61 protein-coding genes (1 of these 61 running past the window's edge) are annotated in these 56,351 nt (G+C 60.2%); 54 read left to right on the forward strand and 7 right to left on the reverse strand.

Annotated elements, in window-relative coordinates; all coding sequences use genetic code 11:
- Positions 1–94: 94 nt before the first annotated feature.
- Positions 95–454, reverse strand: a complete 360-nt coding sequence (locus tag ACTNBK_RS03280) for a hypothetical protein (protein WP_441143579.1) — start codon at positions 452–454, stop codon at positions 95–97.
- Between the two features lie 96 nt (positions 455–550).
- On the reverse strand, positions 551–838 hold the full coding sequence (locus ACTNBK_RS03285) for a hypothetical protein (RefSeq protein WP_441143581.1): 288 nt from the start codon (positions 836–838) through the stop codon (positions 551–553).
- Between the two features lie 254 nt (positions 839–1,092).
- Between ACTNBK_RS03285 and rplS the strand changes: the two genes are divergently transcribed.
- The 51 genes from rplS (at position 1,093) to spoIVA (ending at position 49,386) form a co-directional block, all read left to right on the forward strand.
- Positions 1,093–1,434: a 50S ribosomal protein L19 gene (rplS, locus tag ACTNBK_RS03290; protein WP_130850103.1), complete on the forward strand. Its 342-nt coding sequence runs from the start codon at positions 1,093–1,095 to the stop codon at positions 1,432–1,434.
- Positions 1,435–1,589: 155 nt separating this feature from the next.
- Positions 1,590–2,462, forward strand: coding sequence for a ribosome biogenesis GTPase YlqF (ylqF, locus tag ACTNBK_RS03295; protein WP_441143583.1), 873 nt, complete (start codon positions 1,590–1,592; stop codon positions 2,460–2,462).
- Positions 2,449–3,072, forward strand: coding sequence for a ribonuclease HII (locus ACTNBK_RS03300; protein ID WP_441143585.1), 624 nt, complete (start codon positions 2,449–2,451; stop codon positions 3,070–3,072). Before ylqF ends, ACTNBK_RS03300 begins: the two co-directional genes overlap by 14 nt.
- Complete coding sequence (locus ACTNBK_RS03305) at positions 3,069–3,437, forward strand: YraN family protein (protein WP_441143587.1); 369 nt, start codon at positions 3,069–3,071, stop codon at positions 3,435–3,437. The genes ACTNBK_RS03300 and ACTNBK_RS03305 overlap by 4 nt, the downstream gene beginning before the upstream one ends.
- Before the next feature lie 2 nt (positions 3,438–3,439).
- Positions 3,440–4,375 carry a dipeptidase gene (locus ACTNBK_RS03310; protein WP_441143589.1) on the forward strand — a complete coding sequence of 312 codons (936 nt, stop codon included), beginning with the start codon at positions 3,440–3,442 and terminating at the stop codon, positions 4,373–4,375.
- Complete coding sequence (thrC, locus tag ACTNBK_RS03315) at positions 4,363–5,850, forward strand: threonine synthase (protein ID WP_441143590.1); 1,488 nt, start codon at positions 4,363–4,365, stop codon at positions 5,848–5,850. Before ACTNBK_RS03310 ends, thrC begins: the two co-directional genes overlap by 13 nt.
- A 21-nt stretch (positions 5,851–5,871) precedes the next feature.
- The gene (locus ACTNBK_RS03320) at positions 5,872–6,561 is read left to right on the forward strand and encodes a metallophosphoesterase (protein WP_441143592.1); all 690 of its coding nucleotides are present in this window, start codon (positions 5,872–5,874) and stop codon (positions 6,559–6,561) included.
- 110 nt (positions 6,562–6,671) lie between these two features.
- Positions 6,672–8,081 (forward strand): trigger factor, encoded by a 1,410-nt coding sequence (tig, locus tag ACTNBK_RS03325; RefSeq protein ID WP_441143594.1) that lies wholly within the window; start codon positions 6,672–6,674, stop codon positions 8,079–8,081.
- Positions 8,082–8,163: 82 nt separating this feature from the next.
- Complete coding sequence (clpP, locus tag ACTNBK_RS03330; RefSeq protein ID WP_130850095.1) at positions 8,164–8,754, forward strand: ATP-dependent Clp endopeptidase proteolytic subunit ClpP; 591 nt, start codon at positions 8,164–8,166, stop codon at positions 8,752–8,754.
- 150 nt (positions 8,755–8,904) lie between these two features.
- Complete coding sequence (clpX, locus tag ACTNBK_RS03335) at positions 8,905–10,221, forward strand: ATP-dependent Clp protease ATP-binding subunit ClpX (protein ID WP_130850094.1); 1,317 nt, start codon at positions 8,905–8,907, stop codon at positions 10,219–10,221.
- 64 nt (positions 10,222–10,285) lie between these two features.
- Positions 10,286–12,694, forward strand: a complete 2,409-nt coding sequence (gene lon / locus ACTNBK_RS03340) for an endopeptidase La (protein WP_441143597.1) — start codon at positions 10,286–10,288, stop codon at positions 12,692–12,694.
- Between the two features lie 13 nt (positions 12,695–12,707).
- Complete coding sequence (gene yihA, locus ACTNBK_RS03345) at positions 12,708–13,307, forward strand: ribosome biogenesis GTP-binding protein YihA/YsxC (RefSeq protein ID WP_441143599.1); 600 nt, start codon at positions 12,708–12,710, stop codon at positions 13,305–13,307.
- Positions 13,304–14,062 (forward strand): fumarylacetoacetate hydrolase family protein, encoded by a 759-nt coding sequence (locus ACTNBK_RS03350; protein WP_441143601.1) that lies wholly within the window; start codon positions 13,304–13,306, stop codon positions 14,060–14,062. The genes yihA and ACTNBK_RS03350 overlap by 4 nt, the downstream gene beginning before the upstream one ends.
- 76 nt (positions 14,063–14,138) lie before the next feature.
- Positions 14,139–14,867, forward strand: coding sequence for a tyrosine-protein phosphatase (locus ACTNBK_RS03355; protein ID WP_441143603.1), 729 nt, complete (start codon positions 14,139–14,141; stop codon positions 14,865–14,867).
- The gene (locus ACTNBK_RS03360) at positions 14,860–15,537 is read left to right on the forward strand and encodes a site-2 protease family protein (protein WP_441143605.1); all 678 of its coding nucleotides are present in this window, start codon (positions 14,860–14,862) and stop codon (positions 15,535–15,537) included. The genes ACTNBK_RS03355 and ACTNBK_RS03360 overlap by 8 nt, the downstream gene beginning before the upstream one ends.
- Before the next feature lie 21 nt (positions 15,538–15,558).
- On the forward strand, positions 15,559–16,356 hold the full coding sequence (locus tag ACTNBK_RS03365; RefSeq protein WP_441143607.1) for a segregation and condensation protein A: 798 nt from the start codon (positions 15,559–15,561) through the stop codon (positions 16,354–16,356).
- A gap of 52 nt (positions 16,357–16,408) precedes the next feature.
- Positions 16,409–17,047 (forward strand): SMC-Scp complex subunit ScpB, encoded by a 639-nt coding sequence (gene scpB / locus ACTNBK_RS03370; protein WP_441143769.1) that lies wholly within the window; start codon positions 16,409–16,411, stop codon positions 17,045–17,047.
- Positions 17,048–17,053: 6 nt separating this feature from the next.
- Positions 17,054–17,710, forward strand: a complete 657-nt coding sequence (locus ACTNBK_RS03375) for a DUF2953 domain-containing protein (protein WP_441143609.1) — start codon at positions 17,054–17,056, stop codon at positions 17,708–17,710.
- On the forward strand, positions 17,685–18,095 hold the full coding sequence (gene ytfJ / locus ACTNBK_RS03380) for a GerW family sporulation protein (RefSeq protein WP_130850088.1): 411 nt from the start codon (positions 17,685–17,687) through the stop codon (positions 18,093–18,095). The genes ACTNBK_RS03375 and ytfJ overlap by 26 nt, the downstream gene beginning before the upstream one ends.
- Before the next feature lie 97 nt (positions 18,096–18,192).
- Positions 18,193–19,293 carry a D-alanyl-D-alanine carboxypeptidase family protein gene (locus ACTNBK_RS03385; RefSeq protein WP_441143611.1) on the forward strand — a complete coding sequence of 367 codons (1,101 nt, stop codon included), beginning with the start codon at positions 18,193–18,195 and terminating at the stop codon, positions 19,291–19,293.
- Positions 19,294–19,327: 34 nt separating this feature from the next.
- Complete coding sequence (locus ACTNBK_RS03390; RefSeq protein WP_441143613.1) at positions 19,328–20,023, forward strand: pseudouridine synthase; 696 nt, start codon at positions 19,328–19,330, stop codon at positions 20,021–20,023.
- Positions 20,024–20,188: 165 nt separating this feature from the next.
- Positions 20,189–21,058, forward strand: a complete 870-nt coding sequence (locus tag ACTNBK_RS03395) for a MurR/RpiR family transcriptional regulator (RefSeq protein ID WP_441143615.1) — start codon at positions 20,189–20,191, stop codon at positions 21,056–21,058.
- Position 21,059: 1 nt separating this feature from the next.
- The gene (locus tag ACTNBK_RS03400) at positions 21,060–22,307 is read left to right on the forward strand and encodes an NAD(P)/FAD-dependent oxidoreductase (protein ID WP_441143617.1); all 1,248 of its coding nucleotides are present in this window, start codon (positions 21,060–21,062) and stop codon (positions 22,305–22,307) included.
- A 28-nt stretch (positions 22,308–22,335) separates the two neighbouring features.
- Positions 22,336–23,016: a (d)CMP kinase gene (cmk, locus tag ACTNBK_RS03405; protein WP_441143619.1), complete on the forward strand. Its 681-nt coding sequence runs from the start codon at positions 22,336–22,338 to the stop codon at positions 23,014–23,016.
- A complete protein-coding gene (locus ACTNBK_RS03410) occupies positions 23,013–23,612 on the forward strand; it encodes a lysophospholipid acyltransferase family protein (protein ID WP_441143621.1) in 600 nt (199 codons plus the stop codon). Before cmk ends, ACTNBK_RS03410 begins: the two co-directional genes overlap by 4 nt.
- On the forward strand, positions 23,609–25,543 hold the full coding sequence (locus ACTNBK_RS03415) for a bifunctional 4-hydroxy-3-methylbut-2-enyl diphosphate reductase/30S ribosomal protein S1 (RefSeq protein ID WP_441143623.1): 1,935 nt from the start codon (positions 23,609–23,611) through the stop codon (positions 25,541–25,543). The genes ACTNBK_RS03410 and ACTNBK_RS03415 overlap by 4 nt, the downstream gene beginning before the upstream one ends.
- A gap of 207 nt (positions 25,544–25,750) precedes the next feature.
- The gene (locus ACTNBK_RS03420) at positions 25,751–26,227 is read left to right on the forward strand and encodes a CarD family transcriptional regulator (RefSeq protein WP_294510979.1); all 477 of its coding nucleotides are present in this window, start codon (positions 25,751–25,753) and stop codon (positions 26,225–26,227) included.
- Between the two features lie 87 nt (positions 26,228–26,314).
- On the forward strand, positions 26,315–27,043 hold the full coding sequence (gene ispD, locus ACTNBK_RS03425; RefSeq protein WP_441143625.1) for a 2-C-methyl-D-erythritol 4-phosphate cytidylyltransferase: 729 nt from the start codon (positions 26,315–26,317) through the stop codon (positions 27,041–27,043).
- Positions 27,043–27,525, forward strand: a complete 483-nt coding sequence (ispF, locus tag ACTNBK_RS03430; protein WP_441143627.1) for a 2-C-methyl-D-erythritol 2,4-cyclodiphosphate synthase — start codon at positions 27,043–27,045, stop codon at positions 27,523–27,525. The genes ispD and ispF overlap by 1 nt, the downstream gene beginning before the upstream one ends.
- A gap of 105 nt (positions 27,526–27,630) precedes the next feature.
- A complete protein-coding gene (locus ACTNBK_RS03435; RefSeq protein ID WP_441143629.1) occupies positions 27,631–27,885 on the forward strand; it encodes a DUF3343 domain-containing protein in 255 nt (84 codons plus the stop codon).
- Positions 27,882–29,006, forward strand: coding sequence for an aminotransferase class V-fold PLP-dependent enzyme (locus tag ACTNBK_RS03440; RefSeq protein WP_441143631.1), 1,125 nt, complete (start codon positions 27,882–27,884; stop codon positions 29,004–29,006). The genes ACTNBK_RS03435 and ACTNBK_RS03440 overlap by 4 nt, the downstream gene beginning before the upstream one ends.
- Positions 29,007–29,208: 202 nt before the next feature.
- Positions 29,209–30,093 (forward strand): diadenylate cyclase CdaA, encoded by an 885-nt coding sequence (gene cdaA, locus ACTNBK_RS03445; RefSeq protein ID WP_441143633.1) that lies wholly within the window; start codon positions 29,209–29,211, stop codon positions 30,091–30,093.
- Entirely contained in the window at positions 30,068–31,354 is a 1,287-nt protein-coding gene (locus tag ACTNBK_RS03450) for a CdaR family protein (RefSeq protein ID WP_441143635.1), read from the forward strand. Before cdaA ends, ACTNBK_RS03450 begins: the two co-directional genes overlap by 26 nt.
- 14 nt (positions 31,355–31,368) lie before the next feature.
- The gene (locus ACTNBK_RS03455) at positions 31,369–31,788 is read left to right on the forward strand and encodes a SoxR reducing system RseC family protein (RefSeq protein ID WP_294510961.1); all 420 of its coding nucleotides are present in this window, start codon (positions 31,369–31,371) and stop codon (positions 31,786–31,788) included.
- The gene (locus ACTNBK_RS03460; RefSeq protein ID WP_441143637.1) at positions 31,788–32,663 is read left to right on the forward strand and encodes a DUF5685 family protein; all 876 of its coding nucleotides are present in this window, start codon (positions 31,788–31,790) and stop codon (positions 32,661–32,663) included. The genes ACTNBK_RS03455 and ACTNBK_RS03460 overlap by 1 nt, the downstream gene beginning before the upstream one ends.
- The gene (locus tag ACTNBK_RS03465) at positions 32,660–33,262 is read left to right on the forward strand and encodes a J domain-containing protein (protein ID WP_441143639.1); all 603 of its coding nucleotides are present in this window, start codon (positions 32,660–32,662) and stop codon (positions 33,260–33,262) included. Before ACTNBK_RS03460 ends, ACTNBK_RS03465 begins: the two co-directional genes overlap by 4 nt.
- Positions 33,262–33,798 carry a hypothetical protein gene (locus tag ACTNBK_RS03470; RefSeq protein WP_441143641.1) on the forward strand — a complete coding sequence of 179 codons (537 nt, stop codon included), beginning with the start codon at positions 33,262–33,264 and terminating at the stop codon, positions 33,796–33,798. The genes ACTNBK_RS03465 and ACTNBK_RS03470 overlap by 1 nt, the downstream gene beginning before the upstream one ends.
- A 38-nt stretch (positions 33,799–33,836) precedes the next feature.
- A complete protein-coding gene (locus ACTNBK_RS03475) occupies positions 33,837–34,715 on the forward strand; it encodes a YicC/YloC family endoribonuclease (protein ID WP_441143643.1) in 879 nt (292 codons plus the stop codon).
- Between the two features lie 14 nt (positions 34,716–34,729).
- Complete coding sequence (remA, locus tag ACTNBK_RS03480) at positions 34,730–35,005, forward strand: extracellular matrix/biofilm regulator RemA (RefSeq protein WP_441143645.1); 276 nt, start codon at positions 34,730–34,732, stop codon at positions 35,003–35,005.
- Positions 35,005–35,616 (forward strand): guanylate kinase, encoded by a 612-nt coding sequence (gene gmk, locus ACTNBK_RS03485; RefSeq protein ID WP_441143647.1) that lies wholly within the window; start codon positions 35,005–35,007, stop codon positions 35,614–35,616. The genes remA and gmk overlap by 1 nt, the downstream gene beginning before the upstream one ends.
- A gap of 75 nt (positions 35,617–35,691) precedes the next feature.
- Positions 35,692–35,901, forward strand: a complete 210-nt coding sequence (gene rpoZ / locus ACTNBK_RS03490) for a DNA-directed RNA polymerase subunit omega (RefSeq protein ID WP_204738544.1) — start codon at positions 35,692–35,694, stop codon at positions 35,899–35,901.
- A 104-nt stretch (positions 35,902–36,005) separates the two neighbouring features.
- Positions 36,006–38,486, forward strand: coding sequence for a replication restart helicase PriA (priA, locus tag ACTNBK_RS03495; protein ID WP_441143650.1), 2,481 nt, complete (start codon positions 36,006–36,008; stop codon positions 38,484–38,486).
- Between the two features lie 12 nt (positions 38,487–38,498).
- Complete coding sequence (def, locus tag ACTNBK_RS03500; protein ID WP_441143652.1) at positions 38,499–38,990, forward strand: peptide deformylase; 492 nt, start codon at positions 38,499–38,501, stop codon at positions 38,988–38,990.
- Between the two features lie 2 nt (positions 38,991–38,992).
- On the forward strand, positions 38,993–39,922 hold the full coding sequence (gene fmt / locus ACTNBK_RS03505; protein WP_441143654.1) for a methionyl-tRNA formyltransferase: 930 nt from the start codon (positions 38,993–38,995) through the stop codon (positions 39,920–39,922).
- A 25-nt stretch (positions 39,923–39,947) separates the two neighbouring features.
- A complete protein-coding gene (gene rsmB / locus ACTNBK_RS03510) occupies positions 39,948–41,312 on the forward strand; it encodes a 16S rRNA (cytosine(967)-C(5))-methyltransferase RsmB (protein WP_441143656.1) in 1,365 nt (454 codons plus the stop codon).
- A gap of 31 nt (positions 41,313–41,343) precedes the next feature.
- Positions 41,344–42,390: a 23S rRNA (adenine(2503)-C(2))-methyltransferase RlmN gene (rlmN, locus tag ACTNBK_RS03515; protein WP_441143658.1), complete on the forward strand. Its 1,047-nt coding sequence runs from the start codon at positions 41,344–41,346 to the stop codon at positions 42,388–42,390.
- Between the two features lie 27 nt (positions 42,391–42,417).
- Positions 42,418–43,146, forward strand: coding sequence for a Stp1/IreP family PP2C-type Ser/Thr phosphatase (locus ACTNBK_RS03520; protein ID WP_441143660.1), 729 nt, complete (start codon positions 42,418–42,420; stop codon positions 43,144–43,146).
- A 19-nt stretch (positions 43,147–43,165) separates the two neighbouring features.
- Positions 43,166–45,247: a Stk1 family PASTA domain-containing Ser/Thr kinase gene (gene pknB, locus ACTNBK_RS03525; RefSeq protein ID WP_441143662.1), complete on the forward strand. Its 2,082-nt coding sequence runs from the start codon at positions 43,166–43,168 to the stop codon at positions 45,245–45,247.
- 14 nt (positions 45,248–45,261) lie between these two features.
- A complete protein-coding gene (gene rsgA / locus ACTNBK_RS03530; protein WP_441143664.1) occupies positions 45,262–46,152 on the forward strand; it encodes a ribosome small subunit-dependent GTPase A in 891 nt (296 codons plus the stop codon).
- A 213-nt stretch (positions 46,153–46,365) separates the two neighbouring features.
- Positions 46,366–47,892: a DUF3794 and LysM peptidoglycan-binding domain-containing protein gene (locus ACTNBK_RS03535; protein ID WP_441143666.1), complete on the forward strand. Its 1,527-nt coding sequence runs from the start codon at positions 46,366–46,368 to the stop codon at positions 47,890–47,892.
- Positions 47,893–47,907: 15 nt separating this feature from the next.
- Positions 47,908–49,386, forward strand: coding sequence for a stage IV sporulation protein A (spoIVA, locus tag ACTNBK_RS03540; protein WP_441143667.1), 1,479 nt, complete (start codon positions 47,908–47,910; stop codon positions 49,384–49,386).
- A gap of 40 nt (positions 49,387–49,426) precedes the next feature.
- Here spoIVA and ACTNBK_RS03545 read toward each other — a convergent pair whose 3' ends face one another.
- From ACTNBK_RS03545 to ACTNBK_RS03560, 4 genes are all read right to left on the reverse strand, one after another.
- On the reverse strand, positions 49,427–50,770 hold the full coding sequence (locus tag ACTNBK_RS03545) for an amino acid decarboxylase (protein WP_441143669.1): 1,344 nt from the start codon (positions 50,768–50,770) through the stop codon (positions 49,427–49,429).
- Positions 50,767–52,149 carry a thioether cross-link-forming SCIFF peptide maturase gene (scfB, locus tag ACTNBK_RS03550; protein WP_441143671.1) on the reverse strand — a complete coding sequence of 461 codons (1,383 nt, stop codon included), beginning with the start codon at positions 52,147–52,149 and terminating at the stop codon, positions 50,767–50,769. Before scfB ends, ACTNBK_RS03545 begins: the two co-directional genes overlap by 4 nt.
- A gap of 112 nt (positions 52,150–52,261) precedes the next feature.
- Complete coding sequence (gene scfA / locus ACTNBK_RS03555) at positions 52,262–52,408, reverse strand: six-cysteine ranthipeptide SCIFF (protein ID WP_130850054.1); 147 nt, start codon at positions 52,406–52,408, stop codon at positions 52,262–52,264.
- 102 nt (positions 52,409–52,510) lie between these two features.
- Complete coding sequence (locus ACTNBK_RS03560; protein WP_441143673.1) at positions 52,511–53,152, reverse strand: Crp/Fnr family transcriptional regulator; 642 nt, start codon at positions 53,150–53,152, stop codon at positions 52,511–52,513.
- Between the two features lie 98 nt (positions 53,153–53,250).
- Here ACTNBK_RS03560 and leuC point away from each other — a divergent pair, with 98 nt between their 5' ends.
- From leuC to leuB, 3 genes are read left to right on the forward strand one after another with little or no spacing between them, the layout of a single operon-like run.
- Entirely contained in the window at positions 53,251–54,510 is a 1,260-nt protein-coding gene (leuC, locus tag ACTNBK_RS03565) for a 3-isopropylmalate dehydratase large subunit (protein WP_441143675.1), read from the forward strand.
- A 15-nt stretch (positions 54,511–54,525) separates the two neighbouring features.
- Entirely contained in the window at positions 54,526–55,011 is a 486-nt protein-coding gene (locus ACTNBK_RS03570) for a 3-isopropylmalate dehydratase small subunit (RefSeq protein ID WP_294510890.1), read from the forward strand.
- Positions 55,008–56,084: a 3-isopropylmalate dehydrogenase gene (leuB, locus tag ACTNBK_RS03575; protein WP_441143676.1), complete on the forward strand. Its 1,077-nt coding sequence runs from the start codon at positions 55,008–55,010 to the stop codon at positions 56,082–56,084. The genes ACTNBK_RS03570 and leuB overlap by 4 nt, the downstream gene beginning before the upstream one ends.
- Positions 56,085–56,237: 153 nt before the next feature.
- On the opposite strand, the gene ACTNBK_RS03580 is transcribed toward leuB, so the two are convergent.
- On the reverse strand, positions 56,238–56,351 hold the 3' portion of the coding sequence (locus ACTNBK_RS03580; protein WP_441143678.1) for a ferredoxin. It continues 75 nt past the right edge of the window; only the last 114 of its 189 coding nucleotides appear in the window; its start codon lies off the right edge, out of view — the gene reads right to left on this strand; it ends in the stop codon at positions 56,238–56,240.

Genomic DNA, 56,351 nt, shown 5'->3' on the forward strand with positions numbered 1-56,351 from the left:
TAAATGTTTCCTGTTTCTTCATCCCCATACACCACCATTGCGTTGATAGTGTTATTATCCCACATCCGGAGCCTTTATGGTAGTGCGGATTAAATCAGAGATTCCCTAGAATACCGGTATGGTCATCATAGGCCACGTCCAGACGGGTCATATGTAGCTGGTTGGAGTGGATGAAAGAGAGCAGATCTTCCCACCGGTTGGGCAGCGTGGTGAGATCCTCAAAGTTCCGGCAACCCTGACCGGACATTTCACACCACACGCCCATGTCCTCACGGCCATTAAAATGTACGGAGATACAGCCGAAATACAGACGATTCATATAGCCACGGGCACCTTTGGTCTCTGTCCAGGGACAATGAGACAGACCCAGAGCGTCAATGATCTCTTCCGGCGTGTGGATCTTGCTGGTGAATGACAGCCAGTCATAGATCACCACGTTTTCCTGATTGTCCATAATCGGCCCCCCGTTTGCTCTCTTGTAGGTTGTGCCCCCCTGTTAGCGGAGGGGGCCTCCGGCCGGGAGCGACCCGGCCGGAGGTGAACGATTCACTTACTCGTCTACCGCTGCCATGACGACCCGCTTCTTGTCGTCGAAAAACAGCTTCACGCGGGTACCGGGCTCCAGATCCTGCCAGACATCAGCGGAGACGCACTTCTTCTTCTCCGCCTTCATCCCGGACGCCTGATAATCCTCCGACACATAGGAGCTGACCGGAGACAGCACATACATGTTGTGATAAGGCATCTTCGCACCTTTATCCGTCTCAAACATGCCGGACGCCCAGCCCAGGAACACATATCCCTCATAATCCGTACTGACAGTGAATTCCTTGCCCATATAGAGCCTTCCTTCCTGGGGCTATACCCCTATATAAATTTTGGACAAGCGGACCTAGGAACCCAGGAACGCTTGTCCAATTACATATTAGAACTTGCCGAGAGAGAAAAATGGAAAAATAGACTTGCATTTTTCTGCTTTCCATGGTATCATATTTTGGCTTTGATAAAGGGTGGTCCTCTGCGGTGCCGCTCCCGAAAGGGAGGAGCGGCGGTAAAGCCGGCACGAACGCCTATAAACAGGAGGAAGTAAAAATGGATCTCATGCAGAATTTCAATGAGAAGTACCTGAAGGCCGAGCCCCCCAAGGTGGAAGTGGGCGACACCGTCCGGGTGCACATCAAGGTCAAGGAAGGTAACCGTGAGCGTATCCAGGTCTTCGAGGGCACTGTGATCGCCAAGAAGCACGGTGGCATCGCCGAGACCTTTACCGTTCGCCGTGTCTCCTACGGCGTCGGCGTGGAGAAGGTCTTCCCCCTCCACTCTCCCGTCATTGAGAAGATCGAGACCGTTCGTACCGGTAAGGTGCGCCGGGCTAAGCTCTACTACCTGCGTGACCGTGTGGGCAAGAGCGCCAAGATCAAGGAGAAGCTGTAAGAAAATCCTTACGGAAAAGGAGCGGTTCGCCGCTCCTTTTTTGTATTCTTTTTCAAAAAGGCAACAGAACTCTTTTCATTTCGCCTGAAAGTGTTGTATAATAAACTCCAATATGGCGCGAAGGCGCAAGATTGCGGAGGAAGGAGCGAAAGGGCTTGAATATCCAATGGTATCCTGGCCACATGACCAAGACCCGCCGGATGATCGAGGCGGATCTGAAGCTGGTGGACCTGGTGGCGGAGGTCATCGACGCCCGTATCCCGCGGTCCAGTCGGAATCCGGACATTGATGAGTTGGTGGGGAGCAAGCCTCGGCTCATCGTCCTCAACCGGGCGGATCAGGCCGACCCGGCACTGAACAAGGCCTGGGGCAAATGGTTCCGGAACCGGGGCTGCGCCGTGTTGGAGACCGACAGCAAAACGGGAAAGGGTGTGGATCAGTTCTCCAATGTGGCAAAGGCGGCCCTGAAGGAGCAGATCGCCCGGTGGCGGGAGAAGGGCCAGGTGGGCCGCCCCGTCCGGGTGATGGTGGTAGGTGTGCCTAACGTAGGAAAATCCACCTTTATCAATAAGGTGGCCAAACGCAAGTCGGCCAAGGCCCAGGACCGCCCAGGCGTCACCCGGGGCAAGCAGTGGGTGGCGGTAGATGCTGGCCTGGACCTGCTGGACACCCCAGGCATCCTCTGGCCCAAGTTCGAGGATCAGGAGGTGGGCCGCCGTCTAGCTTATGCCGGCGCCATTAAAGACGACATCATGGACGTGGAGGAGCTGGGCTGTACCCTGATGGAGGAACTGGCCGACCGATACCCTCAGGCTCTGGCTGACCGCTATAAGCTGACCCCGGAGCCGGGCACCCCCGGCTGGGAGCTGCTGGAGGCGGCTGGCCGGAAGCGCGGCTTCCTTATCTCCGGGGGCGAAGTGGACCTCAACCGTATGGCGAGAGTGCTGCTGGATGAGTTTCGAGGCGGCAAGCTTGGGCGCTTTACACTTGAGATACCGAAAGGAGTCGAAGAAGATGGAACAGACTGATCTCTGGGCCATCGAGAACCAGTGCCGGCAGGAGGGTGCCCTGATGGTGTGCGGCGCCGACGAGGCGGGGGCTGGTCCTCTGGCCGGGGATGTGTACGCTGCGGCGGTGATCCTGCCCTGGGGATGGGTCCCGGAAGGCCTCAACGATTCCAAAAAGCTGACCCCAAAGCAGCGGGACCGGCTGTTTGATGAGATCCGGGAGAAGGCGGTGGCCTGGTCGGTGACCTCGGTGGATGCGGCCACCATCGATGAGATCAACATCCTTTCTGCCCGCCTGCTGGCCATGGACCGGGCTATCCGGGGCCTGGACCCGGCGGCGGACTTTGCCCTCATCGACGGGAATCGTGACAAGGGAATTTCCTGTTCACACCGCACCGTCATTAAGGGAGACAGCCTCAGTGCCAATATCGCGGCGGCCTCTATTCTGGCTAAAGTGAGCCGGGACCGATACATGGAGGAGATGGCCAAGGCGTACCCGGAGTACGAGTTTGAACGCCACAAGGGCTATCCCACCAAGCGCCACTATGAACTGTTGCGGCAGTACGGTCCCTGTCCCATCCACCGGAAGAGCTTTCTCAAAAAGTTTTATGCCGGCGGTGAGATACCGTGACGGGGGGAGACCGGCGGCTGCTGGGCCGCTGGGGAGAGACCCAAGTGGCGGATTGGCTACGAGTTAGGGGCTGGCGAGTTGTTTCCGCCGGCTGGCGGTGCCGCTTCGGTGAGATCGACCTGATTGCAGTAAATGACAAGTATATTATCTTTACAGAAGTGAAGCTAAGGAAAAGTGCCGCGTTTGCTCCGGCTAAGGCCTTCGTGGACCGGGGAAAGCAGGAGCGGGTGCGGATATCGGCCCAGCTTTACCTGCAGGAACACCCTACTGAGCTCCAGCCACGCTTCGACGTAGCGGAGGTCTACGCCCCGGAGGGTACAGCCACCCGTAAACCGGAAATCGACTACATAGAGGATGCGTTTTAGCCATGGATCTGTTTGACGGACACTGTGATACCATATTAGAATGTTACCTGGAGGGCGGCGGGCTTCGACGCCAGACGGGTCACTTGGACCTGGAGCGTCGGCAGGGCAAGGGCCGCTGGGCCCAGTTTTTTGCCACCTTTGGTTCCCCAGAGGACATGCCGGGCCGGTCGCTGTGGGAGGTCTTTCTGGAGGAATACGCCCTCTTTCGAAGCGAGATAGATGCCAATGCCGATCTGGTAGTCTTCTGTCGGACCGGCGCTGAGGCTGAGGCGGCCTTTGCCGCTGGAAAAACGGCGGCCTTTCTGTCTGCGGAGGGTGCAGAACTTCTGGACTGTGATCTGGAAAAGCTTCGAATGGCCCATCGGATGGGGGTCCGCATCGTGAACATTACCTGGAACCACCCCAACGCCCTCTCTGGTACCAATGCCGAGAAGCAGGACCGGGGCCTGTCTGAACAGGGAAGGGCCTTTGTGAAGACGATGGGAGAGTTGGGGATGCTGGTAGACGTATCCCACCTGTCTGATCCTGGTTTCTGGGATGTGATGGAGATCACCGAACGGCCGGTAGTGGCCACCCATTCCAACTCCCGGTCCGTATTTCCTCATCCGAGGAACTTGACCGATGAGCAATTTACTGCCATAATAAACACCAATGGGGTAGCCGGCCTCAACATGTACGCCGGCTTCCTGGGAGATGACCCGGATTTTGACACGGTGGTCTCCCACCTGGAGCACTTCCTCGCCCTGGGCGGGGAGAATAACGTGTCCATAGGCGGCGACTGGGACGGGATCACCAGTATGCCTCGGGGCATGAACGGCATCCAGGACATGGAAAAGCTCTATGAGCACCTGCTCCGGCGCAATTACAGCGAAGCGCTGCTGGAGAAGGTCTTCTATTCTAATCTGATGAGGGTCGTGAACGAAGTATGCAGTATGTAAGCACAAGAAACAAAAACCAGAAATGCAGCGCGGCCCAGGCGATCGCCCAAGGGCTGGCCCTGGACGGCGGTCTGCTGACGCCGGAAGTGCTGCCCAAGCTCTCTCCCAACGGACTAAAAACCATGACCGATATGTCCTATCAGCAGCGGGCGGTCTTTGTGATGGGCTCTTACCTGGATGACTTCACGGCCTCTGAGCTCTCCGCCTATGCCACCCGGGCCTACGGTCCCGATAAGTTTGATACCAAGGCTGTGGCGCCGGTACGGCAGCTGGACGACAAGACCTACTGCCTGGAGCTTTGGCATGGACCCACCTGTGCCTTCAAGGATATGGCCCTTCAGATGCTGCCCCACCTGCTATCGGCTTCTCTGAGCAAGAATGAGGAGCAGAAGACGGTGTGCATTCTGGTGGCCACCTCCGGAGATACCGGAAAGGCCGCCCTGGAGGGCTTCAAGGACGTGGACCGGACCCGTATTCTGGTGTTCTATCCCAAGGACGGCGTCTCCGACATCCAGCAGCTCCAGATGCAGACCCAGGAGGGGGACAACGTGGGTGTCTGCGCCGTGGTGGGCAACTTTGACGATGCTCAGACCGGCGTGAAGCGACTCTTCTCCGACGCAGCCCTCCGGGACACCCTGGCCGGGCGGGGCTATTTCTTCTCCTCGGCCAACTCCATCAACTGGGGCCGAATTCTGCCGCAGATCGTCTATTACATCTCGGCCTACTGCGATCTTCTCAAGGAAGGTAAGCTCCAGAAGGGTGACCCTATCAATGTCTGTGTACCCACAGGCAATTTTGGCAACATCCTCTCAGCCTACTACGCTAAGCAGATGGGGGTGCCCATTCACAAGCTGATCTGTGCCTCCAACCAGAACAACGTCCTCACCGACTTCATCAAGACCGGCGTCTACGACCGGAACCGGCCTTTCTATAATACCATGTCCCCCTCCATGGACATCTTGATCTCCTCCAACCTGGAGCGGATGCTCTTCGAGTTCACGGAGCGGGACGATGTGGCCGTGAAGGAGTACATGTCCGCTCTGGCCTCCGAAGGCCGCTACGAGGTCAGCGAGAAGGTGAAGAAGCAGCTGGACAAAAACTTCGCCGCCGGCTGCTGTGGGGACGCCGAGACCCAGGCCATGATCGCCAAGATGTGGAAGGGCAAGAACTACCTCATTGACACCCATACCGCCGTGGCCTTCCACGTGCTGGAGGAGTACCGCCGGGAGACCGGGGACGACACCCCCACCGTGGTGGTGTCTACCGCCAGCCCCTTCAAGTTCTGCGACAACGTGCTGGGCGCTCTGGGCGTCACCGACCTGGCTGCTGGCACCGATATTCTGGACCAGCTCTCCAAGGTCACCGGCGTGCCGGTGCCCGCCCCTCTGGCCAATCTGAAAGGGAAGGAGATCCGCTTCCAGCAGGTCACCGAGAAGGAGAACATGTCCGACCGGGTGCTGGAGATGCTCCGGTAAGGTGGAGAAGGAGGTAGACCCATGGCTCTATTCGCCTTGGGCGACCCCCATCTCTCCCTGGGGGCCAACAAGCCCATGGATGTCTTTGGAGGCGCCTGGGAGGGATATGTGGAAAAACTCTCTGCCGGCTTTGGCGTGGTAGGGGGGGAGGATACGGTAGTCCTGTGCGGGGACATCTCCTGGGGGATGAGCCTGGAGCAGGCCAAAGCCGACTTCGCCTGGCTGGATGCCCTGCCGGGACGGCGGAAGCTCCTTTTGAAGGGCAACCACGACTACTGGTGGACCACTGCTTCCAAAATGAAAAAGTTTTTTGTCGAGAACGGCTTCCAGACCCTGGACATCCTCCACAACAACTGTCACTTCTACGGGGACATCGCCCTGTGCGGCACCCGTGGATGGTTCTATGAGGAGGACCAGCAGGGGCACAACGAAAAGGTCTTCAACCGGGAGCTCATCCGTCTAGAGGCATCACTGAAGGCGGCGGGGGACAAACCCAAGCTGTGTTTTCTCCACTACCCGCCTCTCTACCAGGGCTATACCTGCCCTGAGATCCTGGCACTGCTGGAGCGCTACGGGGTGGAGCGGTGTTTCTACGGCCACCTCCACGGGGGCAGCCACCGGCTGGCTATCGAGGGAGAGCGCAATGGGGTGGACTACCGCCTAGTGGCCGCCGACTACCTGCGTTTCGTGCCCAAACTGGTGCTGCCGTAAAGCCCCAAAGAAGAATTTTTTCGATTTTGAAAAAAAGAGTGGAAAAGTCCGAAAAGATTTGGTACTATAGATAGGATTCTGATATTACACATTCAGGAGGAAGTAAGTAGATGAACGTCAAGAGTAAAGAAAATCAGGAGAACAGCGCCGTCGAGCTGGTCATCGAGGTGGGCGCCGAGGAGTTTGAGGCCGCGGTGGACAAGGTCTATCGCAAGAACCGGAAGAGCATCGCTGTCCCCGGCTTCCGGAAGGGCCATGCCCCCCGGAAGATCATTGAGGGAATGTATGGCTCCGGCGTGTTCTATCAGGACGCCATCGACGAGCTCTATCCTACCGCTTATGCCCAGGCCGTGGAGCAGGAGGGCCTGGACCCCGTGGCCTACCCCAAGGTGGAGGTCCTGGAGGTGGGCAAGGATGGCTTCACTTTCAAGGCTCTGGTCACCGTTCGTCCTCCCTTTGAGATCGGCAATTATAAGGGCCTGACTGCCTCCAAGGAAGAGGTGGAGATTACCGCCGAGGACGTGGAGAACGAGCTCAAGCCCTACATCCAGCGGGCCACCCGTCTGGTGAACGTGGAGCGCGAGGCCAAGGAGGGCGACACCGTCCTCATCGACTTCGAGGGCTTCAAGGACGGCGTGCCTTTCGAGGGCGGCAAGGGTGAGAACCACGCTCTGGAGCTGGGCTCCCACTCCTTTATCCCCGGCTTTGAAGAGGGCGTTGTGGGTATGAAGCCCGGTGATGAGAAGGACCTGAACGTCACTTTCCCCGAGGAGTATACCCCCGAGCTGGCCGGAAAGGACGTGGTCTTCAAGGTGAAGGTCCACGAGGTGAAGGAGCCCCAGGCCCCTGTGGTGGACGACGAGTTCGCCAAGGACGTGTCCGAGTTCGACACCCTGGAGGAGTTCAAGAAGGATCTGGAGAGCAAGCTGCGGGAGCGCCGTGAGCACGCTGCCCAGCACGCTTTTGAGGATGCTGTTACCGACGCCCTGATCAGCGAGCTGAAGGTGGAGCTGCCTCAGGCCATGATCGATTTCCGCGGTGATCAGGTGCTCCAGGAATATGCCAACCGCTTTGAGCGCCAGGGCCTGCCCTTCCAGCAGTACCTGCAGATGACCGGCCAGACTCTGGACGCCATGCGTGAGCAGGCCAAGGCTGCCGCTGAGCACCAGATCAAGATCGAGATGGCGCTGGATGCCGTGGCCGCTGCCGAGAACATGACCGTTACCGATGAGGAGCTGGAGACCGAGTATAAGGCTCTGGCCGAACAGTACGGCATGGAGGTGGACCAGGTCAAGGCTGCTGCCGATGCTGAGGATGTGAAGGCTACTCTCCTGCGCCGGAAGGCCATGGAGCTGGTGAAGGCTGAGGCCAAGGCGGAGAAGCCCAAGAAGACCACCAAGAAGAAGGCCGCCAAGGAGGAGGAGCCCGCCGCTGAGGGTGAGGCTGCTCCTAAGAAGCGCGCCACCCGCGCCAAGAAGGGTACCCCTGACAAGGCCGAGGAGTCCGCAGAGAAGGAATAACCTTCCTCCATTCGGGCATACTTTCCAGCGTACACTGTTTTTGGCCCGGAAAGGGCCAGTGGAAAAAGGAGATTTTATCGCTATGTTCCAATCCAGCCTCGTACCCTATGTGGTGGAGCAGACCAACCGGGGAGAGCGTTCCTACGACATCTTCTCCCGGCTGCTCAACGACCGGATCGTCTTCCTGGGTGAGGAGGTCAATGCCACCACCGCCAGCCTGGTCGTGGCCCAGCTTCTCTACCTGGAGGCACAGGACCCAGACAAGGACATCCAGTTCTACATCAACAGCCCCGGCGGTTCTGTCACCGACGGCATGGCCATCTATGATACCATGCAGTATGTCAAGTGCGATGTGTCCACCATCTGTATTGGTATGGCCGCCAGCATGGGTGCCTTCCTGCTCTCCTCCGGTGCCAAGGGCAAGCGCTTTGCCCTGCCCAACGCGGAGATCATGATCCACCAGCCTTCGGCTGGCACCCAGGGCCAGATCACGGACATGGCCATCCACCTCAAACGGCTGGAGATCATCAAGAAGCGGATGAACCACATCCTATCCGAGAACACCGGCAAGCCCATCGAAGTGGTTACCGCCGACTGCGAGCGCGACAACTTTATGTCCGCCGATGAGGCCGTGTCCTACGGCCTCATCGACAAGGTCATCACCAGAAAGTGATGAAGACCGTCCCGGACGGCTCTGCCGGACCAGGACGGAGTGGAAAGGGGAGCGGAGACCGAGGCCTTCGCTCCTCTTGACCACGTTTCGGGGCGTGGCATTGCCATGCCTGACCCTGGGCCATTGGGCCCAAACAAAGAGGTGAAACCCATGCCTAAAAACGACGACAAACGGTCGGTCCGCTGCTCCTTCTGCGGCAAGCACCAGGAGCAGGTGGCCCGGATCATCGCCGGACCTGGGGCTTATATCTGCAATGAGTGCGTCCAGCTGTGCATGAGCATTCTGGACGAAGCGGGCGACGAGCCTATCGAGGACCGGGCCGACATCCCAGATGTGATTCCCACTCCCCGTGAGATCCGGGATGTACTGGATGAGTATATCATTGGTCAGGAGGCAGCCAAGGTAGCGCTCTCCGTGGCGGTCTACAACCACTATAAGCGCATCTATTTTGGCGGCGGAGACGATGTGGAGCTTCAGAAGAGCAATATCCTCCTCATGGGTCCCACAGGCTGCGGCAAGACCCTCTTTGCCCAGACTCTGGCCCGGATTCTGAAGGTGCCCTTTGCCATTGCCGATGCCACCACTCTTACCGAGGCTGGCTATGTGGGCGACGATGTGGAGAATATTCTTCTTCGTCTGGTCCAGGCGGCTGACTACGACATTGAGCTGGCCCAGCGGGGCATCATCTACGTGGATGAGATCGACAAGATTGCCCGGAAGAGCGAGAACACCTCTATCACCCGGGACGTGTCCGGCGAGGGCGTCCAGCAGGCTCTGTTGAAGATCCTGGAGGGTACCGTGGCCAACGTGCCCCCTCAGGGTGGTCGTAAACACCCTCACCAGGAATTTATCCAGATCGACACCAAAAACATCCTCTTCATCTGCGGCGGTGCCTTTGACGGCATTGATAAGATCATTGAGCAGCGCCTGGACAAGAAGTCTATTGGCTTTGGGGCTGAGATCGAGAGCAAAAAGGAGCGGGATATCTCGGCGCTTCTGCGGGAAATCCAGCCCCATGACCTTCTGAAATTCGGCATTATCCCCGAGCTGGTGGGGCGTCTGCCCGTCATCACTGCCCTCCAGTCCCTGGGGAAGGAGCAGCTGGTGCGTATTCTCACCGAGCCCAAGAACGCCTTGGTGAAGCAGTACAAGAAGCTGCTGGAGTATGACGAGGTAGAGCTGGAGTTCCAGCCTGAGGCCCTCACCGCGGTGGCTGAGAAGGCCATTGAGCGTGGCATCGGTGCCCGTGGGCTCCGGGCGGTGCTGGAGGAGGTCATGACTCAGGTCATGTACGACGTGCCTTCCGATAGTACTATTGCCAAAGTGATCATCACCCCGGCTTGTGTCACCGACCGGGCGCAGCCGGAGCTGATCCGGGATCCGGACCGGCCCGCCCGTCCCCGTCTGGGCGGCGCGGCTCTCCGGGCCGAGCACGGAGGTCTGCGGACCCAGAGCAACGTATCTTAAAAAAGCGAAAGAGCAGGACGGGGGCATGTCTCCCGTCCTGCTTGTTTTTAGGAAGTGATCCGAGATGACCATTGAACCCAATACCATTACCACCATGCCGGTGCTGGCGCTCCGGGGCCTTACTATTTTTCCTAATATGCTCCTCCACTTCGATGTGGGCCGGGGTGCCTCCATCAAGGCTCTGGATGAGGCCATGACCGAGGGCCAGCCCATCTTCCTAGTAGCCCAGCGGGACCTCACCGTGGAAGAGCCAGGGGAGAAGGACCTTTATACCGTTGGTACCGTCTCCAATGTCAAGCAGATCCTACGCCTACCGGGGGACAACGTGCGCGTCATGGTGGAGGGCTCCTCCCGGGGCCGTCTGCTGAGTCTGGGCAAGACCACACCCTTCCTTCAGGGTGAGGTGGAGGTGCTCGCTTTGCCGGAGCACACCCGGAACACCCCCCGGACCGAGGCCCTCATCCGCAGTACTTATGAGCTTTTTGAGCGCTACGCCGAACTCTCTCCCCGGATGACCGGCGATGTGCTCATCAGTGTGCTTGCCAGTGAGGACCCTGGCTATATTGCCGATTATATCGCCCAGAACATCGCTATGCGGGCTTCAGATAAGCAGGCCATCCTGGAGGAGCTCCAGCCTGTGCGGCGCCTCACCAAGCTGGCCCACGCCCTGAGCCGGGAGGTTTCCATTCTGGAGCTGGAACAGGAGGTCCAGTCTAAGGTCCGGGAGCAACTGGCCGACAACCAGCGGGACTATGTTCTGCGTGAGCAGCTCAAGGTCCTCCGACAGGAGCTGGGAGAGAGCGAGGATGGCGACAGCGAGCAGGATGAGTACCGCGCCCGTATCGAGAAGGCGGGACTCCCTGAGGAGGTTGCCAAGAAGGCGGAAAAGGAGCTCTCACGGCTCTCCAAGCAGCCCTTCGGCTCCGCCGAAGCCACCGTCATCCGAAACTACCTGGATGTGCTGCTGGACCTGCCCTGGAACAAGCGCACCAAGGAGCGTACCGACGTGGCAGCAGCTCGGAAGATCCTGGACGCCGACCACTACGGCCTCCAGAAGGTGAAGGAGCGCATCCTTGAGTTCCTGGCCGTACGGCAGCTGGCGCCGGAGCTCAAGGGTCAGGTAATCTGCCTGGTGGGCCCGCCAGGTGTGGGCAAGACATCCATTGCCATGTCTGTGGCCCGGGCCACCGGCCGGAAGCTGACCCGGATCTCTCTGGGCGGCGTCCACGACGAGGCTGAGATCCGGGGCCACCGGAAGACCTACGTGGGTGCTATGCCCGGCCGTATCATCGACGGCATTCGCCGGGCTGGGAGCTGCAACCCACTGCTGCTGCTGGATGAAATTGACAAGCTGGCCTCTGATATCCACGGCGACCCAGCCTCTGCTCTGCTGGAGGTGCTGGACGGAGAGCAAAACAGCACATTCCGGGACAATTTCCTGGAGGTGCCCTTCGATCTCTCTGAAGTCTTCTTCATCACCACCGCCAATACCACTGACACCATTCCCCGGCCGCTGCTGGACCGGATGGAGGTCATTGAGCTCTCCAGCTATACCGATGAAGAGAAGCTCCAGATCGCCAAGGAATATTTGCTGCCCAAGGAGCGCAAGCGCCACGGCCTGAAGAAGACTCAGCTCAAGCTCACCGACGACGCCATCCGGGCCCTCATTACCGGCTACACCAGGGAGTCCGGCGTCCGGGTGCTGGAGCGCCGGATCGGCGCTCTGTGCCGCAAAACCGCCATGAAGATCGTCTCCGGAGATGTGAAGCAGATCTGCCTGACAGCCTCTGACCTGGAAGGATTTTTGGGACCCAAGCCCTATCATCCGGACCGCCGGGAGACCGAGAGCCTGGTGGGTGTGGTCAACGGTCTGGCCTGGACTCAGGTGGGGGGCGAGATGCTCCAGGTAGAGGTCAACGTGGTGCCCGGTACGGGCAAGGTGGAGCTAACCGGTAATCTGGGCGACGTGATGAAGGAGTCTGCCAAGGCGGCCCTGAGTTATATCCGCAGCCGGGCTCAGCGCCTGGGCATCGACGAGGACTTCTACAAGACCAAAGACATCCATGTCCACTTCCCGGAGGGCGCCGTGCCCAAGGATGGCCCCTCGGCTGGCATCACCATCACAACTGCCATGGTCTCCGCTCTCACCAATACGCCGGTGCGGCAGGACGTGGCAATGACAGGCGAAGTTACTTTACGTGGTAGAGTGCTACCCATCGGAGGCTTGCGGGAGAAGACCATGGCCGCCCTGCGCAATGGCATGAAGACGGTCCTCATCCCCGCAGAGAACGTGAGTGACTTAGAGGAGATCGACCAGACCGTCCGTGCGGCGCTGAAGTTCGTGCCTGTAGAGCAGGTGGATCAGGTGCTCTCGGTGGTTCTGGAGACGGATGGGGCTCAGGCTCTGCCTGATCTAGAGGCATTGTCTGAGCCCGTTCAGGGGACGGTGCGCTCTCTGGATTTGAAGCAGTGATGGGGGAGGAGCCATGATCAATTTACAGATGGCGGAATTTATCCGCTCCGCAGCCAAGAAAGAGGACTTTCCTCGAGACGGGCTGCCCCAGATTGTTTTTTCCGGCCGCTCCAATGTGGGCAAATCCTCGGTGATCAACCGTATTCTGGGCCGCAAGAACTTTGCGCGGGTGGGCAGTGCGCCGGGGAAGACCACTCACATCAACTACTTCAAGATCGACGGGAAATTCTATCTGGTGGACCTGCCGGGCTACGGCTACGCCAAGGTCTCCCAGGCGGAAAAGGCCCGGTGGGGCCGGCTCATCCAGTCCTGGTTCGACGACCCCAGCCTCATGACCCTGGGGTGTATGCTGGTGGATGCCCGGCACAAGCCCACGGCGGACGACTGCACCATGGGCAACTGGTTCAAAGAGACCGGCCGGCCCTTTGTGGTGGTGGCCAACAAGCTGGACAAGCTGAAGAAAAGCGAGATCGAGCCCAACCTCCAGCGCATCCGTGAGACGCTGGAGCTGGACGAATCTGTAAAGGTAATTCCCTTCTCAGCTGAGAAGGGAGAAGGCCGAGACGCCCTGCTGGGTGAGTTGGCTGAGCACATTGGGGAGGGATTCCGATGAGATATGTCCGCGTGGAGCGGCTGGGCAAGGTCCGCTGGGGGGTGCTGGACGGAGAGGTGGTCCACACCCTGAAATACCCCCCGTATGCCGGGGATACCGAGTATTATGACGGCAAGACCTGGGAGCTGGAAAAGTGCCGGCTCCTGGCCCCCTGCGAGCCGGGGAAGATCGTGTGTGTGGGCAAGAACTACAAGGACCACGCCGAGGAGATGGGAGAGGGCGTGCCCGAGCAGCCCATCCTCTTTATCAAGACCCCCAATTGCGTCAATGATCCGGAGGGGGAGGTCCACGCCCCGGATTTCGTCAGGCGCCTGGACTATGAGGGTGAGCTGGCTATTGTTATGAAGAAGCGGGCCAAGGACCTGAAGCCTGACGAGGTGTGGAACTACATCCTGGGCTTCACCTGCCTCAACGACGTCACCGCCCGGGATGTCCAGAAGGGGGATGGCCAGTGGACCCGGGGCAAGTGCATGGACGGCTTTGCCCCGGTGGGACCGGTGGTCACCGACGAGGTGGACCCCACTGACCTGATTCTGGAGACCCGTCTCAACGGCAAGACGGTCCAGTCCTCCCGGACGTCTCTCTTTATGACCAAGATCCCCGAGATGCTGGCCTTCATCACCGCCTCCATGACCCTGGAGCCCGGTGACCTGGTGTCCACTGGCACTCCTGCCGGCATTGGCCCCATGATGCCGGGCGACACTGTGGAGGTGGAGATCCAGGGCATCGGTACCCTGCGCAGCCGGGTGGTGTGACCAGCTCAACCTTGTGCTTTTGGGCACAAACTGATATACTTAATATAATGTCGAACCAATGAAAGGGGGCGGAGCTATGCTGCGACACATCCCACTGGGAAGAATGTATAATCTACGGGATCTGGGTGGCTACCCCGTTCCCGGGGGTGGGAAGACGGCCTGGGAGAGGCTCCTTCGGGGAGATAACCCTGAGCACCTGACAGAGGAGGACTTGCGCTGGCTTCTAGATCGGGACATCACCACGGTGGTGGACCTGCGGAACGAGGCGGAAACCGGACGCAAGCCCGACCAGTTGGCCTCTCAGCCCGACTTTCACTACTTCCACTGTCCTCTCCTGACGGAGGGAGACGGTATGCCCAACCTGGAGACAGATGTGGGGCGGGGTTATTTTCGGATGCTGGAGGGCTCCGACTTGGTGGCCAAGGCCCTGAGGACGGTGGCAGCCGCACCCGGCGGCGTCCTCTTCCACTGCACGGCGGGAAAGGACCGTACTGGTCTGATGGCCGCTCTGCTGTTGGGCCTTGTCGGCGTGGAGCGGGCCGATCTGCTGGCCGATTACCAGGTGTCAGAAACTTATCTGGCGGATGTCATCCATCATATCAGAAAAAAGGTCCCGGACCTCTCAGCATTTGCTGGAGCCTCTAAGGCGGAGTATTTGGGCGACTGTCTGGATCTGCTGGAGGAGAAGTACGGCTCTGTCTCAGGTTATCTCCGGGCCATTGGCTTAACGGAGGGGGAGCTCGCCACCCTGCAAAGGAAACTTCTGACTCAGGACGACCCAAAAGGAGGTCCGGTGTTTGGTTAATTTTTCCAATTTTGCGCAACATATGGACTGGGCGGGCCTAGTTGACCTATTGTTGTCAGTTGCGGCTATCTTACTGTGCCTGACGGTCCACGAGACCTGCCACGGTCTGGCGGCCTGGGCCCTGGGGGACCCAACCGCCAAGCGGCTCCACCGGCTCTCCCTCAATCCCCTGCGGCACATTGATCCCTTTGGCGCCCTCATGATGCTGGTAGCCGGCTTCGGCTGGGCCAAGCCCGTGCCGGTGGACCCGCGGTATTTCCGAAATCCCAAGCTAGGTATGGCCATCACTGCACTGGCGGGTCCGGTCTCCAATCTGGGCATGGCCTATCTGGCACTGCTGCTCCGGGCAGTCCTACTGGCCTTATACCACCACAGTTCCGCCCTTCTGGAGGGGGTTATCGGCTTCTGTGAGACTCTCGCTGTTCTCAACGTGGGTCTGGGCATCTTCAACCTGATCCCTTTCCCGCCGCTGGACGGCTCCAAGGTGCTGGGTGCCTTTTTGCCTGACCGGGCCTACTATCAGCTCATGCGCTATGAGCGGTGGGGAATGCTTGTTCTCATGGTGCTGCTCTGGCTGGGGGTGTTCAGTGCCCCTCTAAGTGCCGCACGGACCTGGGTGCTGGACCTGCTGCTCCGGGGAGCGGCCTGGCCCTACTATCTGCTCACATAAGACGAAAGGAAGAGGACGCCGTTGGACGGACCCATCTATCATCTGGAAAAAGTGGTGAAGGCCAAGGCGGAGGACCTGGAGGATTTCACCGGCCCTCTGGACCTCATCCTGGCCCTGCTGAGCAAGAACAAGATGGAGATCAAAGACATCCAGATCTCCGTGATCCTGGACCAGTACCTGGACTGGATGGACCGGCGGAAGGAGCTGGACCTGGAGGTGGCCAGTGAGTTCGTCACCATGGCGGCCCAACTGGTCTTTATCAAGTCTCGGATGCTCCTCTCCATCCACGATGAGGAGGCCCTTTCCGAGATGGAACAGCTCATCGCCTCCCTGGAAGCCCACCAGCGCCACGAGGACTATTTAAAAATCAAGGCAGTGGTGCCGGAGCTCTCCGACCGGTTTGAGCTGGGCAGGGACTACATTACCAAAGGGCCGGAGGCCATGCCTGCCGACCGGACCTACTGCTATGTCCACGATAGGGACGATTTGCGTCGGGCCATGCTGGCAGTACGGGAGCGGATGGGTACCCTGCTGCCGCCGCCGGTGAGTGCCTTTGACGGCATCGTGGGTCGGGAACCCTACCCGGTGTCGGAGAAGGCGGCTGAGCTTATCCAGCGGCTGGTCCGCTTTGGTGTTACCCGGTTTCAGGCCCTGTTCCAGGGCAACCGGAGCCGCTCGGAGGTGGTGGCCACCTTTATCGCCGTGCTAGAGCTGTGTAAGGCCAGGCGTATCCGTCTGGCGGGCACTGATACCGACTGCACGGTGACCTGTACCGGGGAAGGGGAGACCCAGATGGAGTTCTCCACCGACGCCTACTGACACACGGAAGGGGGAGGAGCCTTTGACAGATTTGAAAGAGCTCGAATCGGCCATGGAGGGCATCCTGTTCGCCGCCGGTGAGCCGGTGGGCGTGGAGCGGCTGTGTCTGGCTCTGGAGATCGACCGGGCCACGGCGGATGCGGTGGCCCAGAAGCTGATGGACGATTACAGCTACCACCGCCGAGGCATCCGGCTGGTGCGTCTGGACACCAGCTACCAGCTCTGTTCGGCGCCGGAGCATGCCGACCTCATCCGTAAGACCTTTGAGAGCCGGCGTCCGCCGAAGCTGTCTCCGCCTGCCCTGGAGGTGCTAGCCATCATCGCCTACTACCAGCCCACCACCCGGGCCTATGTGGATCAGGTCCGGGGTGTGGACAGCGCCTACACCGTGGGCCTGCTGCTGGACCGGGAGCTCATTGAGGAGTGCGGCCGGCTGGCCGTGCCCGGGCGGCCCATCCTCTACCGGACCACGCCGGTCTTCCTGCGCTCCTTCGGCCTGAGCAGCCTGGACGAGCTCCCCGAGCTCCCTGCCGCCGCGCCGGAGGAGGGTCAGCTGAGCATGGATATGCAGGCGGCCCTGGAAAAGCTGCGTGACCTGCGGGAGGAGGGCGAGGAGCCCACCGAAGAGGAGCTGCGCTCGGCGGCGGAGACTCTGGCCCGGGCGGAGATGGGCGCCGGGGAGGGAGGCTGAGGCCGTGTGATCTGGGTGATCCTGGCGTGTATCCTGGCCGCTTTGATTCTGATATCCCTCATCCGGGTCGGAGTGAGGGCGGAATATGACGGCGGGCAGCTCACCGTTCACCTCCGGGCGGGACCGGCGGCGCTGCGGGTCTATCCTTTGAAACAAAAGAAAAAGAAGCCGGGAAAGTCCCAAAAGCCAAAGCCGCAGAAGAAGAGGGAGGAGGCTGAGCCGGGCAACGGTGAGAGGCTGTCCCTCCTCTGGGAGCTGCTGCCGGTGGCCCTGCGGGCGGCGGGCAGCCTCCGGCAAAAGATCTCTGTGGACCTGCTGGAGGCCCACATCCTGCTGGCCGGCAGTGATCCGGCCTCTGTGGCGGTGGCCTATGGCAGCGCCAACGCCATCATCGGTATGGTCCTGCCCCTTTTGGAGCAGAATTTCCATATCCGCCAGCGCGACATTCGAACGGCGGCAGATTTTCAGCGGGCTCACTCGGAGGTGCAGGCCAAGGCGGCCCTGTCCCTGACCGTGGGGCAGGGAGTGGCTTTTGCGTTGTGCTTCGGGTGGCAGGCGCTGGGTGTGCTGCTCCGCTGGCGGCGGCAGAACGAGACGGAAAAAACGGCCAAACACACAACAGAAAGGGCGGTACCATATGGAAAAGAACCATCCCATCAGTGAGCTCATGTCCACTACCATGCAGAAGATCCGGGAGATGGTGGACGTCAACACCATTGTGGGCACTCCCATCCACACCGACGACGGCGTGACCCTCATCCCGGTGTCCCGGCTGTCCTTCGGCTTCGCCTCCGGCGGCAGTGATTTTACCACCAAGAACCAGAAGCCGGACGCTGATAACTCCTTCGGCGGCGGCAGCGGCGCCGGCGTCAACATTGCTCCGGTAGCCTTCCTCATCATCAAAGGTGACTCTGTGAAGCTGCTGCCTGTGGCGCCTCCCGCCGGGAACGCGGTGGACCGAGTGGTAGAGCTGGTGCCTGAGATGTTCGACAAGGTCACTGGCTTTATCGAGAAGCAGGACAAAGAAAAGAAGGAATTCGCAGAGTAATTAGCCCCCACATCTGTGACTGACCGGAGCGGTGAGCGGGATAATCCAAGAGAACGGCTGGCATACTAACGGCATCTATCTGTTGAGGTGATGCCCCTTGAAGTGCTTTGCCGCCCTTTTGCTGGCTTTATCTCTGCTCTGTCCCGCTGCCCAGGCGGCGGAGCCGGTCATATCGGCGTCCTCAGCCATCCTGGTGGATGCCGAGAGCGGCCGGGTCCTCTATCAGAAAGACGCCCACACTCGCCGAGGCATTGCCAGCACCACCAAGCTGATGACGGCCCTGGTGGCGGCGGAGTTGGTCACCGATCTGAGCGCTCAGGTGGAAGTCCTGCGGGAGGACACCCTTACCGAAGGTTCCTCCATGTATCTAAAGGTGGGGGAGACCGTCACGGTGGAGGCCCTCTTTTACGGCCTGCTGCTCCAGTCAGGTAACGACGCCGCTCTGGCTCTGGCCCGATACTGTGCCGGGGACGTGGAGTCCTTTGTGGCCAGGATGAACGAAAAAGCCCGGTCGCTGGGGATGTCTGACACACGGTTTGCCAACCCCAATGGCCTGGACGACGAGAACCATTACTCCACCGCTGCCGACATGGCCATTTTGGCGGCGGCCTGCATGGACAATGAGCTGGTGGCCAAGGTGGTCTCCACCAAGTCGGCCACCATCGGGACCAGGACCTTCGTCAACCACAACAAGCTGCTGAGCCTCTATCCCGACTGCGTAGGCATGAAGACAGGGTATACCCGTTCCTCCGGCCGAACCCTGGTGTCGGCCGCCCGGCGGGATGGCCAGCTGCTGCTGTGCGTTACCCTCAGCGATCCAGACGACTGGAAGGATCACGCCGCCCTCTTTGACTACGGCTTCGAAACCTATCCACGGTGTCTGCTAGCCAGTTCTGGTAAGACGGTGGGGCTGGTGAAGACCTCCGGGTCCCTGATACCCGCAGTCCCGGTGCGGACGGCGGAGGAGGTGTGGTACCCTCTGACAGAGTCCGAGCAGGTCCGGGCCGAGCTGAAGCTGCCCGATGATCTCCAGACACCAGTGGCCGACGATGTGCCAGTGGGTGCTCTGGTATTCACTCTGAACGGGGCAACCATCGGGGAGACCTCCCTGGTGTGCGCTGCCGGAGTTCATTCCGATCAGGCGCCTGAGGCCGGCCCTTTGGAGCGGCTCTGGTCCCTGTTCCCCTGGGCGGGGTAGCCCGCCCGTACATCTGAAGAAAGAGGTGCCCCTCATGGAGGAACGCCTGCAAAAGCTGCTCTCCGCCGCTGGACTCTGCTCCCGGCGGACTGCGGAGGACTATATCGAGGCCGGGCGGGTCACTGTCAACGGCCAGACCGCCAAGTTGGGCGACAAAGCCGATCTGACCCGGGACCAAGTGGCCCTGGACGGGGTGGAGGTGGGGCCGGCGGCAGAGCCGGTCTATCTCATGCTCAACAAACCCAGAGGCTATGTAACCACCCTCTCCGACGAGGAGGGACGGCCCACGGTGGCCCAGCTGGTGACCGACTGTGGGGTCCGGGTGTGGCCGGTGGGCCGGCTGGACCTGGACTCTGAAGGGTTGCTCCTCCTCACCAACGATGGCGAGCTCACCCACCGGCTTATCCACCCCAGCCATGAGGTGGACAAGCAGTACTTAGTGATGGTCACCGGGGACATCGAAGCCGCACTGCCAGTGCTAAACGGCCCCATGGAACTGGATGGTGTGGCTCTGGCGCCGGCGAAGGTGGACCGGCTGGGCCCCAATTTGCTCTCCTTCCAGATCCACGAAGGGAAGAACCGGCAGATCCGCCGGATGTGTCAGCAGGTGGGCCTGACGGTGAAAGCCCTGCGCCGGGTCCGGGAGGGTCAGGTCCAGCTGGGCGGTCTCAAGCTTGGGAAGTGGCGTTATCTCACCGACGAAGAGGTCGCTATTCTCAAGTCGCTGTGAGTATGCAGGAGGAGAGATCCCGCCTTGCAGATCGTGCTTGATTTTCCTCCCGTTTCCCGCTATGATAGTATCTGTTGGACCATTGTCGAAAACGGTATGTGTTCGCTGATCGGTCCGTACAGTAGCCCGGAATGCGCCGGGGAGGAAATGTGAGGGTACCCCTATATGTCAAGGGATGTTTTGACTGCCATCCAGAATCGGATGCCGACCTTTTCAAAAGGACAGAAGCTCATTGCCCATTTTATTTTGGACTCTTATGACAAGGCCGCCTTCATGACAGCCAGCCGTCTGGGTAAGACGGTCAATGTCAGTGAGTCTACCGTTGTGCGCTTTGCCGCCGAATTGGGTTACGACGGCTACCCAAGCATGCAGAAGGCCCTGCAGGAGATGATTCGCAGCAAGCTCACCTCCATCCAACGCATTGAGGTAGCCAACGACCGTATTGGGGACCACGACATCCTCTCCACCGTGATGCAGTCGGATATCGAGAAAATCCGCCTTACTCTGGAGGAGGCGGACCGCAGTGGCTTCAACCGGGCAGTGGACGCCATCCTGACCGCACGGCGGATCTACATTGTGGGGGCCCGTTCGGCTGCGGCTCTGGCCGATTTTCTGGGCTTCTATTTCAATCTGATTTTTGACGACGTGCTCCTCATCCGAACCACGTCGGTGAGTGAGACCTTTGAGCAGCTGCTGCGGGTGAGCCGTGAGGATGTGGTCATCGGCATCAGCTTTCCACGGTACTCTAGCCGGACAGTGCAGGCCATGCGCTTCGCCCGTGACCGGGGTGCCAAGGTGGTGGCGCTCACCGACTCGGAGACCTCGCCCCTGGCGGAGATGGCCACCGTCACACTCCTGGCCAAGAGCGACATGGCCTCCTTTGTGGACTCCCTGGTGGCGCCGCTGAGCCTTATCAACGCTCTTATCGTGGCGGTGGGCCGGCGGAAGAACGCTGACGTGGCTCAGACCTTTGCCACTCTGGAGCAGATTTGGTCAGAGTATGGCGTATATGAACAAGTAGAGGAAGAGAATTGATTTGACGCAGAAAGAAAAGCGTATCATTGTCATAGGGGGCGGCGCCGCGGGCATGCTCGCGGCGCTGACTGCTGCCCGGATGGGGGCATCTGTTACCCTCTTGGAGCGGAACCAGAAGGTGGGACGGAAGCTCTATATCACCGGCAAGGGCAGGTGCAACCTGACCAATGACTGCACTCCGGCAGAGGTGCTCTCCAATGTGCCTCGGAACGGTAAGTTCCTCACCAGCGCCGTCACCCGTTTCCCGCCCACTGAGGTCAAGGAATTCTTCACCGACTTGGGGGTGCCGCTGAAGACGGAGCGGGGCAACCGGGTCTTCCCGGTGTCCGACACGGCCGCTGACGTGGTGGACGCCCTCTTTTTTGCCTTGCGCCGGTCCGGCGTGGACCTGATTCAGGACCGGGCACGGGAGATTCTCACAGATCATGGAGCAGTCAGTGGGGTAAAGGGAGAACGGGGTAGCTATGCCGGCAGCGCCGTGATTCTGGCCACCGGCGGTGCGTCCTATCCGCTTACCGGCTCCACCGGGGACGGCTATGTCATGGCCGCCGCCCTGGGCCACACCATACTGCCCCCCAAGGCGTCTCTAATTCCCCTGGTGGTGGAGGGGGAGGAGTGCCCCAGCATGCAGGGCCTCTCCCTGCGGAACGTGGTGGTGAAAGTCAAAAACAAAAAGGGCAAGGTGATTTTCAGGGAGCAAGGGGAAATGCTTTTCACCCACTTCGGCCTCTCCGGTCCCTTGATTCTCAGTGCCAGTGCCCATATGCGGGATTTTGAAAAGGACCACTATACGGTGATCATCGATCTGAAGCCTGCCCTGGATGAAGTCGCTCTGGATGATCGCCTGGTGCGGGAGCTCACCGGACAGCCCAACCGGGCTTTTCATAATGTGCTGGAAACCTTGGCACCCAGGCTGCTGATTCCAGTACTGGCCAAGCGGGCGGACATCCCTTCGAATTTGCCTGCCAACGCCGTTACCAAGGTTCAGCGCCGCCGTCTGTTGGAGACGTTAAAGGGATTCTCCTTCCCAGTGGTGGGGCCTCGCCCGGTGGAGGACGCCATTGTCACCAGTGGAGGTGTCAAGGTATCCGAGGTAGATCCAAAGACCATGGGTTCCAAGCTAACGCAAGGACTTTACCTTGCTGGTGAGCTGCTGGACGTAGACGCCTATACCGGCGGCTTTAACCTCCAGATTGCCTGGTGCACCGGCCGCGCGGCCGGACAGGCGGCGGTAGAGGGGCTCCAATGACGGGGTCGAACAAATAGGAGGCAGAGACATGGGACATAAAAGCGTAGCCATCGACGGCCCCTCCGGGGCAGGAAAGAGCACTTTGGCACGGAAGGCTGCCAAGGCCCTTGGCTTTCTTTATGTAGACACCGGCGCGATCTATCGGACTCTGGCGCTGTTGGCTTTGGAGCGTGGAGTGGACCCGGCAGACCCGGCAGCGGTGCAGGCACTGCTGCCCCAGGCCGACATCCGTCTGGCCTACGACAGCAGTGACGGCCTTCAGCACATGTACCTGTGCGGTCGGGATGTCACCGAGGACATACGCCGCCCTGAGGTTTCCAGGGCAGCGTCGTCGGTATCCGCCATTCAGGCGGTGCGGGACTTCCTCATGGACACTCAGCGGGAGCTGGCCCGTCAGCACGACGTGGTCATGGACGGCCGAGACATTGGCACGGTGGTGCTGCCCCAGGCCGATGCCAAGATCTTTCTCACCGCCTCTCCCGAAGCACGGGCCCGACGCCGATGTGATGAGCTGGCCCAGCGGGGGACACCTCAGGACCTAGAGACCGTGCTGGCGGAGATCGTGGAGCGGGACCGGCGTGACACCACCCGGGCAGCGGCCCCCCTCCGCCAGGCGGAGGATGCCGTATTGGTGGACACCACCGAGCTTGATCTGGCGGAGAGCCTTCAGGCGCTGCTGGACGCCGTCAGAGGGGAGCTTAATGCATGAGAACCTTTTACAATGTGATTTATATGATCGCCTTTCCTTTTTTCAATCTGGTTCATCCGGGCCGCGCCATTGGCCGGGAGAATATCCCGGAGGGGGGCGTGCTGGTGTGCGGAAACCACACTGCTATGTCTGACCCCCTGTTTCTGGCCTTTGCCTTCCAGCATAAAAACCAGCTCCGCCCCATGGCGAAGGCGGAGTTGCTGCGTGTCCCTTTTATTGGGTGGATCCTCCGCCATGTTGGAGTTTTTGGCGTGGAGCGGGGCAAGTCCGATGTAGGCGCTATCAAACAGGCCATGAAGTATTTAAAGGAAGGGGAGAAGGTGCTCCTCTATCCGGAAGGGCACCGGATCCACGAGAGCAGAGGAGAGCAGGGCGAGGCTAAAAACGGCGCTGCCATGCTGGCAGTCCGGTGCGGTGTGCCCATCCTTCCGGTGTATGTACCGGAACGGAAACCCTGGTTCCGACGGACCACTGTGGTTATCGGTGAGCCTTATATGCCCCAGGTGTCCAGCCGGAAGGGGACGGCGGAGGAGTACGACGCCATCACCACCGACCTCATGGGGCGCATCCGTAAGCTGGGGGAACAGGTCGTATGAGGATCGAACTGGCCAAGTCCGCCGGCTTCTGCTATGGCGTGAAGCGTGCGGTTGAAATGGCGGAGCAGACCGCTCAGGCTGGCAATGCTGTACTGCTGGGTCCGGTGATCCACAACGACCATGTGGTGTCCAAACTGGAGCGTGAGGGCGCTTTCCTGGTCCGCACAGTGGAGGAGGTCCCTCCGGGAGCGCCGGTGATCCTTCGTTCTCATGGGGAGGCCAAGTGGGTCCATGACGCGTTGGAGCAGAAGGGGTGCCGGATCATAGATACTGCCTGCCCCAATGTTCAGCGTATCCATCGTCTGGTGGCAGAGGCAGAGGCGGCGGGACGGCAGCCGGTCATCATCGGTACTCCCGACCACCCCGAGATCGTGGCAATTGCCGGCTGGTGCCGCCATCCGGTGGTGTTGCCTGATGGGGAGGCCCTATCTGCTTGGCTCGCTGAGTGTCCGGAACGGCGGAAAATGCCGCTTACACTGGTCTCTCAGACCACATCGACCCGTAAAATTTGGGATCACGCCATAGAAACAGCAAAAAAAGAGTGTACAAACGCTGAAATTTTTGATACAATATGTAATGCTACGTATATACGGCAGACGGAAGCCCAGGAATTGGCAGCCTGTTGCGATGCGATGATCGTCATCGGAGATCGCAAAAGCTCCAATACAAAGCGGCTTTCAGAGCTGTGTCGCGCCCTTTGTCCCCGGGTGGTCGCCATTGAGGGGGCAGAGGAATTGGAACCGGCCTCTTTCGCAGGGGCGGCTTCGATCGGCATCACCGCGGGAGCATCAACGCCCGGGTGGATTATAAAGGAGGTCTATGACAAAATGAGCGACGAAATCATGGAGATCGAGGAATCCTTCGCTGATCTGCTGGAGAAATCGATCAAAACTTTAAATACAGGAGAGAAGGTCACCGGTGTCGTCACTGAGATCACGCCCACTGAGATCTACGTGGATCTGGGCACCAAGCATGCTGGCTACATTCCTGTATCCGAGCTGACCGACGATCCCACCGTGAAGGTGGAGGACATCGTCAAGGTGGGCGACGAGATCGAGACCTACGTCATGCGCGTCAACGATGCTGAGGGCGTGGTTACCCTGTCCAAGAAGCGCCTGGACACCGTGAAGAGCTGGGATGACGTGGAGGCTGCCCGCGAGGCCGGCACCGTGGTGGAAGGTGTCATCACCGAGGAGAACAAGGGCGGCGTTGTGGCTTCTGTCAAGGGTGTGCGCGTGTTCATCCCCGCCTCTCAGACCGGCCTGCCCCGTGACGCTGCCATGACCGCTCTGCTGAAGCAGAAGGTCCGCATGAAGATCACCGAGGTCAACCGTGCCCGCCGCCGTGTGGTGGGTTCCATCCGTGCCGTGGAGCAGGCTGAGCGCGCCGAGAAGGCCGCCAAGGTCTGGGCTGAGATCGAGAACGGCAAGCACTACAACGGTGTTGTGAAGTCCCTGACCTCTTATGGCGCCTTTGTGGACATCGGCGGCGTGGACGGCATGGTCCACATCTCCGAGCTCTCCTGGAGCCGCATCAAGCACCCCTCCGAGGTTGTCAGTGTGGGTGACCCCGTGGACGTGTATGTCATCTCCTTTGATCCCGAGAAGAAGAAGATCTCTCTGGGCATGAAGGACCGGAGCCAGGATCCCTGGACCGTGTTTACCGACAAGTACAGCGTGGGCGACGTGGCCAACGTGAAGGTTGTCAAGCTGATGACCTTCGGTGCCTTTGCTGAGATCGTTCCCGGCGTGGACGGCCTCATCCACATATCCCAGATTGCTGATCACCGCATCGACAAGCCCGGTGATGTGCTGGCCGAGGGCGATATGGTGGACGTGAAGATCACCGACATCGACATGGAGAACAAGAAGGTCTCCCTGTCCATCCGTGCCCTGCTGGAGGATTCTGCTTCCGTGGAGGACGAGGAGTAATCCTCGTTGGCTCGTTAGATAAAAAAGGACCTGTCTCTATAGGAGACAGGTCCTTTTTTACCGCTTTTCACATCATTGACGGAGATTTGACGCCTGTTTTGCGGAAGACATAGCGCTTTTTACTTGCGAAATAGTGATAAATGGTTTATAATAAACTTGATTTTTGGGTTTGTCAAGTTATTTTTTCATGTCAAGGAGGTGGTTATCATGTTTCAGATAGGAGATAAGATCGTCCATCCGATGCATGGTGCCGGCGTGATCGACAGCATCGTCAGCAAAAAGGTCAACGGCGTGGTGCGGGACTACTATATTCTAAAGCTGCCAGTGGGGGGCATGCTAGTCATGATACCCACCGAGCACACGGAGGAGATCGGGGTGCGGCCCGTAGTGGATCGGGACGCGGCCGACCGGATCATTGCGGCTATGCCAAACATCAAGGTAGACATGACCCAGAATTGGAATCGCCGCTATCGGGAGAACATGCTCCGGATCAAGAGTGGGGACCTGATGGAGGTTGCCCGGGTGGTGAAGGGCCTGATGCTCCGGGACGAGGACCGGGGGCTCTCCACGGGGGAACGGAAGATGCTCCACTCAGCCAAGCAGATCCTCATATCCGAGCTGGTTCTTTCCCAGGATGCCAGTTATGAGGATGTGGAGAAGCGTATCAACACCGCTCTGAGCTGACCGCCCGACAGATCAAAAAGGAGCCGAAAGGCTCCTTTTTGTGGCGGAAGGAGACTCATCGCCCCACTGGAAAGGAGTGTTCCCATCATGCCTATCTTTGGCTCATTGCGGAAGCGACGTCCGGCTGCGCCGTTCTGCACCGCTGTGGTACCTGCCGCCGGCTCCTCCACCCGCATGGAGGGTCAGGATAAAATGCTTTTGGAGCTGGGAGACCGTCCGGTACTGGTTCGGACCCTCCAGGCTTTGGAGGCCTGTGTCTTGATCCATGAGATTGTGGTAGTGACCCGTGAGGACCTAGTGGTACCGGTAAGCCGCCTGTGCCGGGATTTTGGCCTGGAGAAGGTCACCAAGGTGGTGACCGGAGGCGCTACCCGTACCCTGTCGGTACTAGCCGGTATCCGGTCGGCCAGCCCGGAGGCTGAACTCATCGCCGTCCACGATGGTGCCCGGCCCTTTGTCACCCAGGAGCTGCTGGAAGAGGTCATTCGGAAGGCGGCGGAGTGTGGTGCGGCGGCGCCAGCAGTGCCGGTGACCGATACAGTCAAGCGTGCAAAAGACGGTGTGGTGGAGGAGACCCTTGACCGAGAGACCCTCTTCGCCATTCAAACACCCCAAGTCTTCGAGTCATCTCTTCTGAAGGCAGCCCTCCAGAAGGCGGAGGAGGATGGTGTCACCCTCACTGACGACTGTGCCGCTGTGGAACGCCTGGGCATGCGGATCTTCCTCACCAAAGGAGACCGGGCCAATTTGAAGCTAACCACCCCCACGGACCTAGACCTGGGGTTGGGCATTTTGATGGGAAGGGGCGAAGCGTAGTGGCAGAGCTGCGGATTGGGCACGGCTATGATGTCCACCGACTGACAGCAGGACGTAGGCTCATCCTTGGCGGGGTGGATATTCCGTGGGAGGAGGGACTGTTAGGGCACTCCGATGCTGATGTTCTCACCCACGCGGTGATGGATGCTTTGCTGGGTGCGGCGGGGTTGGGAGACATCGGAAAGCTTTTCCCTGACAATGACCCGGCCTTTGCCGGGATCTCCAGCCTGGTGTTGCTGGACCGGGTGTGCGACTGCCTTCGGAAGGAGGGCTGGCAGGTGGGTAACGTGGACGCCACCATCGTGGCCCAGCGACCCAAGCTGGCCGGACATATCCCCCAGATGAGGCAGAACCTGGCCCTCCATATGGGGGTGCCTCAGGAGCAGGTGAATGTGAAGGCTACCACCGAGGAAGGACTGGGCTTCACCGGCACCGGACAGGGCATGGCAGCCCATGCCGTGACCCTGTTAGAGCGGATATAAAGAGACAAGGGACCGGAGCCTTATGACAGAGGGCTCCGGTCCTTTTGTCTGGTGTCCTCTGAGGGCTGGCAGACATAGAATGCCCCAGAGAGGAGCGTAATGCCTATGGTCTATTATCTCATCGTCTGTCGCTCGCTGACCTATGCCCAGCGGACGGCGGCCGTGCTGGAGCGGGGCGGAATCACTGGAGTGGTCCTTCGGGCGCCCAAATCCATTGTAGGGGAGGGCTGCGGGTACGCGGTGAAGGTGTCGGAGCGCCGGCTGGCCCAGGCCCTGGTGCTGCTCAACCGGGCGGAGCTGCGGCCCAAGGGGATCTATATCGCGGAGTCGGACGGCAGCTACCGCCAGGTGGGGCCATGATCTATCTGGACTCCGCTGCCACCACCCTTCAAAAGCCGCCGGCGGTGGCCAGAGCGGCGGCCAGTGCCATGAGCCGTATGGCCAGTCCTGGTCGGGGCGGCTATCCCGCCGCTATGGCGGCGGCTGATACCATTTTCACCTGCCGGGAGACCGCCGCCCGGCTTTTTCACGTACCGGAGCCAGACCAAGTAGTGCTCACCATGAACGCCACTCACGGCCTCAATCTGGCCATCAAGACTTTGGTTGCTCCAGGAGATACGGTACTCATTTCTGGGTATGAGCACAACGCTGTCACACGCCCACTGGCCGCCATCGCCAATATGACGGTGAAGGTGGCCGATGCTCCGCTGTTTCAGCCGGAGGCCATGGTTGAGCGGTTCCAGGCACTACTGACTCCAGAGGTATCCTGCGTCATCTGCACCCATGTCTCCAATGTCTTCGGATACGTGCTGCCGGTGGAAGCGATCGCCGCTCTGTGCCGTGAGCAGAGGATTCCGTTCATCCTGGACGCCTCCCAGTCTGCCGGTACGCTGCCCGTTTCCCTCGAGGAGTTGGGAGCCGCCTTTATCGCCATGCCGGGTCACAAGGGCCTCTATGGGCCCCAGGGTACTGGACTTCTGCTGTGTGCACAACCGGGACGGCCTTTGATAGAAGGGGGAACCGGGTCCCTCTCCATGCTCCAGGAGATGCCTGATTTCCTGCCCGACCGGCTGGAACCGGGCACCCACAACGTCCCAGGTGCCGCTGGGCTGCTGGAAGGATTGCGGTTCGTAGCACGCAAAGGTCCAGCACACATCCTGACGCACGAGCGTCGCCTGGCCGCCCAATGTGCCCATGCACTGACGCATTTGGAAGGAGTCACTGTCTACGCCGCGCCCCGGCTGGCTCATCAGGCGGGCGTGGTTTCCTTCCGGGTGGAGGGCATGGACTGCGAGGAGGTGGGAGCCCGGCTTGCCAAGCAGGGAATCGCCGTCCGGTCCGGCCTCCACTGTGCCCCTCTGGCCCACCGCACTGCGGGCACCCTGGAGACGGGGACAGTACGGGCCAGTTTTTCCGCTTTCAATACACCCGGAGAGGTCTCCGCCCTTGTCCGGGCAGTGAGCCGACTCCGGGCACGCTGAACATGTCCCGCCGTGCGAGGACCGCGGTTTCTCCGCCGCGCGCCCTCGCACGCTTTTTTTCGTCCATTTTTGAGAGAAGTTCAGGGAAATTTAATAGGTGGAGTCCTTGCCATTTGCCGGTGGATACAGTATAATATTTGAAATGGGCGGGAGGTTATTGTGCCCGACCCTGGGCCATTTTTATATATGGGAGATAATGGAAATGACGGACATCTTTCAGAGGGTGTATCATTACATCCTGACCTTTAACATTTCCATATTCGATATCGTGGATGTGACCATCATTTCGGTGATTATTTACCGGGTGCTCATGATGGTCCGACGGAGTCGGGCAGCACAGGTAGCCAAGGCTATTCTGTTGCTGTTGGCTGCTCTTGTGGTGTCCTCGGTGCTTCAGCTGCGTGTCATCAATTTCTTCCTCTCCCATATGGTGGCGATGGGAATGCTGGCGCTCATTGTCGTGTTCCAGCCGGAGATCCGCCGATTTTTGGAGCAGCTGGGCAGTACTACCCTGGGCGACATGTTCAGCAGGGAGGAGGCCCCCCCGGAGGTGGAGGAGGCGATCTCGCAGACCGTCCAGGCCTATGCTTCTCTCTCTCGGGATAAAGTAGGTGCTCTGATGGTCTTTGAGCGCAAAGTGCCTCTAGATGACATTATTAAGACAGGTACTGCCTTGGACTCAACTGTAGCAGCAGAGCTTCTCAAAAACCTCTTTTGGAACAAGGCGCCCCTCCATGACGGCGCTGTCATCGTCCGGAACGGGCATATTGTGGGCGCGGGCTGTGTGCTTCCTTTGTCCGGAAATACCAATTTGTCCCGGGACCTTGGTATGCGCCATCGGGCTGGTATCGGCATGAGTGAGAATTCCGATGCCGTGGTGGCCATTGTCTCGGAGGAAACCGGCTCCATCTCCGTGGCCGTCAATGGAATGCTCAAGCGGCATCTGGCTCCGGAGACCCTGGAACGGCTGCTGCGTAACGAGTTGCTGCCCAAGGAGGACACCTCCGGTTCTTCCAATAAGTTCTCCGCCCTATTCAAGTCGAAAAAAGGTGACAAAAACGATGGGGAAGAAGTTCACGGAAAGTAAAATCTTCAATATCATCCTGTCCATCCTCATCGCTCTGGGACTGTGGGCCTATGTGACAGCCAGTGTGACCGACGTGGGTGAATCCACCGTGCGCAGTATTCCAGTGACGGTGGTGGGGGAGGAGGCCCTGAACGCCAAGGGCTTGATGATCGACCCCAATACCAAACTCACTGTCAGCGCTCGGGTCAGCGGAAATCGAAGCCTGCTGGTAAGCATGGCCTCTAATCCAAGCGAATATTTCAGTGCCACCATCAATGTGGCCGAGATCACCGAACCCGGGACCTATGATCTCAGCTGTACCATCACCCCGGAATTTACTTCACTCACATCTACTGGGGTGCGGGTGATGGATCAGGAGGGTAAGACCATCCAGGTCACGGTTACCCGACTCATGTCCAAGACGGTAGAGGTCAGGGGTGTCTTTAAGGGCACGGTGGATGAGGACAATAACTACCGGGCCAACCCAGTGGAGGTCACGCCGGGTACCATCAAGGTCCAGGGGCCCGAGTCCTTGGTTAATCAGGTGGAGTACGCCCAGGTCACCATTACGGGCGACAATCTCACTAAGACCTATACTGGTGAGTTGGGATTCCAGCTCATGACCGCTGACGGTGAGGTGGTAGACGACGATGATCTTACCACCAACGTGAATACGGTGAGCGTGGTCATGCCGGTGGTCAAAACTATGGAAGTCCCGCTGAGCGTGGAGTACGTCTATGGCGGCGGTATCACCGAGGATAACTTTGAACGTTACGTGACGGTGGATATCCAGCCCTCCACCATCCAGGTTTCTGGCGACGAAGTCGACGTATCTTACCTGGAGGGCAAGACCATCACCATTGGCAAAATCGACCTATCCCAGGTGGTTCAGGATCAGCAGGAATTTGTATTCCCCATTGAACTCACGCCGGAATTGAGTAATGACAGTGGCATTACCCAGGCCACAGTTACCGTTACCATCCGCGGCTTGGAAACCAAAACGGTGGAAACTTCCAATATTGATATCATCAACACGCCGGAAGGATTTACTGCTGATGCAGTGACCCAGTCCCTCCAGGTGAAGGTCAGAGGTCCTGCCGATGCGCTGGATACCGTGGAGGGCTATCAAATCCGGGTGGTGGTGGATCTGGAGGGTCAGAACCTGCGGCAAGCTCAGTTCCCCTTCACGCCTAAGATTTACTTGGATGGTGACAGCCGCTGCGGTGTGGTCAGTCCCGGCAGCAACGGGTACATCGTCGTGGTCAATATCCAGTCACAATAGGAGAGTCTTTCGTTATGACACAAACTGCGCAGATCAAACAGACCTTTCCAAACGGCACCGCCGAGGTAGCGGTGATCCGGCAGGGCGCATGCGCCCATAACTGCTCTGAGTGTGGCGGCTGCATGACGGCGGCCCAACCCACAGTCACCGCTCTGGCTGAAAACACCGTGGATGCCAAGGTGGGTGAGCTGGTGGTGGTGGAGACGGAGAATTCCCAGCTCATGGGTATCATTGCCTTTGTCTATCTGGTACCCATGGTGTTGTTGGTAGCCGGCTATCTGGTGGCTCAGGCCTTTGGTCTCACTCAGGGCTGGTGCATCCTGGCTGGCGCTGCCGCCTTCGCCGTCAGCGTGCTGCTCATCATCGCCTTGGATCGCAGGGTAAAGCGTCGCAAGTCCCTTCAGTTCCGCATCGTGGCTCGCAAAGAGGGCTGATGTTCGGCTATGTAGTCCCTCTCAAGGGGGAACTAAAAGTCCGGGAACTGGACGCATACCAGGGGATTTATTGCGGCCTGTGTCACACTCTGGGTCGGCGGTACGGCTTTTTTCCAAGGCTGCTTCTCAATTACGACTTCGCTTTTCTGGCCATGGTTTTAGCCCAGCCGGGCGAGACGGTAGGACTGGAGCGGCGGCGGTGTGTGGCCTGTCCCCTTTGGGGAAAACAGGTCTGCCCATCCCGACCTGGACTGGATACGGCGGCTGATGAAAGTATCATCCTCACTTATTGGAAGCTGCGTGACAGTGTAGCTGACCGGGGATTTTTCCGGGGACTGCCTGCTCGATTGCTGAGCCTATTGCTTCGTCCGGCCTATCGGAAGGCCGCTCTGAGGCGGCCGGACTTTGACCGGCAGACAGTGGCCTGCCTGGAGGAACTCCACATGCTGGAGAAGGACAAGTCCTCTTCCCTGGACCGGACAGCAGACACCTTCGCCCGTATTTTGGCAGCGGCGGCTCCAGCTACCGGTGAGGAGGTCCGGGACCGGGCTCTGGGCCAGATGCTCTACCACGTGGGCCGCTGGATCTATCTAGTGGATGCCTGGGATGACCTGGATGAAGACCGGAAATCGGGAAGCTACAATCCGTTGCTCCTGCGTTTCCCGGATGGGCCAGAGGCACACCGGGAGGAGGTCCTCCTGACGCTGCGGCACTCGCTGAACCTAGCGGTGTCTGCCTGCAACCTTATAGATACCGGTCCATGGAACGGCATCATCATGAATATTCTGTGCCTGGGACTTCCCATGGTGGAGGAGGCCGTCTTCACCGGACAGTGGCGACGGCGCAAGAAAGAAAACAGGGAGAACAAGCTATGAACGATCCTTACAGCGTGCTGGGCGTCAGCCCGGATGCCAGCGACGAGGAGATCAAGCGGGCCTACCGGGAGTTGGCCCGAAAGTATCATCCGGACAACTATCAGAATAACCCGCTGGCCGATTTGGCCGAGGAGAAGATGAAGGCTATCAATGAGGCCTACGACGCCATCACGAAGCAGCGTTCCGGTCGGGGCGGCGGCGGATATCAGAGCGCTTACCAGCAGCAGAGTGGTTACCAGCGGCAAAGCCAGTCCGGTGGTTCCTCGGTGTACGCCCGCGCCCGGCAGGCCATCAATCTGGGCAACCTGGCCCAGGCGGAACAGCTGCTCCAGTCGGTGCCTGGACAGGATGCCGAGTGGCACTTCCTCATGGGCTCCATCGCCTACCGGAAGGGTTGGTTGGACGAGGCCATGCAGCAGTATCAAATGGCGTGCAATATGGACCCAGGCAATCTGGAGTACCGTCAGGCCTACAACATGATGCGGCAGGGCGGACAGTCCTACCGTCCCTACGGTTACACCACCGGAGGAATGGATTCCTGTGATTGCTGTACCACCCTTCTGTGTCTCAACTGCCTGTGCGGCGGGTGCGGAAACTGATGCGAGGACGGACACCGTATGCCGGAAAGCTGGCCCTGGCGGCCATGCTGACGGCCCTCTCCCTGGTGGTGCTGTGGGCGGCTGCCGTGGCGCCCTGGGGCCGGATCGGGCTGGTGGCTGTAGCCGGACTGATGCCGGCCGCCGCCGTTATCTCCGCCAGTCCGGCGGCAGGAGGGCTGTGCTGGGCGGGCACCTCGGTTCTGGCCCTGATCCTGCTGCCTAGTAAGGGCTGCGGGCTGCTTTACCTGATCTTTTTCGGCCTCTATCCACTGGTGAAATGGGTGGCTGAGCGCTTGCGGCGGTTGCCCTTGGAGCTGGTGGTGAAGCTGGCCTTTTTCAACGTCGCCCTCACCATACTGTGGTTTGGGTTCCGAGGCGTCTTCCTGTGGGGCATGCCACAGGCGGAGAAGCTGGGCTGGCTGCTCTATCCGGCTGGGAACGTGGTATTCCTGGTTTATGACTACGGGTTCAGTAAGCTCATCGCTTTTTACGTCGCCCGGGTGGACTGGCCTATGCGCCGGGGCCGCGGTGGCTGATTGGAACAATAGAAGAGAGAAGAAAGGGGAGACCACCCTTGGTCCGCAGTATGACTGGCTATGGTAGGGGGGAGGCCGTGCTCCACGGCCGCTCCATCGTGGTGGAGGTCCGGTCGGTGAACAACCGGTACCTGGACTGCAACATCAAGATGCCCAGAGCCTATATCTTTGCCGAGGACGCCATGAAAAGCCGCGTCCAGAACGCCATTTCCCGGGGAAAAGTAGACGTCTTTGTCACCATGGACAGTGCAGGAGCCGATGCGGTCACCGTAAAGGTGAACCATCCGGTGGCAGCCGGCTATGTGGCGGCGCTGAAGGAGCTCAAAGACACCTATCAACTCTTGGGTCTGCCCGACCTTGCCCTGATGGCCCGGTTCCCCGATGTGCTCCAGACGGAGAAGGCGCCGGAGAATGTGGAGGAGGCCGCTGCTGATATCTGTGCGGTGCTGGACCAGGCTCTGGCTGACTTTGCTGTCATGCGGGAGCGGGAAGGGGAGCGGCTCTCCGCCGACATCCTCTCCCGGGCCGATACCATCGAGGCCCTCACCGGACAGGTGGAGGAGCAGAGCCCCAAAACGGTAGCGGAGTATCGGGCCCGTCTGGAGGCCAAAATGCGTGAAGTCCTCCAGAATCAGCAGCTGGACGAGAGCCGCATTCTCACTGAGGCGGCCATCTTTGCCGACAAGGTGGCAGTGGATGAGGAGACTGTCCGCCTGCGTAGCCATCTCTCCCAGCTCCGGACTATGCTGAGCCAGGGTGGCCCCATTGGCCGTAAGCTGGACTTCCTCATCCAGGAGTTCAACCGGGAAGCCAATACCATTGGCTCCAAGTGCAATGACCTGGAGATCGCCCGCCATGTCATCGATATCAAGGCGGAGATCGAAAAGATCCGGGAGCAGGTCCAGAACATCGAGTGAGAGGAAGCGGCAGCATGAAGCTCATCAATATCGGCTTTGGCAATATGGTCTCAGCAAGCCGGCTCATCGCGGTGGTGAGTCCGGAGTCCGCCCCCATCAAGCGCATGGTCCAGGAGGCCAGGGAGCGGGGCGTACTCATCGACGCCACCTTTGGCCGGCGGACCAGAGCGGTTCTGGTCATGGACAGCGACCACATCGTACTCTCGGCTATCCAGCCGGAGAAGGTGTCCGGGCGTTTTGCCGGCGGTGAGCCGGCGGCGGAGGACGAGGAAGAGGAGGCAGAGGACTGATGGCACTCAAGAAAAAGACACACGGCGAGCTGATTGTCCTGTCCGGCCCATCCGGCGTGGGTAAGAGTACGGTGATCGCTGAGCTGCTCGGCCAGCGGCAGGACATCTATTTTTCCGTTTCATTCACCACTCGGAAGCCCAGGGTGGGTGAGGCCAACGGTGTCAATTATAACTTTGTGGATCGTGCGGAGTTTGAGGGCATGATTTCCCGTGGAGAGCTTCTTGAGTACGCAGAGTACGTGGGAAACTATTACGGCACCTCTCTGAAGGTCATCCAGGAAAAGCTGGCCGCCGGGATCGACGTACTGCTGGACATTGAGGTCCAGGGGGCAGCCAAGGTCCGGGCCAAATGTCCCGAGGCGGTGCTCATCTTTATTATCCCGCCCTCTTTTGAGGAGCTCTCCCGCCGTCTGCGGGGACGCAATACCGACAGCGAGGAGGTCATCGCCGGTCGGCTCACCAAGGCCCAGGAGGAATATACTCAGATCCCCAATTATGACTACCTGGTGGTCAATGATAAGGTTTCTGACGCCGCGGCGGAGATCATTTCCATCCTGACGGCAGAGGACTGCCGGACCAGAAATCGCATGCACCTGGTGGAGGGGATCTGAGGATCTTCCGCCCAGTGTCCATACCGGACGCGGTTCCGGATATTCTATGCAGTAAACAAAGGAGTTGGATCTGTTATGATGCTCTATCCCGCTATGAAGGACCTGCTTGCGCAGGTGCCCAGCCGTTATCAACTTGTGAATGTGGTGGCCCACCGGGCCCGTCAGATTGCCGCCGATGCTGAAGAGGGCGGCTATCCGCTCAACGATAAGCCCGTGAGCATCGCGATTCGTGAGATCGCGGAGGGCAAGGTGGACCTGAGTCTGCCCCCTCAGCCCCAGGCTTGACTTGTGTCCGGGGGTACGGACACATCCCCTGGCGTGATGGAAGTGCCGGACGGGCGAACAGCCCCCGGCGCTTGCCTTTTCTGTGACGAAAGGAGAGAGGAGCGGTGGATGGGGCGGTCATCGCAAAAATAGCCCTGGCGGCGGCCGCCTACGCCATCGACAGGCCCTACGACTATCTGGTTCCCACAGAGCTGGAGGGCCGGGTAGTACCCGGTGTCCGGGTGCTGGTGTCCTTCGGTCGGGGAAATAAGCGTACTGAGGGTATCGTACTGGCCCTGTCCGGCGAGCAGCTGGAGGGAAAACGTCTCAAAGAGGTTTTTGCCGTTCTGGATGACGCCCCCGTGCTGGACGGACAGAGCCTGAAGCTGTGTCTGTGGATGCGGGAGCGATATTTCTGCACTGTGTATGACGCCGCCCGGGCCATGCTGCCAGCGGGACTGTGGTTCTCCATCCGGGACAGCTATCAGATCGCCTCTGGCGTGGACCGAGATGCCTCTTATGCCGCGGCTGGGCGTTCCCGTCGGGCTGCGCAGATCCTGGATCTCATCTGGGCCTGCGGCGGTTCCGCTGAGCTGGGGCAGATCCATGCCGCTCTGGGTACTGCAGATCCCGCCCCCGCCTTGAAGCTGCTCACCGAGCAGGGCGTGCTCACCCTGGAGACCAGCGCCCAGCGGGGGGTGGGGGACAAACGGGAAAAAGTGGCCTCCCTGGCCGTGCCGGCGGAGGAGGCCATGGCCCAGGTGACCCCCAGGCGCCGGAGTGCCCCCCTGCGGTACGCCGTGGTGGAGCTCCTAAGCACCGTGGGCAGCGCCAGCGTCAAGGAAATCTGCTATTTCACCGGCGCCTCCGGCCCCACCATCAAGTCTCTGGTCAAAAGTGGACTGGTCATACTGGAGGAGCGGGAAGTTTTTCGGGGAGGACACAAGGAGGCAGATAGCCCCACAGCACCTCCACCGGTGCTCAGTTCGCAGCAGGAGGCCGCCTTTCAGATTCTGGACGGCCTGTGCCGGTCCCCGGAGCCCGCTGTGGCCCTTCTCTATGGCGTAACGGGCAGCGGAAAAACCCAGGTCTATCTCCGCCTCATCCGGGCGGCGCTAGACCGTGGGAAGACCGCCATGGTCCTGGTTCCCGAGATCGCCCTCACCCCGCAGCTCCTGAGGATCTTCACCGCCCACTTTGGAAGCGACGTGGCCGTGCTCCACAGCTCTCTCCGGGCCGGGGAGCGCTACGATGAGTGGAAGCGCCTGCGCTCCGGCCTGGCTCGGGTGGCCCTGGGCACCCGCTCCGCCGTCTTTGCCCCTCTGGAGAACCTGGGCCTCATCATTCTGGATGAGGAGCAGGAGGGGAGCTACAAGTCGGAAAATACCCCCCGGTATCACACCCGTGAGATAGCCAAATACCGCTGCGCCAAAACGGGAGGGCTGTTGGTACTGGGGTCGGCCACCCCGTCGGTGGAGACCATGTATCTGGCCAGGACCGGGGTCTACCATCTGGTGACCCTGACCAAACGCTACAATGAGCGGGCCCTGCCCGCCGTCTATATTGCAGACATGAAGGAGGAGCTCCGCGCCGGCAATGGGACCAGCATCGGTTCCCTCCTGCGCCGGGAGCTGGAGGCCAACCTGGAGCGTGGGGAGCAGTCCATCCTGTTCCTCAACCGCCGTGGGGCCAGCCGCATGGTCTCCTGCGGAGAGTGCGGCGAGGTACCGGTGTGCCCCAGGTGTTCGGTCCACCTTACCTACCACTCGGCCAATCACCGGCTCATGTGCCACTACTGCGGCCACTCCGAGCCCCTGCCGGAGGCCTGCCCGGTATGCGGCGGCACCCTGAACTTCATCGGCGCTGGGACTCAGAAGGTCCAGAGCGAGCTGGAGGAGCTCTTCCCAGGGGTGGAGATCCTCCGGATGGACGCCGACACCGTATCGGCTGCCGATGGACACCAGAAGCTGCTGGACCGCTTCCAGAGAAAAAAGGTGCCCATTCTGGTGGGCACCCAGATGGTGGCCAAGGGCCTGGACTTCGAGAATGTGACCCTGGTAGGAGTGGTGGCCGCCGATTTGGCCCTGTACGTGGACAGCTTTCGGGCCTCAGAGCGGACCTTTTCCCTCCTCACCCAGGTGGTGGGCCGGGCTGGCCGGGGAGAAAAGACCGGCCGGGCGGTGATCCAGACCTATACGCCGGACAACGACGTGATCCGCTGCGCCGCCGTCCAGGACTACGACCGTTTCTATGCCCAGGAGATCGACCTGCGGCGGCTCATGGATTACCCGCCCTTTCGGGACGTCTTTGTCCTCACCGCCTCGGGTACCGACGAGTCCGCCGTACTCCGAAAATGCCAAAAGCTCCGCCGCAGCCTAGAGAGCTGGGCAGAGGCCTGGAGTGACTATGATACGCGACCGCGCTTGATGGGGCCCGCTCCGGCGGCAGTGGCCAAGGTGAACAACCGCTACCGCTATCGACTTACCCTGCTCTGCCAAAACACCAGGGAGGTCCGGCAACTCATCGCCGGCTTGCTCCAAGTCGCCGCCGATGACCGTGAAATCCGGGGCGTTTCGGTGGTTGCCGATGTGAACCCATACGATTAGGAGGATACAACTATGGCACTGAGAAAGATCCTGACCGATAAGGACCCCGCACTCCACAAGGTCTGCCGCCCGGTCACCAACTTTGACCAGCGGCTTTGGGACCTACTGGATGACCTCAAAGAGACCCTGGCCGATGCCGGCGGTGCCGGTCTGGCCGCCCCCCAGGTGGGCATCCTGCGCCGGTGCGTCATCGTGGTGGACGCCCAGGAGCAGCTGCTGGAGCTGGTGAACCCGGAGATTATCTGGCGCTCCGAGGAGATCCAGGCCGGCTGGGAGGGTTGCCTCAGCGTCCCCGGCAAGTGGGGCACCGTGGAGCGGCCCATGAAGGTCCGGGTCAAAGCCCAGGACCGGAACGGCAACTGGTTTGAGACGGAGGGGGAGGCCATCGTGGCCCGCTGCTTCTGCCATGAGCTGGACCACCTGGAGGGCCATATTTTCACGGAGCTCACCGACCGGCTCTACACCCAGAAGGAGCTGGATGAGATGTACGAGGAGGAGGACTGACCGTGCGCATCCTCTTCATGGGCACCCCTGATTTCGCCGTGGCCTCTCTGGCTGCCCTCCTGGAGGCCGGTCACGAAGTGTGCGGTGTCTTCACCCAGCCCGACAAGCCTAAAAACCGGGGAATGAAGCTCCAGTCAAGCCCTGTAAAGGAATATGCCATTGCACATGATGTCCCAGTATTCCAGCCTCTGAAGATGAAGGACGGGGAGGCCATGGGCTATATCCGGGATCTGGCACCGGAGTTCATCGTGGTGGCGGCCTACGGTCGCATCCTGCCCGCCGACATTCTGGACTATCCCGCCTATGGATGTATCAATGTCCACTCCTCGTTGCTGCCCAAGTACCGTGGAGCGGCGCCTATTAACTGGGCCATCCTCAACGGGGACAAGACCACGGGCGTCACCATTATGCACATGGCGCCAGAGTTAGATGCCGGCGACATGATCCTCCAGGGCGAGACCGCCATTGGCCCCGATGAGACGGCGCCCGAGCTCTTTGCCCGCCTGGCGGAGCTGGGCGGAAAGCTGCTGGTGGAGGCAGTGGACCTGCTGGCCAGGGGGAAGGCCCCCCGGACACCGCAGAACGCTGAGTCCTCCACCTACGCTCCCATGCTCAGCCGGGAGCTTTCCCCCATGGACTGGTCCAAAAGAGCGCAGGCCCTCCATAACCAGGTTCGCGGGTTGTTGCCCTGGCCCTGTGCCACAGCCGAATTCGGCGGCATCAGATGTAAAGTATTTTTAACTGACATTATTGACGGTACAAGGGATCTGGCTCCCGGCACAGTCGCGGAGGCGGGGAAGACAGGTATCGTCATGGCCTGCGGCGGCGGAACCCTGCTGCGGATCAAAGAGCTACAGCCTGATGGGAAAAAGCGGATGGCGGCGGCGGACTTTCTCCGCGGCCATCCCCTCACAGCGGGCGAAAAACTGTAAAGAGTAGGAGAGAGGGAGTGATCCTATGGCCGGCAATGCCCGGGAGGTGGCGCTGCTGACCCTGTCCGCCTGTGATCGGCAGGGTGCCTGGTCGGATCTGTCGCTGAAAAAGAATATCCGGACCGCCGGCCTGGACAGCCGGGACGCCGCACTGGCCACCCGGCTGTGCTTTGGTGTGCTCCAGAACCGGCTGCTGCTGGACTTTTATATCGGGAAATTCTCTACGGTGAAGCCGGAGCGGATGGAAAACAAGGTCCTCAACGCCTTGCGGCTGGGAGCCTATCAGATGGCCTTCCTCACCCGGGTGCCGGTGAGCGCCGCCGTCAACGAGTCGGTGGACCTGGTGAAGCGGCACAGCAAGAATTCCAGAAGCCCGGGCCTGGTGAACGGCATCCTCCGCTCCATGGCCCGGAACATCGACCGCCTGCCCACTATCCCGGAGGAGGACCCGGTCTCCTACCTCTCCGTGCGGTACAGCCACCCTGAGTGGTTGGTAAAGACCTTTTTGGAGGCGCTGGGCCCGGTGGAAGCAGAGCGCCTTCTGGCCCTGGACAACGGTGAGCCGCCCACGGTGGCCCAGGTCAACCGTCTTCGGGGAAATACAGAGGAGGTGCTGGTCTCTCTGCGGGAGGAGGGCGCCCAAGCGGAGCTCCACCCCTGGCTGCCCGACTGCCTGACCCTCACCGGCGGCGGCGATCTGGAGAATCTTACGGCATTCCGGGAGGGGCGCATTTACATCCAAGATGCCGGTGCCCGGCTGGCGGTGCTAGCGGCGGAGCCAAAGCCCGGAATGGCAGTGCTGGATGCCTGTGCCGCCCCCGGTGGCAAGTCCTTTGCCGTCGCCATTGCGATGGAGGATCAGGGGAAACTGGTCTCCTGTGATATCCATGCCCATAAGAAAACGCTGATCGATGCCGGTGCCAAGCGGCTGGGGATCACTTGCCTCACCTCTACTGTTCAGGACGGAAAGGCTCACCGTGCCGAGTGGGAGGAGACTTTCGACCTGGTGATAGCCGATGTGCCCTGCTCCGGCCTGGGTATTATTCGGAAGAAGCCGGATATCCGCTATAAGGACCCGGCGCCTTTGTCTGGGCTTCCTGTCGTGCAGGCGGCCATTTTAGAAAATGTCTCCACCTACGTAAAGCCTGGGGGCGTCTTGCTGTACTGCACATGTACTTTACAGACAGTTGAGAACGAGGACATTGTGATTACCTTCCTGGAGCGCCATCCCGAGTACACCTTGGAGGGCTTTGCCCTCCCGGGGCCGGTGGGAGAGGTGCCGGAGGGCATGGTCACCCTGTGGCCCCAGCGGCACGGCACTGATGGTTTTTTCTTTGCAAAGCTCAGGAGGAGGGTAGAGGACACCTGCCCGCCTCAAAATACGGACTGATGCCGCCGAAAAGGCGGTGGGGGAGCATGACATGATTGACATCAAATCTATGACCCAGGAGGAGCTGGGCGTATGGCTCAAGGAGCAGGGGGAACCCGGTTTTAGGGCCAAGCAGATCTTTACTTGGCTCCACCGGGGGGCGACCTCCTTTGACGAGATGACCAACCTATCCAAGTCTTTGCGAGAGCGGCTAAGGGATCAGTGTGTCATCACTCGCCCGGAGGTGGCCCGCAAACAGGTTTCCGCCCAGGACGGTACCATCAAATACCTCTGGCGGCTCCTGGATGGAAATTGTATTGAGACGGTTTTGATGCGCTACCACCATGGGAATACTGTATGTATCTCCTCCCAGGTGGGGTGCCGGATGGGTTGTGCTTTTTGTGCCTCCACGTTGGGTGGCAAGGTAAGAGACTTAACGCCTTCCGAGATGATCGATCAGGTTTTGTTCACCCAACTTGACGCGGGCGTACCCATATCCAATATTGTCCTTATGGGTATCGGTGAGCCGCTGGATAATTTTGATACCGTGCTGCGCTTCCTGGAGTTGGTGAATCACCCGGATGGGCTCAACATTGGTATGCGTCATATCTCCCTGTCCACCTGTGGCCTCACGGAGAAAATTGACAAACTGGCGGAGCATCGTTTACAATTAACTCTATCGGTTTCCCTCCACGCACCAGATGACGAAACCCGGAGTAAGATCATGCCGGTGAATCGGGGGATTGGAGTGGGGAAGCTCTTCGACACCTGCCGCCGGTATTTTGAGACTACGGGCCGGCGTATCTCTTATGAGTACGCCATGATCGACGGGGTCAACGACAGCGATGCACAGGCAGACCTCCTGGCACATCATTTGAAGGGGACGCCAGGACATGTGAATCTCATCCCCCTCAACGAGGTTAAGGAGAGCCCGCTGAAGCCCAGCCGCCGTGTGGCGGAGTTCCAGCGCCGCCTGGAACGCCAGGGTATCACCGTAACAGTGCGCAGAAAGCTAGGAGGCGATATTGACGCCTCCTGCGGTCAGCTCCGGCGAAAGGCCATGGGCGAGGCAGCTGAGTCGCCAACGCATAAGGGCTAGCTGGATTGGCGAAAGGACTGATTCGATATGAACATATGGGGCATTACCGATGTGGGCATAGTCCGACAGCAAAACCAGGATGACTACCACATTGAGCTCCTGGCAGAAGACATGGCGCTGGGTATCGTCTGCGACGGTATGGGTGGTGCCAAGGCGGGCAATGTGGCCAGTCAGCTGGCGGTGGAGACCTTTTTGGCGACGGCCAAGGCTCAGCCGCCGGAGCAATGGCGGAACGAGCCGGAGGCTCTCCTCCACTTTGCAGCTGAGCAGGCCAACGGCGCCGTCCATTTTCGCGCCAATATTGACGCTGACTGTCGTGGCATGGGTACCACCATGGTGGCCGCGCTGGTCATCGGGAATCAGGCATACATTCTGAACATCGGCGACAGCCGGTGCTACCTGGTGCGGCCGGAGGGTATTTCACGGGTGACACGGGATCATTCCGTGGTGGAAGATCTGGTGGCCCGGGGGCAGATTACGCCGGAACAGGCCAGACAGCACCCGCAGAAAAATCTAATCACTCGGGCTCTGGGAGCAGAATCCAAGCTCCGAGCCGATCTCTTCCGGCAGCCGATGGAGCCGGGTGATGCTTTGCTCCTATGCTCTGACGGATTGAGCAACATGGTCTCCGATCAGGAACTACTCTATGAGGTCCTCCACGGCGGCCCTGCGGAGGACTGCTGCCGGAGGCTGCTGGACATCGCACTGTCCAGAGGTGCACCGGACAACGTAACTGCGGTCCTGCTTCAGATGTGACAAGGAGGATACCCCCATTATGGATCAATACATAGGGAAATTGCTGGACAACCGATATGAGATCCTGGAGCGGATCGGTACCGGCGGTATGGCGGTGGTGTTCAAGGGACGTGACCACCGGCTCAACCGACTGGTGGCGATCAAGATCCTCAAGGATGATCTGGCGAAGGATGCTGAGTTCCGTCGCCGGTTTCATGATGAGTCCCAGGCCGTAGCCATGCTCTCTCACCCCAATATCATGGCGGTGTACGATGTAAGCCGCTCTGAGCAGGTGGAATACATCGTTATGGAGCTCATTGACGGCATTACCCTCAAGCAGTATATGCAGCGGAAGGGAGGCCCCCTGAGTTGGAAGGAATCCCTTCATTTTATCACCCAGATTATGAAGGCCTTGTCCCATGCCCACGGGCGGGGTATCATTCACCGGGACATAAAGCCACAGAATATTATGGTTCTCCGGGATGGGAGCATCAAGGTCACCGATTTCGGCATCGCCCGGCTAGCCTCTGCCGCCCAGAGCACCCTGACGCAGGAGGCCCTGGGGTCTGTCCACTATATCTCTCCCGAGCAGGCTAGAGGGAGCCGTATCGACGGTCGCAGCGACATCTATTCCGCCGGCGTGGTGCTCTATGAAATGCTCACCGGTCGGTTGCCCTTTGAAGGGGACACCCCGGTATCGGTAGCCATCCAGCACATCAACTCAATTCCTCTGGCGCCCCGGGAACTCAATCCTGACATTCCGGAGGCCCTGGAGGCCATCACTATGAAGGCTATGGCGCCTAAGGTGGAGAACCGTTACCGCAATGCCGACGACATGCTCTATGATCTGGAAGAGTTCCGGAAGGACCCCAGCATCGATTTGGAGTATGACCCGGCCAAGCTCTTTGCCACGCCGGACGTGACTGATGAGCCTACCCAGGTTATTGGAACAGGGAGTCGACGCAGGAGCGGTGAGACCGGCTCCATGCGTCGGCGGAATCGGGAGGAGGCAGAGCGCGGGGAACGTGCATCTTCTTCTGAGCACCCCAGAAAACGGCAGAAAGCCAACATGTCGGTCCCCCTGGCCGTAGCCTCTATCCTGGTCTTCATTATTGGGATCGGCGTATTACTGTGGGTGGTTTTCTTTAGCAACAGCTTCCAGTCTGACGACCGCCACACTGTCCCTAATCTCTATGGTATGACGGTGGAGGAGGCCATGGCCGACCCAAAGGTCCAGGGGATCTTCGAGATTGTGGAGGGCGGATCGGTGTCCAGCAGCCTAGAACCAGGTAAGATTGTTTCTCAGGAGCCTGATGCGAAGCAGCAGGTTTCTGGTGAGGACCTTATCATCACGGTGTTGACCAGCGCCGGTGAAGAGCCCATTTATATGCCCAACCTGGTGAACAAGGATTATCTGGAGGCCCAGCAGGCCCTTTTGGATCTAGGGATTTCCAAGGCCAACATCACAATGACATATGAGACTTCTGACGAGATCACCGAGAACTATGTTATCCGTACAGTACCTCTGGCCGACAGCGCCATTCAGCCTGATACCATGGTGGAGATTATCGTCAGCCAGGGTCCCAAGGTGGTCCAGCGTACCATGCTCACGGTTGAGGGGATGACCCTTGATAAGGCCAAGGATCTCCTAGAAGGGGAGAATGGCTTGGGGCTGGTAGTAAAAGCTGTCTATATCGATAGCGACAAGCCTAAGGATACGGTGCTCATTCAAAGCATTCCCACCGGTGCCCAGGTGGGTGAGGGAGAAACCGTTACGCTTCAGGTGAGCAATGGCTCCGGTACCACTGAAGAACAGCCCAATGTAGAGAGTCCGGCTCCGGAAGAGCCGACTCCCAGTGAATCGCCTACACCCAGCGTGGATCCGGACGTGAAGACAAAGCAGTACTCCGTCACACTTCCGGATGGTGATCCAGACGAGATCGTCACTGTGCGGATCAATGGCTCCGGCTACGACCAGACCAAGCAGGTTCCCTTGATGGTCCAAACCGTTGTTTTTAATATCACCGGAAAAGGGAAGCAGAAATATGATATCTATATCAATGGAGAAAAGGATCACAGTATCGAGATCGACTTTGATACCGGGGAAGTGAAGGCGGGATGAGCCAGGAGACCGGTATGATTCGCAAAGCCCTCAGCGCCTTCTACTATGTGGATGACGGCAGCGGAGAGCTGATCTCTTGCCGGGCAAGAGGCAAATTCCGCCATCAGAAAATTACCCCCCTGGTAGGGGATCGGGTGAGATTCACCCGCCTCCCTGAGGGCACCGGGGCCCTGGATGAGATCCTGCCCCGGAAAAATGAGTTTCAGCGGCCCGCTGTGGCTAATATTGACCAACTGGTCATCATCGCCTCCGGGGCTATCCCGGTCACCGACCCCTTCCTCATCGACCGGGTGACCGCCATCGCCGACAGCAAGAATTTCTGCGACTGCCTGGTCTGTATTAACAAGTGTGATTTGGCACCTGCAGATGAGCTCTATGAGATCTATACCGCTGCCGGCTTTCCCACTGTACGGGTCAGCGCCGCCACAGGGGAAGGCATTGATAGGCTTAGAGCTTCAATATCTGGAAAGGTATCTGCCTTTACAGGGAATTCTGGCGTGGGCAAATCCAGCATCCTCAATGCCCTCTCTCCCGGCTTCCATCTCCAGGTGGGAGAGGTCAGTGAAAAGCTAGGTCGCGGTCGCCATACTACCCGGCATGTGGAGCTCTACCGCCTGGGGGCGGACGCCGTGGTGGCCGATACCCCCGGCTTTTCCTCCTTTGACACGGAACGTATGGAGCTGCTTCGGAAGGAGGAACTTGAGCAGGCCTTTCGGGAGTTCCGCCCCTATCTGGGTGAATGTCAGTTCGTGGGTTGCTCACATGTAAAGGAAAAGGGCTGTGCAGTGCTCGCCGCCCTAAAGGAAGGGAAAATCATGCCCAGCCGACATGCCAGCTACGTCAGATTGTGGGAGCAGGTCAAGGACCTGCGGGAATGGGAGCTGGAAAAGCACGGAAAAGGCTGAGACACACATCACGCCTCCTTCTGCGTATACTGGTAACAGCGGTGCCGGTCTACGTGGAAGGAGGCGTTTTTCTATGAAGATCGTCGTGGTGCGATCCCCCAAGTACCTCAGGGGTGTGTTGAAGGCTCTTTTCGGCTTGCGCTGAAAAAATGGCATAGCCCGGAAACCTTGTACATATGCTCCCTGTAGAAACGCTACAAGGAGAGGAACGCTATGGAGCTGGAACTGAATACCACCCAACTCAACTGCTACGATACCGTATTGGATACCACGCTCTTCCAGGAGGAGACCCTGGAGAGCATCGTTCCAGACGCCTGTCCGGACATCCTGCGCATCGTGGACACGGAGGCGGCGGTGTGTCTGGGGACCAAGGAGGCCCAGGAGGGTAAAGCGGAGGTGACTGGGACGGCCCGATGCGCCGTTCTCTATGAAGCGGAGAGCGGTGAGGGGGTGCGGCGGATCACCGTCAGCATCCCCTTCACCTGTACCGCCGAGGCACTGGGGCTCACCCGACAGTGCCGATTGTCGGTAGAGCCCCGGGTGATGTGGGCGGACGCCCGGAGCCTTAACCCAAGGAAGGTCCTGGTGCGTGTGAGCCTGGCCATGGCAGTTCAGGCCTATGCCTCCCAAACCGCCAGTTTCTGCGATGGTGTGGACGGACAGGAGCAAAACGGCGTCCAGACCCTGGAGGAACCTCAGACCGCCTGTTTTATCGTGGGCGTAGAGGAGAAATCCTTTACATTTTCGGACGACCTGAGCCTGTCCGCCACCCGGCCACCGGCGGCGGAGATCCTGAAAAGCCGGGTAGATCTAGTGTGCGGAGAGTCCAAGCTCATCGGCAATAAGCTCATCTTTAAGGGCGAGGCCGGACTGCGGCTGGTGTACCGGGAGCCCGGCGGCGGGCTGTGTGGCGCCGACTTCACCCTGCCCTTCTCCCAGATCATGGAGGTGAGCGGTGTGGGGGAGGAGGCCGACTGTACCTTGTCGGTGGTCCTAACCGGGATCGACTGCACCCTGGACGGTGATGAGGGCCGGATGATGTCGGTGGCCCTGGGCATGCTGGCTCAGGCAGTGGTCCGGGAGGAGCGTCAGGTGACCCTTTTGGCCGACATCTACAGCACCGCCTACGACCTGACGGTCCAGAGCCGGAACTATACACTGGCCCGGCTGCTGGAGCATGGGGAGCGGCGGATTACCGCCCGGGAGCTGCTGGAAACGGCGTCCCCGGTGCGGGAGGTCTGTGACGTCCATATCCATGTGGGACAGGTGGAGGCGGAACGTGACGGGGAGCAGGGGCGGCTGAAGGCGGAGCTTTCGGCCACAGTGGTCTATCTCTCCGAAGAGGGGATACTGGAGGCGGTCACCCGTACCATCTCCGCAGCGTGTCCGGTGGAACTTCCCGCCGGTGCGATTTGTAACTGCCGCTGCGTCTGTTCCGGTGAAGGAGCGGCGGCCCCAGCGGGAGGCGGCGTAGAGCTGCGCTGTCCACTGGAGTTTCGATATCTATCTCTGATGCCGCGGCAGGCTACCGGTGTGGCCCAGGTCCGACTGGAGGAGGACGCGCCCCGGGACCCTGCCGCCCGTCCCTCCATCGTGCTGCGTGCCGTGGAGGAGGGGGAGCGGCTCTGGGACATCGCCAAGGCCTACGGCACCACCATGGAGGACATCGTCCAGGCCAACAGCCTGGGAGAGGACGCCCTCACGGCGGGGCGGGTCCTGCTCATCCCCAAGAAGCGGTAAAAGGAGGCGTCTCCATTGGAAGATCGGAACATCTATGAGGACATCGCCCGGCGTACCGAGGGCGACATCTATATCGGCGTGGTGGGTCCGGTGCGGACGGGCAAATCCACCTTCATCAAGCGGTTCATGGAGACGTTGGTGCTGCCCAACATCGAAAACGTCTACCGCAAGGAGCGGGCCCGGGATGAGCTGCCCCAGAGCGGCTCCGGCCGGACGGTAATGACCGCCGAGCCAAAGTTCGTCCCCGAGGAGGCGGTGGAGCTCACCATGGAGGGCGGCACCCGCATGTCGGTGCGGCTGGTGGACTGCGTGGGCTATATGGTGCCCGGCGCTGTGGGTCAGACCGAGGACGACCAACCCCGGATGGTGACTACCCCCTGGTTTGACCACCCCATTCCCATGACGGAGGCAGCGGAGATCGGGACCCGAAAGGTAATCTCGGAGCACTCCACCATCGCCGTGGTGGTGACCACCGATGGCAGCGTCACCGATATTCAGAGGGAGGACTACCTAGAGGCGGAGGAGCGGGTCATCACCGAGCTCAAGGAGCTGGGCAAGCCTTTCCTGGTCCTCCTCAACTCGGCCTTCCCCAACTCTGAGCGGGCCAAGGCCATCCGGAACGACATCGCAGGCCGGTACGACGTGACCTGTATGGCAGTAAACTGCCTTGAACTAAGTCAAGCCGATGTGACGGACATTATCCGGGCGGTGCTCTTCGAATTCCCCCTCCGAGAGCTGGATTTGAACCTTCCCGCCTGGGTGGACGCCTTGCCGGGGGACCATCCCATCAAGAGCGGTCTCTACGCCGCCATCCGGGAGCAGGCCGGCGGGCTCCGGCGCATTCGTGACGTAGACGGTGTGATCTCCGCCATTGGCAGCAGTGAAGGGGTGAGCCGGGCCCAAGTCACCTCGGTGGAGCTGGGAACCGGCCTGGCCTCCGCCGACCTGGAGCTGCCCCGCAGCCTCTTTTATGAGACCCTGTCCGCCCAGTCCGGCTTCTCCATCCAGGACGACGGCGACCTCATGGGCCTGCTCACCCAGCTCGCGGAGGTCAAACACTCCTACGACAAGGTGGCCGACGCCCTCCGTGAAGTGAAGGAGACCGGCTATGGCATCGTGGTGCCCACCACTGACGAGCTCAAGCTGGAAGAGCCGGAGATCGTCCGGCAGGGGGGGAGGTACGGGGTCCGCCTCAAGGCCTCCGCCCCCTCCATCCATATGATCCGGGCCGACATCGAAACCGAGGTCTCGCCCATCGTGGGCAATGAGAAGCAGTCTGAAGAGATGGTCCACTATCTGCTCCAAGAGTTCGAGGGTGACACCAAAGCCATCTGGCAATCCAACATCTTTGGCCGCTCCTTCCACGAGCTGGTCAGCGAGGATCTGAACACCAAGCTCAAGCGGATGCCGGAGGATGCCCGGAGCAAGCTTCAGGAGACCCTCCAGCGCATCATCAACGAGGGTTCCGGCGGACTCATCTGTATCATCCTGTAAAAAATGCCGCGGACCGGCTGGTCCGCGGCATTTTTTCATATTATATAGCTTCTCGTACCACAGAGACTGCCTCGAAACCCAGCTCTGCCATGAGGTCGGCAGCCTCCGCCGTGATGCGCTCGCCGCTGACGGCGATGGGGATAGCCGGGGGGCAGGATACCGCTGCTCCAGCGCAGATTCGGCCTGCAGCTTCCCGTACAAGGACCTCCTCCCAAGGCGACAGCATAGCCGCTCTGGGGGAGAGCACCCGCTCACCGGGAGCGGGGAGAGCAGCAGGGGTCCGCCCCACACTGGGACGGAAGCCAGAAAAAGCTGCCTCCACTCTCTGAAAATCAGACTTCAAGACATCGGCGGAGTACATAAGCACGACCTCGTCGGGGTCGGCGTACTCCGGCTCCACACCGTTCCGGCGCAGCAGATCCGCCAGCTCGTAGCCGGAGATACCAGCAGCCCAGCCGTCCACCACCAGCTTCAGGGGCTCACCGGCACGCACCGGCACCTCCTGAGCAACCAGTTTGGCTTTCAGCTCATCCAGCCGCCGAACCGTCAGCTCCAGCTGAGCACTATAGCCGTCCGCCAGACGGCGGTTGCAGGCATCCAGGGACTGGAGAATGAGATAGGAAGGGCTGGAGGACCCAAAGAGGGCCATGGCCTGCCGGGCCTCGTGCTCATAGGGGGCCAGGGCAGTGGGGGAGACGTGAAGGTAGGCGCCTCCGGTGAGCACCGGCAGGGTCTTGTGGGCGGAGTCACAGCACAGGTCGGCCCCCAGGTCTATGGGATGGCGGGAGGGGGAGAGAAAGCGGAGATAGGCCCCGTGGGCGTTGTCCACCAGCAGGGGGACGCCGTGGCGGTGGCAAACCTCAGCCAGGCCGGCGATGTCTAACATGCCCCCCAGGTAGTCGGGGGAGGTAACGTATACTGCCAGAGGGGGTGCAGGCTGCTCCGCTAGCACCCGGTCCAGACCGGCAGGGGAGAGGGGACAGGCACACATGGGGCTCTTCCCCTCGGGAAGGAGCCACTGGGGCTCCAGGTCCAAAAGGGCGCAGGCATGGAGAAAGGCCTTGTGGGCGTTTCGGCCGGCCAATACCGTCCGGGCAGCACCCGGAGCCCGGTGGAGGAGGGCCAAGTGGAGCATGGCCTTCACGCACTGCGAGGAGCCGCCGGCACTGTAAAAGGTATGGCGGGTACCGAAAAGGGTGGAGGCATTGTTTTCGCTCTCCAGGATGATGCCCTCCGGGTGGGAGAGGTCGTCGGCGCCGGTCACCTCGGTGATGTCCAGGGCCTCACAGCCCAGGGAGCCCCTTCCCTTGTGGCCGGGCATGTGAAGCCGGGCGGGGTGGGCGGCGGCATAGCTGCCCACGAAGTCACAGATGGGGGTGTTCATGCCTGGGCGTCCTGACTCTGGGCCACCTGGAGCATGATGGCGCACTCCATCCGCTTCTTGAAGAGCTCGCAGCCGTAGGGGTAGATGCCCCGGATGCTGCCGGAGGCGTGGTAGCTATTGGCGGCGCAGCCGCCGGAGCAGTAGAGCCGGGCCCAGCAGTCGGCGCACTCGGGCCGGGCGTAGGCGTTGCAGCTGCGGAACTCGTCCTGAACGGCGGTGTTGGTCACCCCGTCCCAGATGTTGCCCAGGGAGTACTTGGGGTCGCCCACGAACTGGTGGCAAGGGAAGAGCTCGCCCCAGGGGGTAACGGCCATGTACTCGGTGCCGCTGCCGCAGCCGGAGATGCGCTTGTAGATGCAGGGGCCGTGCTTCAGGTCCAGAATGTAGTGGTAGAAGGTGAAGGGACGGCCCTCCCGCTGGCGGCGGAGCATCTCCCGGGCCAGGGTCTCATACTGCTCAAAGAGCACGGGCAGGTCCTCTTGGGTGAGGGCGCAGGGGTCGTCGGGAGCGCACACCACCGGCTCCATGCTCAGCTCAGTGAAGCCCAGGTCAGCCATGTGGAGGATATCGTTGACGAAGTCGGTGTTGTAGTGGGTGTAGGTGCCCCGGATATAGTAGCTCTTGTCGCCCCGCCGCTCCACGAAGTGCTGGAACTTGGGCACGATGGTGTCGTAGCTGCCGTTGCCGGCATAGTCCTTCCGGAACCGGTCGTGGACCTCTTTGCGGCCATCCAAGGAGAGGACCACGTTGTGCATTTCCTTGTTGCAGAAGTCGATGACCTCGTCGTTCAGGAGCACACCGTTGGTGGTGAGGGTGAACCGGAAGTTTTTGTTGTGGATGGGCTCCAGGCTCCGGGCATAGGCCACCAGGTCCTTCACCACCTGCCAGTTCATCAGGGGCTCACCGCCGAAGAAGTCCACCTCCAGGTTCCGGCGGGTGCCGGAGTGGGCCACCAGGAAGTCCAGGGCCTGCTTGCCCACCTCAAAGGACATGAGGGCCCGCTCGCCCTGGTATTTGCCCTGGCTGGCGAAGCAGTAGGAGCAGCTCAGGTTGCAGGTGTGGGCCACATGGAGACACAGGGCCTTGATAACGTTGGAGTGGTTCTTGTAGTCGGCGGCCATGGGGGCGTAGGTGTCGGGGGTGAAGAGCTTGTGCTCCTCCTTCAGCGCCGTCACGTCGTCGATGCAGGTGCGGACCTCCTCCTCGGTGACGTCGGGGCGGTCAGGATAGTCGGCCAGGATGCGCCGGCAGATCTCGTCGGGGGTGTGGTCGGGGTAGAGGGCGATGATGTCATACGCCACCTCGTCCACCAGATGGACCGAACCACTGCAGGTGTCCAGGACGATGTTGTAGCCGTCCAGCTTGTATTGATGTACCATAAATCTTGATCCCTCCACAGGATGATTGTCGCTTGGAAACGGAGCCTCAGACCGGCCCACGGCAAAAAAAGTGCCGCCTCACTGCAAGGCGGCACTCAGGTTTGACGTCTGCTTACTGCTCGTTGTTCTCGCAGGGCTGGTTGGCCACGCCGCAGCTGGTCTTACAGGCGGACTGGCAAGAGGTCTGGCACTCGCCGCAGCCGCCGGTGGTCACGCTCTTGCAGAGGTCGCGGGTCTCGATGGTCTTGATTCTATTCATGGTCCAAGTCTCCAATCGTTTCAGTCTGTACTGTGCACAGCACAGTTTTTCCTCTATACAGATTAAAACAAGAACGGCCGATTGTCAAGAGGAAAACGACAGTCAATCGGTAAAGGCAAAGGCCCGGAGAGCGGCGTCATTAGTGACATAGAGGGCACGGTATCCGGTCTTGATCCAGCCCTTCCGGGTAAATTCCCCCAGTACCCGGCTCACGGTCACCCGGCTCACCCCAACGGCGGCACCGATCTCCTCATGGGTGCAGCGCAGAGCCCCGCCGGCTTCTGGTGGGATGGAAAGAAGATACCGGGCCACCCGCTGGTCCGCCGGACGAAAGGACATGCCGTCTACGTGGTCGGAGAGCAGGCGGACAGTCCGGGCCAGGTACTGGAGCATGGGGAGGGCCAGCTCCGGGTGGGCCCGGAGGACCCGGTCCAGCCGCTCCCGGTCGATGGAGACCACCTTGCATTCGGTGACGGCCACAGCGGAGGACACTCGGGGACAGCCGTCGAAAAAGGCCGCCTCACCCATTAGATCCCCCGAGCGGTGGGTGGTGAGCACCCGCTCGTCCCCCGTCTCCGAGCTGATGTAGCTCCGGGCGCTGCCGGAGAGAAGGTAATAAAAGTTGTCCGCCTCGGTGCCCTGGAGGTAGATGAGCTGCCCCGGGGCGTAGGTCCTGGGGGACTGTCCCTGAGCCAGAGACGCCCAGGGGGTGGTTTCCCGCTGCTCTGTCATTTTTGTCGCCACGCCTTTCCGCCTTTTGACAGCATTGTATCACGGTTTACATTCTTTCTGCAAGCCCTCTGCCATAATAAAACCAATCAAACAAACAGGAGGGACCAAATATGGGTATGACCATGACCCAGAAGATCCTTGCAAAACACGCGGGCCTTGCGTCCGTGGAGGCTGGACAGCTCATTGAGGCCAAGCTGGATCTGGTGCTGGGCAACGACATCACCACTCCGGTGGCCATCACCGAATTTGACAAGGCGGGACTCACTCAGGTCTTTGACAAGGACAAGATTGCCATCGTCCTGGACCACTCCGTCCCCTGCAAGGACATCAAGTCCGCTCAGCTCTGCGCCCAGGCCAGAGCCTTCGCCCAGCGGTTTAACATCACCCACTTCTACGATGTGGGGCAGATGGGTGTGGAGCATGCCCTCATCCCGGAGAAGGGCCTGGCCGCCCCCGGTGAGGCCATCATCGGTGCCGACTCCCACACCTGTACTTACGGTGCCCTGGGCGCCTTCTCCACCGGCGTGGGTTCCACCGACATGGCCGCGGGTATGGCCACGGGCCTGGCCTGGTTCAAGGTGCCCTCCGCCATCAAGGTCACCCTCACCGGAAAATTTGCCCCCTATGTGAGCGGCAAGGACGTGATCCTCCACCTCATCGGTGAGATCGGTGTGGACGGCGCCCTCTATAAATCCCTGGAGTTTGCCGGGGACGGTGTGGCCCAGCTCACCATGGACGACCGCTTCACCATCGCCAACATGGCCATCGAGGCCGGTGCCAAGAACGGTATCTTCCCCGTGGATGACCAGACCCGGGAATATCTCAAGGGCCGAGTGGACCGCCCGTGGGAGGCGGTGGAGCCAGACGCTGACGCCGTTTACGACCAGGAGGCGGTCATCGACCTCTCTACCCTGCGTCCCACCGTGGCCCTGCCGCACCTGCCCTCCAACACCCGGACGGTGGACGAGGTGGCCGGCATGCCCATCCAGCAGGTGGTCATTGGCTCCTGCACCAACGGTCGGCTCAAGGATCTCCAGGAGGCTGCCGATATCCTCAATGGCCGCAAGGTGGCCAAGGGCGTGCGCTGCATCGTTCTGCCCGCCACCCAGCAGATCATGATGGACGCCATGGCCCAGGGCCTCATCCAGACCTTTATCGAGGCCGGCTGTGCCGTCTCTACACCCACCTGCGGACCCTGCCTGGGCGGCCATATGGGTGTGCTATCCAACGGGGAGCGGGCGGTGTCCACCACCAACCGCAACTTCGTGGGCCGCATGGGTCCCACTGACTCCGAGATCATTTTGGCCAGCCCCGCCGTGGCGGCGGCCTCCGCTGTGGCCGGCTGCATCGCCGACCCGGCAAAGCTGTAAGGGAGGAGAAAGGCAATGAAGATCTATAAATATGGCGACAACGTGGATACTGATGTCATCATTCCCGCCCGCCACCTCAATAATCCCGACCCCAAGGCGCTGGCCTCCCACTGTATGGAGGACATCGATGAGAAGTTTGCCTCCACAGTGGAGCCCGGTGACATCGTAGTGGCCGGCGCCAACTTCGGCTGCGGTTCCTCCCGGGAGCACGCCCCCCTGGCGTTGAAGTCCTGTGGTGTGAAGTGCGTTATCGCCAAGAGCTTTGCCCGCATTTTCTACCGCAACTCCATCAACATCGGCTTCCCCATCCTGGAGTGCCCCGAGGCCGCAGAAGCCATCCAGCCCGGTGATACCGTCACTGTAGACTTCAAAACCGGTGTCATCTCCGATGAGACCCAGGGTAAAACCTTCCAGGCCGCACCCTTCCCGGCTTTTGTGGACGGCATCATCGAGGCCGGTGGCCTCCTCAATTCTCTGAAGGTGAGAGGTGTGGCGAAATGAATTACAAGATCGCGCTCATCAAGGGTGACGGCATCGGCCCCGAAGTGGTGAATGAGGCCGTGGGTGTCATGGAGGCCGTAGGCAAGAAGTTCGGCCATACCTTTGAGTTCGTGGACGTGCTACTGGGCGGCTGTGCCACCGACGCGGTGGGGAAGAGCTACCCCGACGGCACCGCTGAGAAGTGTAAGGCCTGTGACGCTGTGCTGCTGGGCGCTGTAGGCGGACCCAAGTGGGGGAGTGATAAACCCGCCGAGCAGCGGCCCGAGACCGCCCTGCTGGCCATCCGGAAGGACCTGGGCCTTTACGCCAACCTGCGTCCCGCTGCCCTGCGTCCCGCCATGGCTGACGCCTGTCCCCTGAAGAAGGAAACCGCTGAGAAGGGCATTGACCTCATGATGGTCCGGGAGCTCACCGGCGGCATCTACTTTGGCAAGCGGGACAAGTACCAGACCGAGGACCGGGGCCTGGAGGCCACTGATTTAATGGCCTATTCCGAGAAGGAGATCGAGCGCATCGGTCGCCGGGCCTTCGAGCTGGCCCGCCTGCGCCGGAAAAAGGTCTCCAGCGTAGACAAGGCCAACGTGCTGGAGACCAGCCGCCTGTGGCGCTCCGTTATGCACCGCCTGGCGGAGGAGTACTCCGACGTCCAGTATGAGGATGTGCTGGTGGACAACTGCGCCATGCAGCTGGTGCGGGACCCCGGCCAGTTTGACGTGGTGGTCACTGAGAACATGTTCGGCGACATCCTCTCCGACGAGGCCAGCATGGTGACCGGTTCCATCGGCCTGCTGCCCTCTGCCTCTATCGGAGATACAGCCCCCGGCCTCTATGAGCCTATCCACGGCTCCGCCCCTGACATCGCCGGCCAGGACAAGGCCAACCCTATCGCCACCATTCTGTCCGTGGCCATGATGTTCCGCTACTCCTTCCAGCGTGCCGAGGAGGCCGACGCCATCGAGGCGGCGGTAGACGCAGTGCTGGCCGAGGGGTGGCGGACCCCCGACATTGCTGAGCCCGGTGTAAAATCCATTGGTACCAAAGAGATGGGCCGGCTCATCCGGGAGCATATTTGAATCCTGTAAAAACGCAGAAGGCTGAGCCCAATAGGTCACATAGTGTACCTATTGGGCTCAGCCTATTGTGGGGGGAAGAAAGCCCCCAATAGCCCTATAAATGTCAGTGTCAGCCCTGCTCCTTCATTAAGAGGGGCAGGGCTGTAACACTGCTCAGTCCTCCCAGCGGATGGCGGATACCGGGCAGGAGTCAATGGCACTCTGCACATCGCTTTGATTCTCCTCGGCTGCCGCTTGGTAGGCTTCGGCTTTGCCGCCGTCATTCAT

The organism is Intestinimonas sp. HCP28S3_D6 (genome assembly GCF_052065695.1).
Taxonomy (GTDB): Bacteria; Bacillota; Clostridia; order Oscillospirales; family Oscillospiraceae; genus Intestinimonas.

Bases quoted from the DNA above. Each gene is read 5' to 3' on its own strand.
- ACTNBK_RS03280 (WP_441143579.1), bottom strand. From the start codon at position 454: ATGGACAATCAGGAAAACGTGGTGATCTATGACTGGCTGTCATTCACC.
- ACTNBK_RS03285 (WP_441143581.1), bottom strand. From the start codon at position 838: ATGGGCAAGGAATTCACTGTCAGTACGGATTATGAGGGATATGTGTTC.
- rplS (WP_130850103.1), top strand. From the start codon at position 1,093: ATGGATCTCATGCAGAATTTCAATGAGAAGTACCTGAAGGCCGAGCCC.
- ACTNBK_RS03300 (WP_441143585.1), top strand. From the start codon at position 2,449: ATGGAACAGACTGATCTCTGGGCCATCGAGAACCAGTGCCGGCAGGAG.
- ACTNBK_RS03310 (WP_441143589.1), top strand. From the start codon at position 3,440: ATGGATCTGTTTGACGGACACTGTGATACCATATTAGAATGTTACCTG.
- thrC (WP_441143590.1), top strand. From the start codon at position 4,363: ATGCAGTATGTAAGCACAAGAAACAAAAACCAGAAATGCAGCGCGGCC.
- ACTNBK_RS03320 (WP_441143592.1), top strand. From the start codon at position 5,872: ATGGCTCTATTCGCCTTGGGCGACCCCCATCTCTCCCTGGGGGCCAAC.
- tig (WP_441143594.1), top strand. From the start codon at position 6,672: ATGAACGTCAAGAGTAAAGAAAATCAGGAGAACAGCGCCGTCGAGCTG.
- clpP (WP_130850095.1), top strand. From the start codon at position 8,164: ATGTTCCAATCCAGCCTCGTACCCTATGTGGTGGAGCAGACCAACCGG.
- clpX (WP_130850094.1), top strand. From the start codon at position 8,905: ATGCCTAAAAACGACGACAAACGGTCGGTCCGCTGCTCCTTCTGCGGC.
- lon (WP_441143597.1), top strand. From the start codon at position 10,286: ATGACCATTGAACCCAATACCATTACCACCATGCCGGTGCTGGCGCTC.
- yihA (WP_441143599.1), top strand. From the start codon at position 12,708: ATGATCAATTTACAGATGGCGGAATTTATCCGCTCCGCAGCCAAGAAA.
- ACTNBK_RS03350 (WP_441143601.1), top strand. From the start codon at position 13,304: ATGAGATATGTCCGCGTGGAGCGGCTGGGCAAGGTCCGCTGGGGGGTG.
- ACTNBK_RS03355 (WP_441143603.1), top strand. From the start codon at position 14,139: ATGCTGCGACACATCCCACTGGGAAGAATGTATAATCTACGGGATCTG.
- scpB (WP_441143769.1), top strand. From the start codon at position 16,409: ATGGAGGGCATCCTGTTCGCCGCCGGTGAGCCGGTGGGCGTGGAGCGG.
- ytfJ (WP_130850088.1), top strand. From the start codon at position 17,685: ATGGAAAAGAACCATCCCATCAGTGAGCTCATGTCCACTACCATGCAG.
- ACTNBK_RS03390 (WP_441143613.1), top strand. From the start codon at position 19,328: ATGGAGGAACGCCTGCAAAAGCTGCTCTCCGCCGCTGGACTCTGCTCC.
- ACTNBK_RS03395 (WP_441143615.1), top strand. From the start codon at position 20,189: ATGTCAAGGGATGTTTTGACTGCCATCCAGAATCGGATGCCGACCTTT.
- cmk (WP_441143619.1), top strand. From the start codon at position 22,336: ATGGGACATAAAAGCGTAGCCATCGACGGCCCCTCCGGGGCAGGAAAG.
- ACTNBK_RS03410 (WP_441143621.1), top strand. From the start codon at position 23,013: ATGAGAACCTTTTACAATGTGATTTATATGATCGCCTTTCCTTTTTTC.
- ACTNBK_RS03415 (WP_441143623.1), top strand. From the start codon at position 23,609: ATGAGGATCGAACTGGCCAAGTCCGCCGGCTTCTGCTATGGCGTGAAG.
- ACTNBK_RS03420 (WP_294510979.1), top strand. From the start codon at position 25,751: ATGTTTCAGATAGGAGATAAGATCGTCCATCCGATGCATGGTGCCGGC.
- ispD (WP_441143625.1), top strand. From the start codon at position 26,315: ATGCCTATCTTTGGCTCATTGCGGAAGCGACGTCCGGCTGCGCCGTTC.
- ACTNBK_RS03435 (WP_441143629.1), top strand. From the start codon at position 27,631: ATGGTCTATTATCTCATCGTCTGTCGCTCGCTGACCTATGCCCAGCGG.
- ACTNBK_RS03440 (WP_441143631.1), top strand. From the start codon at position 27,882: ATGATCTATCTGGACTCCGCTGCCACCACCCTTCAAAAGCCGCCGGCG.
- cdaA (WP_441143633.1), top strand. From the start codon at position 29,209: ATGACGGACATCTTTCAGAGGGTGTATCATTACATCCTGACCTTTAAC.
- ACTNBK_RS03450 (WP_441143635.1), top strand. From the start codon at position 30,068: ATGGGGAAGAAGTTCACGGAAAGTAAAATCTTCAATATCATCCTGTCC.
- ACTNBK_RS03455 (WP_294510961.1), top strand. From the start codon at position 31,369: ATGACACAAACTGCGCAGATCAAACAGACCTTTCCAAACGGCACCGCC.
- ACTNBK_RS03460 (WP_441143637.1), top strand. From the start codon at position 31,788: ATGTTCGGCTATGTAGTCCCTCTCAAGGGGGAACTAAAAGTCCGGGAA.
- ACTNBK_RS03465 (WP_441143639.1), top strand. From the start codon at position 32,660: ATGAACGATCCTTACAGCGTGCTGGGCGTCAGCCCGGATGCCAGCGAC.
- ACTNBK_RS03470 (WP_441143641.1), top strand. From the start codon at position 33,262: ATGCGAGGACGGACACCGTATGCCGGAAAGCTGGCCCTGGCGGCCATG.
- remA (WP_441143645.1), top strand. From the start codon at position 34,730: ATGAAGCTCATCAATATCGGCTTTGGCAATATGGTCTCAGCAAGCCGG.
- gmk (WP_441143647.1), top strand. From the start codon at position 35,005: ATGGCACTCAAGAAAAAGACACACGGCGAGCTGATTGTCCTGTCCGGC.
- rpoZ (WP_204738544.1), top strand. From the start codon at position 35,692: ATGATGCTCTATCCCGCTATGAAGGACCTGCTTGCGCAGGTGCCCAGC.
- def (WP_441143652.1), top strand. From the start codon at position 38,499: ATGGCACTGAGAAAGATCCTGACCGATAAGGACCCCGCACTCCACAAG.
- rsmB (WP_441143656.1), top strand. From the start codon at position 39,948: ATGGCCGGCAATGCCCGGGAGGTGGCGCTGCTGACCCTGTCCGCCTGT.
- rlmN (WP_441143658.1), top strand. From the start codon at position 41,344: ATGATTGACATCAAATCTATGACCCAGGAGGAGCTGGGCGTATGGCTC.
- ACTNBK_RS03520 (WP_441143660.1), top strand. From the start codon at position 42,418: ATGAACATATGGGGCATTACCGATGTGGGCATAGTCCGACAGCAAAAC.
- pknB (WP_441143662.1), top strand. From the start codon at position 43,166: ATGGATCAATACATAGGGAAATTGCTGGACAACCGATATGAGATCCTG.
- rsgA (WP_441143664.1), top strand. From the start codon at position 45,262: ATGATTCGCAAAGCCCTCAGCGCCTTCTACTATGTGGATGACGGCAGC.
- ACTNBK_RS03535 (WP_441143666.1), top strand. From the start codon at position 46,366: ATGGAGCTGGAACTGAATACCACCCAACTCAACTGCTACGATACCGTA.
- ACTNBK_RS03545 (WP_441143669.1), bottom strand. From the start codon at position 50,770: ATGAACACCCCCATCTGTGACTTCGTGGGCAGCTATGCCGCCGCCCAC.
- scfB (WP_441143671.1), bottom strand. From the start codon at position 52,149: ATGGTACATCAATACAAGCTGGACGGCTACAACATCGTCCTGGACACC.
- scfA (WP_130850054.1), bottom strand. From the start codon at position 52,408: ATGAATAGAATCAAGACCATCGAGACCCGCGACCTCTGCAAGAGCGTG.
- leuC (WP_441143675.1), top strand. From the start codon at position 53,251: ATGGGTATGACCATGACCCAGAAGATCCTTGCAAAACACGCGGGCCTT.
- ACTNBK_RS03570 (WP_294510890.1), top strand. From the start codon at position 54,526: ATGAAGATCTATAAATATGGCGACAACGTGGATACTGATGTCATCATT.
- leuB (WP_441143676.1), top strand. From the start codon at position 55,008: ATGAATTACAAGATCGCGCTCATCAAGGGTGACGGCATCGGCCCCGAA.